Here is a 55,115-nt window from a genome sequence, read left to right as displayed (position 1 = left end):
GGCCCGCCCGTTCTAAGTCTAGAGGCATTCCAGTCGGTATCGCCCCCGTCGGATCGCATGCTGCATGGCTGCCAGGAACGGCCGGTTCGGGACCGGGGTCGCACCCCCGGGCGGCACGTCCGCGTTCCTGCGGGCCTGTCGCGGACCGCGGCGGCCGGCCGGCGGACGGAGGCCGGGCCTTGAGCGGGCGCCGGACCGACCACCCGAAACCGCAACGCCTCCGAGCTGGCCCCGGCCCCGATCTCGCAGGCCCGTACCTCGCAGGCAGGAGGGGCGCATGACCATGCCCACCACCATCCCCATCACGCTCACCGTCAACGGCGCGCGGCGCTCGGTCGTCCTGGAGGATGCCCGCGTCACCCTGCTCGACCTCTTGCGCGAGCGCCTCGACCTCACCGGGTCCAAGAAGGGCTGCGACCGCGGCCAGTGCGGGGCCTGCACGGTGCTGGTCGACGGGCGGCGCATCAACGCCTGCCTCGCCCTCGCGGTGAGCCTCGACGGCGCCGCGGTGACCACCATCGAGGGCCTGTCGAACGGCGCCCTGCACCCGGTCCAGGCGGCCTTCCTGGAGCATGACGGGCTCCAGTGCGGATACTGCACCCCGGGCCAGATCATGAGCGCGGTGGGGCTGATCCGCGAGCTGCGGGAGGCCGGCGAGGCCGAGCCCGACATCGAGCGGGTGCGGGAGGGCATGAGCGGCAACCTCTGCCGCTGCGGCGCCTACGCGGGCATCACGGAGGCGGTCCTGTCGGCCGCGCAGGCGCAGGAGGAAGCGGCGTGAACCTGTTCGGCTACACCCGCGCGGGCTCGGTCGCCGAGGCGGTCGCGGCCGCCTCGGAGCCCGGCGCCGCCTACCTCGCCGCCGGCACCAACCTCCTCGACCTGATGAAGGGCGGCATCGCGACGCCCGCGCACCTCGTCGACATCACGCGCCTGCCGGGCCTCGACCGGATCGAGCCGGCGCCGGACGGTGGCACCCGCATCGGGGCGCTCGTGCGCAACAGCGACCTCGCGCGCGACGCGCACGTCGCCGCGACCTACCCGATGGTGGCGGAGGCGCTGCTCGCGGGAGCCTCGGCCCAGCTGCGCAACGCCGCGACGACGGCCGGCAACCTGCTGCAGCGGACCCGCTGCCCGTACTTCTACGACACGGCCTCTCCCTGCAACAAGCGCGAGCCCGGGGCCGGCTGCCAGGCCATCGGCGGCGCGACCCGGATCCACGCGGTGCTCGGGCAGAGCGAGCACTGCATCGCGGTCAACCCCTCCGACTTCTGCGTGCCGCTCGCGGCCCTCGGGGCGGTCGTCGAGATCGCGGGCCGCGCCGGCACCCGCACGGTGCCGCTCACCGAGTTCCACCGCCTGCCGGGCGACCACCCGGAACGCGAGACGGTGCTGGAGGCCGGCGAGCTCGTCACCGCCGTGATCCTGCCGGCCGGGGCCGAGGCCTTCGCGGGGCATGCCCGCTACCTCAAGGTCCGCGACCGCACCTCCTACGCCTTCGCGACGGTCTCGGCCGCCGCGGGCCTGACCCTCGCGGACGGCCGGATCGGCGAGGCCCGCCTCGCCCTCGGCGGCGTGGCGCTGAAGCCCTGGCGGGTGGCCGAGGCCGAGGACCTGCTGCGCGGCGCCCCGGCCGACGGGACCGGCTTCGCGGACGCCGCCGCGCGGGCCGCGGAGGCGCTGCTGGCCGGCGCTCGGCCCTCCGGGCCCGACAACGCCTTCAAGATCGAGCTCGCCCGCCGCGTGGCGCGGCGCGTCCTCGCCCGGGCCGGAACGCCCGCGCGCGCCCCTGCCCTGCCCGCCTCCCCGTTCTCCCGCGCCGCCGGAGCGATCCATGCCTGAGACCGTCGCCCGCACCCGCCACGGCTCCGACGCTCCCTCCGGGAGCATCGGCCAGCCGCTGACCCGCCGCGAGGGTCCCCTGAAGGTGACCGGCCGGGCGCGCTTCGCCGCCGACAACCTGCCCCCCGGGACCCTGCACGCGGCCCTCTGCGTCGCCCGCATCGCGCGGGGCCGCGTCACCGGGCTCGACCGCGCGGCGGCCGAGGGCCACCCGGGCGTCGTCGCCGTGATGACGCCCGACAACGCCCCGGCCCTCGCCCAGCACCCCGACGACAAGGGCGGCCCCTTCGTGTTCCGCCTCGACCTCCTGCAGGACTGGTCCGTGCGCTACGCCAACCAGCCCGTCGCGGTGGTGATCGCCGAGACCCTGGAGGCGGCGACCGAGGGCGCCCGCCTGCTGGCGCCCCGCTACGAGTCGGAGGCGCCGCGCATCGGCCTCGACGCGGACGCGCCCTTCACGCCGCCCGCCATCGGCGTCGGCCAGCCGGCCGAGGAGGGCCACGGCGACGTCGAAGCGGGCCTGGCGGCGGCCGCGGCGCGCATCGAGGCCGTCTACGAGACGCCCGCGCAGTACCACAACGCGATGGAGCCGCACGCGGCGGTGGCCCGCTGGGACGGCGACCGGCTGACGCTCCAGACGCCGAGCCAGGGCATGACGGCGGCGATCGGGCGGCTCGCCGGCCTGTTCGGCATCCCGCCGGGCAACATCCGCATCGAGAGCCCGTATCTCGGCGGCGGCTTCGGCTCGAAGGGGCTGATCTCGGGGCCCCAGGTGCTGGCCTGCATGGCGGCCCGCCTGGTGGGCCGCCCCGTGAAGCTCGTCGCCCGGCGCGAGCAGATGTTCGGGCCGATGGGCCACCGGGCCGAGACGCGCCAGACCCTGCGCCTCGGCGCGGACGCGCAGGGGCGCCTCACCGCCCTCGACCACCACACCCTCACGGCCTCGAGCCGGTTCGACGACTTTTTCGAGCCGAGCGGCGGCGTCAGCCACACCCTCTACGCCACCCCGGCCCTGTCGGTGCGGCACGCGGGCGTGCGGGTCGACACCGGCACCCCCCTGTTCATGCGCGCGCCCGGCGAGGCCTCGGGCAGCATGGCCCTCGAGAGCGCGGTCGACGAGATGGCCCTCGCCTGCGGCCTGGACCCGCTGGAGTTCCGCCTCGCGAACTACGCCGAGGTCGAGCCGCTCTCGGGGCGGCCCTTCTCCTCGAAGGCCCTGCGCGCCTGCTACCAGCAGGGCGCCGAGCGCTTCGGCTGGGCGGGCCGCCCGCTGCAGCCGCGGCAGATGCGCGACGCCGACGGGCTCCTCGTCGGCTGGGGCGTCGGCACCGCGACCTTCCCGGCCCTGATGTTCGAGGCGCAGGCCCGGGCCGTCCTGCGGGCGGACGGCACCGGCACGGTGGAGATCGGCGCCATGGACATGGGCCAGGGCGCCTGGACGGCGCTGGCCCAGATCGCCGCGGACGGGCTCGGCCTCGACCTCGACGCCCTCACCTTCCGGATGGGGTCCTCGGACCTGCCGAGCGCCGGCATCGCGGGCGGCTCGGCCCACACGGCGACTGCCGGCGGGGCGATCCACGCGGCGACCGAGGCCGTGATCGCGGAACTCGCGCAGATCGCCACGAACGACGCCGCCTCCCCGCTCTACGGCGCCGGCAACGCCGGCGTGATCGCGCGGGGCGGCCGGCTGTTGCGCCGCGACGACGCGGAGCGCTCCGAGAGCATCGGCGACATCCTCGCCCGCGCCGGCCGCACGGAGGTGGAGGGGCAGGGCAAGGCCGCGCCCGACCCGGCCGTGCAGGGCGCCTACGCCCTGCACGCCCACGGGGCGGTCTTCGCCGAGGTGAAGGTCGACCCCGACCTCGGGCAGATCCGCGTGAGCCGGCTCGTCGGCGCCTTCGCGGCGGGCCGGATCATCAACCCGCGCCTCGTCCGCAGCCAGTACTACGGCGGCATGATCTGGGGCCTGTCCTTCGCGCTCCACGAGCACGCGGCGCTGGACCCCCGCACGGGGCGGTTCCTGAACGACAACCTCGGCGAGTACCACGTGCCCGTGAACGCCGACACGCCGGCCATGGAGGCGATCCTCGTGCACGAGGACGACCCCCACGTGAACGCCCTCGGCGTCAAGGGCGTCGGCGAGATCGGCATCACCGGCACGGCCGGCGCCATCGCCAACGCCGTCTGGCACGCGACCGGCATCCGCGTCCGCGAGACCCCCATCACCCTCGACCGGCTGCTGGGATAGAGAGCGGCGGACGGCCCCGGCCGCCCCTGCCTGAAGCCCGAGGTCCCTCACCCCTCACCCCCCAGCGGGAGAGGGACCGGGTGAGGGATGCGAGGCCTCCGGACACAGCTCCGGGTAAGACGGCGCGCCCGGAAATCCGAGATCCCTCGTCGGCCTTCTACGTGAACGCCCCGGCTCGTTTAATCCGACGCGGCAAGGTCATTTCCACGGGAGCGTGCGTCGACGCACGTTCGCGCATCTCGGGAGGGGATTAAAACCACAAATATATCCCCGTGCATCAGCGCACATAAACTTCCAGAACGCTCGTTTATCTTCCTTCTCGTGGTCGCAGAACACGAAGCTGCGACGGAAGAACTTTCCGAAGGAAGGAATAGAGCATGAAGCGCACCGTAGCCGCGACCGTCTTCGCCGCCGCCCTCGCCCTCCCGCTCGCCGCCCAGGCCGGCGGCAACGGGGGCGACCGCCAGCCCGCCGGCGGGGGCTTCATGAGCTCCTACGTCAGCGACCCCTACCACGACCCGCGCTCGCTCCACTCGCAGCGCCGCGGCACGGGCCAGATCCTCGGCCAGCCCATGCTCTCGGAGGGCGCGGGCGTGCACCGGCCGCGCCGCGGCACCCTGGAGTCGCACTGGGCCTCCGGCACGCTCTCGGGCCGCACGCACCGCTGAGGCCCGGCCCGTCCGGCCATCGCGCGGACGGGCGCCCCCTCCCCCCGCGGGGCCGCCGTGCGGCCCTGCCTCGCCGTGAGCGGCGCGGCCGCGCGCGACCCGAACCGGATCGAGAGAGGACCGACGTGGACACCATCATCCAGGGCATCACGAAGTTTCAGGGCGACGTCTTTCCGGGGCAGCAGCGGATGTACGAGCGCCTCGTGCGCGACGGCCAGCATCCGAAGGCCCTGATCATCGCCTGCGCGGATTCCCGCGTGGCGCCCGAGCACATCACCCAGACCGGCCCCGGCGAGCTGTTCGTCTGCCGCAACGCCGGCAACATCGTGCCCCCGTTCGCGCAGGCGAACGGCGGCGTCTCCTCGGCGATCGAGTACGCCGTGGTGGCCCTCGGCGTGCGCGACGTGGTGGTCTGCGGCCACTCGGATTGCGGCGCCATGAAGGGCCTGATGACGCCCGGGGCGCTCGACGCGATGCCGAACGTCGCGGCCTGGCTGCGCCACAGCCACGCGGCGAGCCGGATCGTCTGCGAGGCCTATCCGGCCGACATGGACCCGGGGGACCACGCCCGGGCGCTCGCCCTGGAGAACGTGGTGGTCCAGCTCAACCACCTGCGCACCCACCCGAGCGTCGCCGCGGCCCTGGCCAAGGGGCAATTGCGGCTGCACGGCTGGTTCTTCGAGATCGAGACCGGGCGGCTCCTCGCCTACGACGGGGAGCTCGGCCGCTTCGTGCCCTTCGGCGACGCGGCAATGCCGGTCGCCCAGGCGCCGGCGGTGCGGGTCGCCGCGCCGGAATTCGCCCCCCGCGCCGCCGCGTGAGGGCGCGGCTCCCCCGCTCGCCGGCCCCGACGCCCTGAGGCGGGGGGCCGATCAGCGCCCGGCGGCGAGCCCGTAGAGGATCGGCCCGGCGGCCGCCTCCGCCTCGACGGCGGTGGCGCGCGCCCGCTCGGCGGGCGGGAGCAGGGCGAGGAAATCGGCCGAGGCCGCCACCGCGAGGTCGGCGGCCTTGGCGCGCGCCTCGAGGCGGGCCAGGGTGTTCATGGCCGGGCCGAGCACGGTGAACTCCGCCCGCAGGCCGTCGTCGAAGACGCCGACCAGCACCTCGCCCGCGTGGAGCGCCACCGCGACGCGCAAGGGGGGCTGCCCGGCGGCCTGCCGCTCCCGGCCGAGGGCCGCGAGGCCGGCCTGGATCGCGCCCGCGCAGGCGAGCGCCCGGGCGGCCTGCTCGGCCGGCCGGCCGACCAGGAACTGCGCCAGCACGCCGTCGCCGACGTACTTGTCCACGATGCCGTCGTGCTCCGTCACCGCCCCGTGGACCAGCGCCCGCACGGCGAGCAGCGCCCGCACCACCGCCTCCTGGGGCGCCTCGCGGGTGAGGCGCGAGAAGCCGCGGATGTCAACGGCCATCAGGCAGGCGTGGCGCTCGCGCACCGCGGCCGCCTCGCCGAGCCGGGCGAGGTCCCGGGCGACGCGGTCCGGCACGAAGCGGGCGAGCTGGGCGCGCTCGTGCTCCAGGCGCAGCGCCTCCGCCACCGCGCCGCGCAGGCGCATCACCCCGTCGATCACCACGAGGCTCGCGGCCGCGAAGGTGAGGAGGCCGGGGATCTGGTCGGCCAGAGTGACGTGGGGGCCGAGCACTCCCTCGGGCCAGACCATGCCGAGGGCGATGGCGGCCCCCCAGGCGAGGACGACGAGGCCCGAGAACAGCACCGTGTGCCAGACGCGGGTGGTGAGCCCCGTCTGCAGGAGCAGCAGGAAGGCCGGCAGCCGGCTCACCGCGTCGGAGGCGTCGTCGACGGCGCTCGCCCCCGCCAGCATGTGCTCGACGATGACGTAGACGGCGATCGTCGCGTTCAGGACCGTCCCGGCCCAGCCGAAGGCCTCGGCCCGGGCGCCCTCCCCGCGCTCCAGCAGGCCGAACCCGACGGCACCCACCGCGTAGAGGCCGAGGATGATCCAGTGGCTGAGCGCGTGGAGCGAGCCGTCGTAGGCCTGCGCCGCCATCAGCAGCACCAGCACGATGACGACCCGCAGGGCGAGCAGCCGCCCGCCCGCGGCCGCCCGCAGGAGCTGGCGCGCGCCGGCCTGGTGCCGGCGGTCGGGGCGCGTCCTCATGAGGTCGTCGTCCGGCGGGCTCGGGGGCGCTACCCCGCCCGCGAGAGCCGGCGCGCGCCGCCGAAGCGGTTGAGGAAGCGCGGCTCCTTCTCGGGGGCGAGGCGCACCGCGAGGTGGAGCGTGCCCCCCTCCTCCATGCGCCGGTCGAGCACCTCGGCGTTCTCGTAGAGCCAGTGCAGGCCGGCCCCGTCCTCGGGGCCGAGGACCACCGCGAAGGTGGAGCGGCTGCGGGCGATGCGGGCCTCGATGCGGCTCGTGAGCGCCGGAAGCCCCTCCCCCGTCACCGCCGAGACCAGCACGGGGGCGGCGCTGTCGCGGTCGCTGCGGGTGCGCCCGTGGCCGCTCAGGTTGAGCAGGCGCGTGCGCTCGGCCTCGTCCAGCCGGTCGGCCTTGTTCCAGACCTCGATGATCCGGTCGGCGCTGGCCGCGATGCCGAGCTCGCGCAGCACCTCGCCCACGTCCTCGGCCTGGGCCTCGGTGTCGCCGTGGCTGACGTCGCGGACGTGGAGCAGGATGTCGGCCTCGATCACGTCCTCCAGGGTCGCCCGGAAGGCGGCGATCAGGGCGGTCGGCAGCTCGGAGATGAAGCCCACGGTGTCGGAGAGGATCACGGTCTCGCCGTGGGGCAGCTTCGTCGCCCGCGCGGTCGGGTCGAGGGTCGCGAACAGCATGTCCTGCGCGGTTACCTGGGCCTTGGTCAGCGCGTTGAACAGGGTCGACTTGCCCGCGTTCGTGTAGCCCACGAGGGCGATGATCGGGTAGGGCACGCGCGCCCGGCTCTGCCGGTGCAGGCCGCGGGTGCGGGTGACCGCGTCGAGGTCGCGCTCGATCCGGGTCATCCGCTCCTGGATCATCCGGCGGTCCGCCTCGATCTGGGTCTCGCCGGGGCCGCCCAGGAAGCCGAAGCCGCCGCGCTGGCGCTCCAGGTGGGTCCAGGAGCGCACGAGGCGCGACTTCTGGTAGGCGAGGTGGGCGTGCTCGACCTGCAGCGTGCCCTCGCGGGTCGAGGCGCGGCGCCCGAAGATCTCCAGGATCAGGCCGGTGCGGTCGATGACCTTGGCGCCCCAGGCCTTCTCGAGGTTGCGCTGCTGCACCGGCGAGAGGGCGCAGTCCATCACCACGAGGCCGATCTCGCGGGCCCGGATCAGCCCGGCCAGCTCCTCGACGCGGCCCTTGCCGAGGTAGGTCGAGGGGCGGATGCGCGGCAGGGACAGCGCCATCGCCTCGGCCACGTCGAGCTCGATCGCGGCGGCGAGCCCCACGGCCTCGTCGAGGCGGGCGGCGGCGGAGCGCGCGGATGCGGGTGCGCCGCCCCCGGCCTGCGCGGCGGCCGCGCGCGTGAGGTAGGGCCCCACGACGAGGGTGTGGGTGGCGGCGGCGATCTCGCCCTCGGGGGCCGCCATCGCCTGGAGCCGGGCCTCGCCGGAGGTCTGAACTTCGCTCATCTGTCCTTCGTGCCGGACCCTCTGCGCAGGTCCATCGGCGCCGGTCCACCGGTGCCGGGTCTCCGCCACCGTTCCGGACAATGGGGACGCGCCGGGCCCAGACAAGGGGAGCCGGCCAAGGACACGCAGCCAAGGACATGCTGCCAGGGACGCGCGGCCGAGGACGCCCGGCCGGGAGAGCCTCGGCCTGGGCCGGCGCCGGTCAGGCCTTCTCGGGGGCGGTCTCGTCCGGCTCGAAGAGCTGCACGGGGTGGCCCGGCATGATCGTCGAGATGGCGTGCTTGTAGACGAGCTGCGAATGGCCGTCCCGGCGCAGCAGCACGCAGAAATTATCGAACCAGGTCACGACGCCCTGCAATTTCACGCCGTTGACGAGGAAGATCGTGAGCGGGATCTTGTTCTTGCGGACATGGTTGAGGAACGTGTCCTGCAGGTTCTGTGCGCGCTCGCCCGCCATTTCTTGTTATCCTTAGGTGTCGGCGCCCGCCGCTGTCGACGGGTTCTCTTCACTTGGGCCGGACGCGGTGCCCGGACAGGGACAGCGTGGCCTTCCGCGCATTAGGGGTGCAATTTCCGCTCCGATGCAAGAGGCGATGGTACGGGGGCGGCTTCGGCAACAGCTTCCGAAGATCGCCGCGGCCCGCGCGCCGCCCATGGCCCCTCCCCTCAGGGGCCCTTCCCCCAAAGGCCCCTCCCCTCAGGGCCCGATGCCGAGGGACTTGAGCTTCCGGTGCAGCGCCGAGCGCTCCATGCCGATGAACTCGGCGGTGCGGGAGATGTTGCCGGAGAACCGGGCGATCTGCGCCACGAGGTACTCGCGCTCGAAGATCTCGCGGGCCTCGCGCAGCGCCAGGCTCATCAGCTTCTCGCCCCCCGCCCCGTTCGGGGTGGTGGGCACCAGCGCGCCGATCTCGGAGGGCAGCATCTCGGAGGTGACCTCCTGCTCCGGGTCGGTGTGGGTGAGGATCATCAGGCGCTCGACGTTGTTGCGCAGCTGGCGCACGTTGCCGGGCCAGTCGTGCGACTGCAGCACCGCCATGGCGTCCTCGGCGATGCGGCGCTTGGGCAGGCCCGTCGAGGCCGAGATCTGGTCCATGAAGAAGCCGATCAGCTCGGGCACGTCCTCGCGCCGCTCGGCCAGCGCCGGCACCCGGATCGGCACCACCGAGAGGCGGTGGAACAGGTCCTCCCGGAAGCGGCCGGCCGCGATCTCCTCGGCGAGGTCGCGCGAGGAGGAGGAGATGATGCGCACGTCCACGTGCACCCGGGCGGTGCCGCCGACCCGCTGGAAGTTCTGATCGACGAGCACCCGCAGGATGCGGTTCTGGGTCTCGCGGGGCATGTCCGCGACCTCGTCGATGTAGAGGGAGCCGCCGTGGGCCTCCTCCAGCGCGCCGACGCGGCGCACCCGGCCCTCCCCGGCCTCGACCCCGAACAGCTCGGCCTCCATGGTCTCGGGCGTGATCGTCGCCGCGTTGATGACCACGAAGGGCCCGCTCGCCCGGCCCGAGGACGCGTGGAGGGTGCGGGCGGACAGCTCCTTGCCGGAGCCCGGCGCCCCCGAGATCATCACGCGGGCGTTCGTGGGCGCCACCCGATCCACCGTCTGGCGGAGCTGATTGACGGCGACCGAGGCGCCGACGAGCCGGCTCGCCTGGCCCGAGCGGGCCTTGAGGTCGCGCACCTCCCGCTTCAGCCGCGAGGCCTCGAGGGCCCGCTCCGCCACCAGGATCAGGCGGTCGGCCTTGAAGGGCTTCTCGATGAAGTCGTAGGCGCCCGCCTTGATGGCCGAGACCGCGGTCTCGATGTTGCCGTGGCCCGAGATCATCACGACGGGCAGGTCCGGGTGGCCGGCCTTGATCAGGTCGAGCACCTGCAGGCCGTCGAGGCGCGAGCCCTGCAGCCAGATGTCGAGGAAGACGAGGTGCGGCCGGCGCGACTCGATGGCCGCCAACGCCTCGTCGGAGCCGCCGGCCGTGCGGGTGCGGTGCCCCTCGTCGTCGAGGATGCCGGCAACGAGGTCGCGGATGTCGGCCTCGTCGTCGACGATCAGGATATCGGCGCTCATGGGTGCATCTCCGCGATCTGGGGGGCCGTCCGCGCGGCGCCCTTCTCCACTCGTTCGGCGCCGGCCCGGCGCTCCTCGCCCGCGCGCGGCGCGTCGCCGGCCGCGAGGGCGCGCGGCACGCGCATGCGCACGCAGCCGCCCCGGCCGGCGGGGTTGTCGTTCAGCTCGATCCCGCCCCCGTGCTCCTCGAGCACCTTACTGACGATGGCGAGGCCGAGGCCGGTACCACCCTCGCGGGTGGTCATATAGGGTTCGAGCAGGCGCTGGCGCCCCTCCACCGGGAAGCCCTTGCCGTTGTCGATCACGTCGATCACCGCGAAGGTGTCGTCGACGGAGAGGCGCAGGTCGACCCGGCCGCCGCTCTTGCCCGTCGCGTCCCGGTCGATCGGTTCCTTGCCGGCTCCGCCGGCCTTGGCAAGCTCGGCCTCGGGCACCTCGGCCACCGCCTCGACGGCGTTCTTGAGGATGTTGGTGATCACCTGCGAGAGCAGGCGGATGTCGAAGGCGGCGGTGATCCGCTCGGCGCCGGCCGCGCCCCGCACGGAGAAGCCGAATTCGAGGTCCGGGTGCGCCACCCGCATCATGAACAGGTTCTGCTTGGCGATCTCGGTGAGGTCGTTCTCGGCGATGGCCGGCTTGGGCATCCGCGCGAAGGACGAGAACTCGTCGACCATGCGCTTGATCTCGTCCACCTGGCGGATGATCGTCGCGGTGCACTGGTCGAAGACCTCGCGGTCGGCGACGATGACCTTGCCGTACTTGCGCCGGATGCGCTCGGCCGAGAGCTGGATCGGGGTGAGCGGGTTCTTGATCTCGTGGGCGATGCGGCGGGCCACGTCCGCCCAGGCGGAGGTGCGCTGGGCCGAGACGAGGTCGGTGATGTCGTCGAGGGTCACCACGTAGCCGCGGGCGGCGCCCTGCGCCTGCTCGCTCGTGACCCGCACGGTCACGGTGCGCTCGCGCCCGTTGCGGGTCAGCTGGATCTGCTGCTGCAGGGCCCGCTGGCGGCCCTCCCCCTCCGGCAGCAGGGGGGCGAGCTCGGGCACCGCCTGGGTCAGCTGGGTGCCGATGAGCGCCTCGGTGGAGAGGCCGAGCATCCGCTCCGTGGCGGGGTTCGCGATGGTCACGAGGCCGCCCGCGTCGACGCCGATGACGCCCGGCGAGACGCCCGACAGCACGGCCTCCGTGAAGCGGCGGCGGCGGTCGATCAGGTCGCTCGCCGCGGTGAGCCCCGCGTGCTGGCGGCGCAGCTCCTGCGTCATCTTGTTGAAGCTCTCGCCGAGATGAGCGAGGTCGCCGTCGGCCTTCCGGGCGGGCACCTGCGCGTAGAAATTGCCCGACGCCACCTGGTCGGCGGCGTTGATGAGCCGCCGGATCGGGGCGACGAAGCGGTTGGCGAAGTTGAGCCCGAACCAGACCGCCGAGAGCAGCGCGATCAGCGCGATCAGCACGAAGACCGACGCGAAGGTGACCTGGATCGAGCGCCGCAGCGAATCGTAGGTCAGGTACTCGGCGGCCGCCGCCCGCGAGACGCCGGGGAACTCGATGGCGAGCTGGCTGACCTCGCGCTGCACCAGGAGGACGGCGTCGTCGTAGGCCGGCATGCGCAGGAGCGCGGCGAAGACGCGGCCCTCGGTGGGCAGCAGGCAGATCGGGTCGTTCGACTTCGCCGCGTCCTCGAAGGCGGCGGCCGAGGGCAGGCGCGTCTGCTTCAGGACGTCGATGTTGGCCCGCGCCACCACCTCGGTCGGCCCGCGCATGATCTGCGCCACCGGCAGGCCGAGGTTGCTCGCCCGCGTCGTCAGGAAGCTCTCGAACCAGGTCCGGTTCACGTCGAAGTTCGGCCGTGCCCGCGTGAGGTCGTCGTTGAGGATCCGGATCTCCCGCGCCAGGCTCTGGCACTGGTTCTCCTGGTAGGCGTCCGCCACCTCGACGGACTTCAGCACCACGTCCCGCACCCGGTCGGTGAAGCCGAGGGAGAGGCCCCGGTCGATCGTCACCGAGGCGACGACGGCGAGCAGGATGGTCGGCAGGATGGCGATGAGGCTGAACAGCCCGACGATGCGGGTGTGCAGCCGCGCCACCGCGGCGTTCGCCCGCCGGGCCTGCAGGAAGACCCGCGCCTCCCAGGCGATGATCACCACGAGCCCGAGCACCAGGACGATGTTGATGGCGAGCAGCGTCACGCCGACCGTGGGCGTGGGGGTGACGCGGATCAGGCCGGCCAGGATCAGGAAGGTGGCGATCGCCGAGACGAGGGCCGTGGCGACGACGACGGCACCGAACCAGCCGGGCCCCCGCGGGGCCGGCCGCAGGGCCTCCGCCACGGGCTCGCCCGCCGCGCCGGCCGGCGTCTCGGCGGTGCCGTCCGCGGGCTCGGCCGGTCCCGCGGGGGGCGGCTGGTTTCGGGAGCGTCGGAGAAACGACATGCCTGATGCGGGGCCACAACAGTGTGGCGAAATTAATACGAATCGGCTCGCGCAACGGTCGTCAAGGTTGTCGCGGGCGACCCGATCCGACCTGCGGGCCGGAGCGCAGGGAGCACCTGATGCAACGGGGCCACGCCGTGACCCAAACCGCGCAGCCGGCCGCATCCGGGCTTGTTACATTATCACATTTGCGCAACGTAACAGTGTTACATCAGTGCGAGGCGCGATGCGGTCCGGGCGAGCGAAGGTCCGAGCGACGATTTCTGCCGCGTTGAGCGGCTGCGGGCTCGTGCTCGGCGGCACCCTGGCCGGCGGCCCGGCCCAGGCGCAGCGGGCGGAAGCGAGCCTGCCCGAGCTCAGCGTCACCAGCGTGAGCCCCATCCAGGCGACGGGCCAGGGGGGCGCCCCCCCGGGCTCTTCCGCGAGCCCCCCCGCGAGCTCGGCCGCGAGAACAGCCTCCAGTCTGCCCGACGGCGCCCTCCCGGTCGTCACCGACACCTTCTCGCCGGTGACCGTGGTGACCCGGTCGCAGATCCTGCGGGACCAGCCGCGGACGCTCGGCGACGCCCTGTTCGACCGGCCCGGCATCTCGGCCTCGACCTACGCGCCGGGCGCCGCGAGCCGGCCGATCATCCGCGGCCTCGACAACACCCGCGTGCGGATCCAGGAGAACGGCGTCGGCATCGGCGACGTCTCGGAGCTCGGCGAGGACCACGCGGTGCCGATCAACCCGCTGGTGGCGAACCGCATCGAGGTGATCCGCGGCCCGGCCTCGCTCCGCTACGGCAGCCAGGCGATCGGGGGCGTGGTGAGCGCCGAGAACAACCGCGTGCCGACCTTCATCCCCCCGCGGGGCATCGAGGGCCAGGTGACCACGGGCTACTCCTCCGTGGACAACGGCCGCCTCGGGGCCGCCACGGTGGATGCGGGGGCCGGCAACGTCGCCTTCCACGCGGACGGCTTCCGGACCGCCGCCGATTCCTACGCGACCCCGCTCGGCATCCAGCGGAACTCCGCCAACGAGAGCCAGGGCGGCGCGGTGGGGATGTCCTACGTGCACGAGCGCGGCTTCGTGGGCGTGTCGTTCAGCCACTACGACGCCGTCTACCAGATCCCCGGCGGCGAGGCGGCCGAGAGCCGCACGCGCCTTGATCCGCGCCAGGACCGGGCGCTCGCCCGCGGCGAGTACCGGCCGGTCGACGGGTTCATCGAGGTGATCCGCTTCTGGGCGGGGGGCGCGGTCTACCGCCACGACGAGATCGGCCTCGGGGAGGACGGGCTCGACGGGATCCGCGCCACCTTCAAGAACCGCGAGGCGGAGGGGCGCCTCGAATTGCAGCACGTGCCGGTCTTCACGGGCCTCGGGACCCTGACGGGGGCGCTGGGCTTCCAGGCGAACCGGCGCACCATCGGCACCTCCGGCGAGGCCGGGACGCTGCTCGCCCCGACCGACGCGCGCTCCAACGCCGCCTACCTGTTCGAGGAGCTCGACGTCGGCGGCGGCCTGCGCTTCCAGGCGGCGGGGCGCATCGAGGCGGACCGGGCCACCGGCACGGCGACGCAGTTCCCCGGGGACTACCTGCCCGTCGAGGGCGAGGACCCGCTCTCCTACGGGCGGCGCCGGCGCTTCGCGCCGAAGAGCGCGAGCTTCGGGGCCCTCCAGGCCCTGCCCTACGGCTTCGTGGCGAGCCTCAACGGCTCCTTCGTCGAGCGGGCGCCGACCGCCTTCGAGCTGTATTCGCGGGGCGCCCACGACGCCACCGAGACCTTCGAGATCGGCGACCCGAACCTCAAGAAGGAGCGCGCCCGCACCCTGGAGCTCAGCATCCGCCGGGGGGAGGGCCCGCTGCGCCTCGACGCCACCGGCTACGTCACGCGCTACACCGGCTTCATCTACAAGCGCGAGACCGGCCTGCGCTGCGGCGACGACTTCGCCTCCTGCGGGTCGGACGACGAGCTGCTGCAGGTGGTCTACTCCCAGCGCAACGCCACCTTCACGGGGGCCGAGATCGGGGCGCAGCTCGACCTCTTGCCGGTGGGCGACGGCTTCGCGGGGATCGAGGCGCAGTACGACTTCGTGCGGGCGCAGTTCGACGACGGCACCTACGTGCCGCGCATCCCGCCCCACCGGGTCGGCGGCGGCCTCTTCGTGCGCGCGGACGGCTGGTTCGCCCGGGTCTCGCTGCTGCACGCCTTCGCGCATATCGAGACGGCGCCCCTCGAGACGCCGACGCCCGGCTACGACGACCTGCGCGCGGAGGTGAGCTACACCAAGCCCCTCGACCCGGGGGTCTACGGCTTCAGCGCGGTGACGCTGGGCCTGCAGGCCCGCAACCTCCTCGACGACCGCATCCGCAACTCGGCCTCGTTCAAGAAGGACGAGATCCTGCTGCCGGGCCGAAACGTCCGGCTGACGCTGACGGCGCGGTTCTGAGGTGCGCCGACGGCCTCAGCCGTGGCAGGCGCAGCCGGCGTGGTCGCAGCCCGCGTGCTCGGCGTGGCCGTCCGCGCAGGCATCGCAGCAGAACGCCCGCCCCTCGCGGGTGATCGCCTGATCGATCGCGATCACGCAGACGCAGTCCGGGCAGGCGCACTTCACCATCTCGACGTCGACGCTCGTCATCGCAACTTCCCCACGCTCTGCCGGTCCAGCCTGCGCGCGGTACGCGGGCCGGGGACGAGGGTGGCGGGGCGGCGCGCAAACGTCAACGGACCGCGGCCCCGTGGGGCCGCAGTCGCGTGGACGGTCGGGTCGCGGTGGGGAGCCGGGCGGTGCCGGCCCCGGAGGCGCTTCAGCGCTTGCTCTTCACCTTGGCCTTGCGGGCGGCGTAGCGCGCGTCGCGCAGCTCCTTCTTTGCGGTGAGCTCGGCGGCCTTGCGCTCCTGCAGGGCGGCCGCTTCGGCCTCCTCGCGGGCGATCTGGGCGGCGAGCTCCGCCTCCTCGCGGGCGCGCTTCTCCTCGGCCGCCTGCTTCTCGGCGGCGATGCGGGCAGCCTCGCGCTCGCGGGTGCGCTCCTCACGGGCGCGGGAGATCTCCAGGCGCGCCTGCGCCTTGGCGATCATCTCCGGGTCGTCGAGGGGCGTGCGGGCCTTGAACTTGGCCAACAGAGCCGCCTTGGCATTCTGGGAGTTCTGGCGGCGGTCGTCGAAATTCCTGTAGTCGAATGCGCTCATCTGACCTTTCTCGTGCGGTATCTCGTGCGCCGTAGCGGCCATGGATGGCCGGCGCCTGTCACTGAAATCGCGTGCGTCGGGGCCGGGCGCGGGAGCCGGCCATGCCCTTGCCCCAGCGAAGCCCTTGCCCCAGCGAACGGACGGGTGCAACCGGAGCCGCCGCTCGGGAGCGGGGTTCCGGGTCAATTCTTCGTTCTCCGCATCAAAAGTTTGACGACGGATGCAGGAAGGCCGCACAGGGACCGGACATCCCGGCCGAACGGGCGGCGCGGAGCGCGCGGCCGGTCGGTGCGAGGACATGGGGCTGGATCGACACGGCCTCCGGGCAGCCGCGGGCCGCCCCGCCCGGCCTTGTACCGGGCACAGGCTTCACTTAGGGCGCCCGGGCCTTTTCGGCAAGGTGGTGCACCGCACGCGCGGCGGCGCCTCCGCAGTGTTTTGCACCTGTTCCGCGCGGGCTCGGCCCGCCGCTGCACCGGGCTGCGGCGGGCAGACGCCGCCCGCCGAGGTTGCCCTCCCGCACCCGCACGGCTAACCTTGCGGGCACAACGAGGCACGAAGGGCCGTCTCCCCTGCGGGGAGGCCGGGGGGAATGCAGCGGCAGCGCCGCGGCCGGTCGTCCCGTGAGCCCAAGCCTCGCATGCCGGCCTCGCACGCCGGCGTCGCAGCGGGGGCTTGGAATGGCGCAGACGATCTGGACGGCCGCGCCGCGCGCGGATCGGGCCCTGCGCCGCCCGACGCCCGCCGTGCTGCGCAACCTCCGCCGGGAACGGGCCTGAGGCCGGACGAAGGCAGCGTGCTGCGCGTCACCCCGGACCGGGGCCGACCCTCCGCGACCCGCGCGCCGCGCGGCCGCCGGCTTCCCCATGCCGCCGCGGCCCTCCTCGCCGCGGCCGTGCTCGCGCCCGGCGCCCCCGGCCCGGCGGCGGCCTTCGACCTGTTCGGCCTGTTCGGCTCCGAGGAGGAGCCCCTCGCCCCGAGCGCCACCGCACTGCCCTACGCCGTGAAGATCCAGGGCACGGACGACGACGACCTCCTGAAGGCGCTCCAGGACGTCTCGGCCCTGCACCGCCTGCGCCGGGAGCCCCCGCCGGACGGCGAGGGCCTGGTGCGCCGGGCCGAGGCCGACCTGCGGCGGCTGCCGGAGGCGCTCTCGGGCTACGGCTACTACGCCGGCCGCATCGCGGTCCGCGTGGACGGCGTCGCGCTTGCCGGCGAGACCGCGATCGCGCAGGCCGCCCGCGCGGCGGAGGCGGCCCGCGGCCGCGCCCTGGTGCCCGTGCGGATCGCCGTCGACACCGGCCCGCTCTACACGCTCCGGCGGATCACCGTACGCGACCCGCGGGGGGGCGCCTTCCCCGAGGAGGTGCTGCCCGCGCGCTTCACCCGGGTCGAGGACGACACCCCCGCCCGCTCGGCCGCCGTGCTGGCCCGGGAGGCCCGCATCGTCGACCGCTTCCGGGCGCTCGGCCACCCCTTCGCCAAGGTGGTGAACCGCGACCCCGTGGTGGACGACGCCGCCCACGTCATGGACGTGACCTTCACGGTGGACCCGGGCCCGATCGCGGGGATCGGCGCCGTGACGGTGCGGGGCACCGAGGGGCTCGACCCCGCGGTGGTGCGCTCCTTCATCTACACCGAGCCGGGGGACCCCTACGCGCCCAAGGTGCTCACGGACATGCGCCGGGCCGTGGCGAAGGTCGAGGCGCTCGGGGCCATCCGGATCCGCGAGGGGCAGGCCCTCGACCCGCAGGGCAACCTGCCGATCTTCGTGGACGTGACCGAGCGCGACCGCAACCTCATCGGCGTCTCGGCCCGCTACTCCACGGTCGACGGGCCGGGCATCCGCGCCTACTACGCGAACCGCAACCTGTTCGGCGGCGGTGAGACCCTGCGCCTCGACGCGGACATCTACTACCTCGGCAACGACCTCTACGCGACGCAGCGCAAGCTCGCCGGCATCAACTCGAACGGCCTCGGCGGCCGCCTCGCCGCCACCTTCGTCAAGCCGGCCCTGTGGGGCACCCGCACCGACCTCGTCGCCAACCTCTTCGGGGGACGGGAGGCGCAGCAGAGCTACGTGGCGGACGCGGCCGGCGGCACGGTGGGCCTGCGCTACCGCTTCTCGGACTCGTTCTTCGTGCAGGGCAACCTCGACGGGCAGGCCGGCCGCGCCGAGGACGCCCTCGGCACCGTCAAGTACCGCCTGGTCGGCGTCGGCGGCGCCCTGGCCTACGATTCCACCGACAACCTGCTCGACCCCACCGAGGGCGTGCGCCTCACCGCCTCGGCCACCGCCTATCCGAGCTTCCTCGGCTCCGACCCCGGCATCCTCGTGGCGAAGGCGCAGGGCTCGACCTACTACGCCCTCGACGACGAGGCCCGCATCGTCCTCGCCGGGCGCGTCGGCTTCGGCTCGATCTCGGGGGCGCGGCTCGAGGACATCCCCGCCAACATCCGGTTCTTCGCGGGCGGCGGCGGCTCGGTGCGCGGCTTCCCCTACCGGACGCTCGGGCCCCGCGGCCCCTTCAACCTGCCGATCGGCGGCCGCTCCCTCCTCGAAGCCTCGGTGGAGGCCCGCATCAAGGTCACGGAAACGATCGGGGTGGTCCCCTTCCTCGACGCCGGCACCGCGTTCGCCGGATCCCTGCCCGACTTCGAGGAGCGCATCCGCTACGCGGCCGGGCTGGGCCTGCGCTACTACACGGGCATCGGCCCCATCCGCGTCGACCTCGCCTTCCCGCTCGACCGCATCAAGGGCAACCACGAGCGGCCGGTCGCCCTCTACATCAGCCTGGGGCAGGCGTTCTGATGGGCCGGTTCCGGCACGACGCGCGCGCCCGCGCCGCCTCGGGCAGCCTGCCCGCCTGCGCCACGCCCGTTCGGGCCTGCGTGCTGCTGGCCTGTGCCCTCTTCGTCTGTGCGATCCTGGCCGCGCCCCTGACCCGCGCGGCGGACGAGGGCGAGAAGACCGTGCTCGGCGGCCTGCTCTCGCGGGCGCTCTCGACGCCCTCCTCCCGCGTCGCCATCGGGGCCGTCGACGGCGCCCTGTCCTCGGACGCCACCATCCGCGACGTCGCCATCAGCGACCGCGACGGCGTGTGGCTGCGCCTCGACCGGGCCCGCCTCGTCTGGCGGCGGCTCGCCCTGCTCTCGGGCCGGCTGGAGGTGGACAGCCTGGAGGTCGGCCGCATCGAGGTGCTGCGCCGCCCGGTGCCCGCCGCCGACCCGCCGGTCCGGGAACCGGACGGGACCCTGCTGCCGGACCTGCCCGTCAAGGTCGCCGTGAAGGGCTTCCGCCTGAACGAGCTGGTCCTCGGCGAGGCCGTCGCCGGCCAGCCCGCGCGGCTCGCGGCCTCCGGCAAGGCCTCCCTCGGCAACCCGGCCGAGGGCCTCGACCTCGACCTCGCGGTGAGCCGCCTCGACGCCGCCGGGCGCTTCACCGCCCGCCTCCTGTTCGTGCCCAAGGGCGAGCGGCTGGAGGTGAAGCTCGCGCTGACGGAGCCCGCCGCGGGCCTGCTCTCGAAGGGCCTGAACCTGCCCGGCGAGCCGCCGATCAACCTCGACCTCGACGGGCGCGGCACCCTCGACGCCTGGAACGCCCGGCTCGATTTCGACGCCGGCGAGAGCATCGGCGCCAAGGGCGGCGCGAAGATCTCGCGCATCGGGGCCGAGCGGCGCCTCTCCCTCGACCTCGCCTCGCGGATCGAGGGCCTGCTGCCCGGGCCGGCGGCGGCCGTGTTCGCCGGCACCACCCAGCTCGACGCGGGCCTGCGCTTCGCCGACAGCGGCAGCTTCGGGATCGACCGCCTCGAACTCGCCTCGCGCACCGCCCGCCTCGACGCCCGCGGCAGCCTCGGCGCCGACCGCGTCGCCGACTTCACGGTCCAGGCCCGGGCGCTGCCCACCGAGGGCGCGGTCACGCGGGCCGGCGCGGCCGAGCTCGAAGCCCTGAGCTTCGACGGCAGCCTGAAGGGCCCCCTCGCCCGCCCCCGCGTGCAGGGCGCCCTCCGGGCCTCGGGCCTGCGGACGGCGGGCAGCGGCCTCGACCGCGTCGAGGCGACGATCTCCGCCGAGCCCGCCGCCGGCGGGGCGCAGCGGTTCGGCCTCGCGGCCGACGCCCGCGTCGCCGGCCTGCGGCTCGCCGATCCGGCGCTGGCCCGCGCCGTCGGCCCCGAGGGCACCCTCGCCTTCCGGGGGACGCTCGAGCCCGACAACACCGTGACGGTGGAGCGCCTGCGCCTCGAGGCCCCGAGCGCGCTCGCGACCTACGCGGGGCGCCTTGGCACGAACCTCCTCTCGGGCCGGGTCGAGGCGGCGCTCTCGGACCTCTCGGCCTTCTCGGGGATCGCCGGGCGCCCACTGGCGGGCTCGCTCGCCGCCGCCGCCGACCTCTCGGGCGACCCCGCCCGCCGGGCCGTGACGGCCGACCTCGACCTGCGGAGCCGCGACCTCCGCCTCGGCAGCCCGGTCCTCGACCGGCTGGTCGGCCCCGCGCCCCGCCTCACCGGCCGCCTCGCCCAGGTCTACGACGGCTACGCCTTCGCGGGGGCCCGCCTCGAGGCCGCCGCGCTCCGCGCCCGCCTCGACGGGCGCGCCGACGCCCGGATGGCCGACGCGCGCCTCGACCTCGACCTCACCGACCTCGCGGCGCTGGACGCGCGCCTCGGCGGCCGCGCGCAACTCGCCGGCCGCCTCGGCGGGACCCTGGTGCGGCCGGACCTCGACGCCACCCTGACCGCCCCCGAGGCGTCGGCCCTGGGGCGGCCCCTGCGCGGCCTGACGCTCGACGCCGCCCTGCGCGACCTCACCGGTGCCCTCGACGGCCGGATCCGCCTCGGCGGCAGCGTGGACGGCAAGCCCCTCTCGGGCGGCGCCCACGTGGCCCGCGGCCCCGCCGACTGGACCCTCGACGGGCTCGCCCTGCGCCTCGGCTCGGTCGCCCTCGACGGACGGGCGGCCCTCGCCGCCGCCACCGGCCTCGCCGAGGGCAGCCTGACCCTCTCGGCCGGCGACCTCGACGACCTCTCGGCGCTCGCCCTGCGGCGCCTCGGCGGCAGCCTGGAGGCCGCGATCACCCTCGACCGCGCGGGGGGCCGCCAGGATGCGGCGGTGCGCGCCGCCGGCCGCTCGCTCCGGGCCGGCGAGATCGGCCTCGCCCGCCTCGACGCGAACCTCGCGGGCCGGGACCTGCGGTCCGCGCCCCGCCTCGACGGGCGCCTCGAGGCCGACCGCCTCACGGCCGCGGGCGAGAGCCTCGACACGATCCGGCTCGCGGCGACCGGCAGCCCGAGCGCCAGCGACGTGACGCTCGCCGCGAAGGCCCGCGGCTTCGACCTCGACGGGGCGCTGCGCGTGGTCCCCGCCGAGCGGATCCGGATCGAGCTGAGCCGCTTCACCGCCGCCCGCGGGGGCGACCGGCTGGCGCTCGCCGGCCCCGCCACGGTCACCCTCGACGGCGGCGACGCGCTCATCGACGGGCTCACCATCGCGGCGGGCGGCGGCCGGCTCAGCCTCTCGGGCCGGGCCGGCGCCAGCCTCGACCTGCAGCTCGCCCTGAAGGCGCTGCCCCTGTCGCTGGCCTGGATCGCCAGCCCGTCCCTCGCCCTGTCGGGCACCCTCGACGGCGAGGCGGTGCTGAAGGGCCCCGCCGCCCGGCCCGAGGGCCGCTACGCCCTGTCGCTCGCCCGCCTCGTCACGCCGGAGACCCGGAAGGCCGGCCTGCCGCCCGTCGAGGCTCAGGCCAGCGGCAGCCTGTCGGACGGGCGCGCGACGATCGACGGCCGCGTCACCGCCGGCCGCAACGTGGAGGCGAGCCTCTCGGGCTCCCTGCCCCTCGATCCCGGCGGCGCCCTGGCGCTCAAGGCCCGCGGGACCCTCGAGGCGGCGCTCGCCAACTCGCTCCTCAGCGCCGGCGGCCAGCGCCTGACCGGCCGCGTCGCCCTCGACGCCGGGGTGACCGGCACCCTGGCGCAGCCGCAGGTGGCCGGCAGCGCGACGCTCACGGGCGGCAGCTTCACCGACCCGCTCCAGGGTATCCGCCTCACGAACATCGAGGGCCGCGCCGCGGGGCGGGGCGACGCCGTCGTGCTGGAGCGCCTCACCGCCGCCACCCGCAACGGCGGCCGCCTCTCCGCCGAGGGCCGCGTCGCGGTGGCGCCTGATGCGGGCTTCCCGGGCAGCTTCACGGTGCGGGGCGAGCGGGCGGAACTGGTGTCGAGCCCGCTGATGACCGCGGTGGCGAGCCTGAACCTCGCCGTGGCCGGCCCGCTCGCCCGCACCCCGCGGGTGAGCGGCCGGGTCGACGTCGCCTCGATCGACGTGAACGTGCCGGACCGCCTGCCCGCCACCGTGCAGCCGCTCCCCGGCATCCGCCGGGTCAACACCCCCCCGGAGCTGCGGGCCCGCCTCGCGCAAGGGGCCCCGAAGCAGGCCGCCGCGAACCCCTCGGCCGCGGGCCGGCGGAGGAGCCGCCCGCCCGCGCCCTTCGACGCGAGCCTCGACGTGCAGGTGTCGGCCCCCAACCGGATCTTCGTGCGCGGCCGCGGCATCGATGCGGAGCTCGGCGGAGACCTGCGCATCACCGGCTCCTCGCGGGACCCGAGCGCGGTCGGCGCCTTCGAGATGCGGCGCGGGCGCCTCAGCGTCGTGGGCCAGCGCCTCGACTTCACCCGCGGCCGCCTCACCTTCGGGGGCGAGCTGACGGCGCCCGACCTCGACTTCGCCGCCGAGACCAAGGCCGGCGAGATCACCGCCCGCGTCGCCGTGACGGGCCCCGCCAACCAGCCCGCCTTCGCGCTGAGCTCCGACCCGGCCCTGCCCCAGGACGAGGTGCTCTCCCGCCTCCTGTTCAAGAAGGCCTCCGGCAACCTCTCGGCCTTCCAGGCCCTCCAGCTCGCCCAGGCCGTGGCGCAGTTCTCCGGCGGCGCCGGCGGCACGGACGTGTTCGAGCAGGCCCGCAAGGGGCTCGGCCTCGACAGCCTCGACGTCTCGACGGGCGCGAGCGGCGGCCCGGCGGTCGGCGCTTCGCGCTACCTCAGCGACCGGCTCAGCGTCGGCGTGAAGGCCGGGGCGAAGCCCGCCGACACGGCGGCCACCATCGACTACGACGTCACCCGCCGGGTGAAGATCCAGGGCGAGGCCGGCAGCGACGGGCGCACCGCGGTCGGCGTCGGCGCCGAGTGGGAGTACTGAGCCGGCGGCCGGTTCACGGCTCCCCCGGCCGCGCCCGGCTGCGCCGCGCGATCCGCCGGCCGACGTGGAACAGCGCGCGCTCGACGAGCGCCCGGGTCACCGGGTCGCCCGCCGCCAGCGCGAGGGCGCGGACGCCGATCAGCCCTTCGGCGATCCGGTCGAGGAGCACGTCCGGGCCGGAGCGCCGCGCCCGGGCCATTTCCGCCGAACGCTTCGAGGGATGCTTCGGTGAACGACCTCTCCGCATGGCGCCGCGCCTCCGTGACCGCCGACCAATGCGCGGCACGGATCTTAAGAAAGGATGCCTACGATCCTGCGGTTTGCGGATCATCCCGCGCATCGTGGGCCAGGAAACATCGTGGGCCAGGAAACATCTTGGGCCAGGAAACATCTTGGGCCAGGAAGCATCTTGGGCCAGGAAGCATCTTGGGCCAGGAAGCATCGTGGTCGCGGAAACGAAGAAGCCCGCCCCCGGGTGTCGGGAGCGGGCTTTCGAAGGGGCGTCCAATGCGTTCCCCCGGCTGTCCGCCCGGGACCGCGGGGCCGGCGCCTTACTTGATCAGCGCGAGCAGCGCCTTGCCGGCCGGGCTCTTCAGCTCCTTCGCGTCGAGGGTGCCGTCGCCGTCCGGATCGGCGGCCTTGAAGCGCGCGGCGACAGCGGCGAGGTATTCCTTCTTGTCGATGGTGCCGTCGCTGTCCGGATCGGCCTGCTTCAGGCCGGCCTTGCTGAGGCGGCCCTTGAGCTCCCGCGTGTCGAGGGTGCCGTCGGCATCCTTCTCGAGACGATCGAAGGTCGCGGAAGCCACCGCCTCGACTTCCTTCATGTCGACGGTGTTGTCGTTGTCGGTGTCGATCATCTTCACCGCGGCCGCGCCGCTCATCGGCTTGGCGATGGCGGCCGGAGCGCCGATCACCGCAGCGGCGAGGGTGAGGGCCAGGAAGCTGCTGGAAACACGAAGGCTCATTGCCAAATTCTCCCAAAAACGTTGCGGGAATTTCCTAGCTCCGCTTTTCGCGGCGCACAAGAGGCAGGTCGTCCGGCTTCGGCGTTCCGCAGGCAAATTTCAGTGAGCGGCGGTGTGGCCGGGGGCCGCGCGGGGTCGGGGACGTGCCCTGGCGCACGCGCAGGCCCCGTCACACCGGTCCTTCGACGAACGAGAAGGGGCCGGTTGCCCGGCCCCTCCGCGTGGAAACAATTGTGCGCTGCGAATCAGTAATCGTAGCCGCGCCGGTTGTACCGACCGCGGTCGTCGTCGTAGCGCTCGCGCCGGTAATAGCCGCGGTCCTCGTAGCGGTCGCGGCGGCTCACTTCCCGGTTGTAGTCACGCTCGCGCTGGCCGCGGGAACGCAGGTCGATGCTGGGGCCCCCGTAGCCGAGATCGATCCGCTGGGCGGAGGCCGGAACGGTGGTCGTGAAGGTGGCGGCCAGGATGGCGGCGCCTGCAAGGAAGGTCTTCACAGGAATCTCCTTCGATGGTTCGGGGGCCAACACCGAAGATCCGCGATCGTTCCAAACTTTGATCCTGATTCCGAGGCCCGATGCCAGCCTATTGGGGTGCCGCCGCGCGCACCTGTGCAATCGAAAGTCGTCTGAGGACGAGCTTGAAATCTCAGCGCGAGAGCGGCTATGCGCCGCTCGGCTGCGCGAGCGCCCTTTCGCCGCGGATTCGCCCGGCGGTCCACCCGTCCGCAAGAACCGCCCTCCCGCCCTGCCTTCCCGTCCCGCCTTCCAGCCCCCCGACCCGAGCCGCCGATGCCCGCCCGACCCCTCGTCACCTATCCGAGCCCCCTGCTGCGCCGGCCGGCGCTGCCCGCCGCGGCCTTCGACGCGGCCCTCGCCGCCCTCGCCGACGACGTCCGCGACACCCTGGACGCGGCGCGGGCGGCCGGCCTCACCGCGCCGCACCTCGGCGTCGCCCTGCGGGTCGTGGTGCTGCGCCCGGAGCCCGGCACGGCGGCCGAGATCCTCGTGAACCCCGAGCTCGTCTGGGCCTCGCCCGAGCGGGTCTCCGCGCCGGAGGGCAGCGTCTCGATGCCGGGCGTCACCGAGGCGGTGGAGCGCGCCCGCGCGGTCCGGGTGCGCTTCCGGGACCTCGCGGGGGCGGCGCACGAGACGGAGGCGGAGGGCTTCCGGGCCGCCTGCCTGCAGCACGAGATCGACCAGCTCGACGGCATCTTCTGGCTGGACCGCCTCTCGCGCCTGCGCCGCGACCGGGCGATCAAGCGCTTCGGCAAGCTCGGGGCCGCCCGCGCATGACGGCTCCCCGGCGGCCCGATGGGACGCCTCGCGCGGCCCGGTTGGCGGCCCGGTTGGCGGCGCCCGGGGCGGCCGTGCTAGGCAGCGCCATGCCGCTCGCAACGAGACGCCCCACGATCACCCGCGCCGCGCTCGCGGCCGGCCTCGTCCTCCTCGCCCTCGACGCGCGGGCCCAGGCCGTGGGCCAGGCAACGGGCCAGAAGCCTGCGGCCCGGCCGGCCCCCGCCGGCGAGGCACCGGCGATCGGCTGTCCGTCGCTCGCGAACCTCCGCTTCGTGCTGCGCGCCGCGCAGGGCGACCGCGCCGCCGTCACGGCCCGGCTCGCCGACCCGAAGGCCGACCACCTCGGCTGCGCGGCGATCCCGCGGGAGCGCGCCGTGGCGCTCGGCGAGCACATCACCCTCGGGGGCGACGCCTACGATTGCGTCGAGATCCAGGGCACCAGCGCCTGCCACTGGGTGGTCGCCGGCACCCTCGTGCCGCCGGCCCCGCCGGAGCGCCGGGCCGCACCCAGGGGGAGCGCCGACAAGGCCGCGCCCGAGCGCCCGGCCGGCGAGCGGAAGGGACGCTGACGGAGCGGCCGGGGGCGCCGGACGCGTGTCGGAGCGTCGACGGACGCCGTCTCCGGTGACGCTGTCGGCCCCATGCTGTGGCCCTTGTCGTGGCCCTTGCCGTGGCCCTTGCCGTGGCCCTGCCGGACGCGAGTTATGCCCGGGCCATGAGCCCGCGCGCCCTCCCCTTCGTCCGCCCCTTCGCCCTCGCCGCAGCCCTGCCCGTCCTCGCCCTGTGCCTCGTGGCCGGGCCCGCGGGAGCCGGGCCGGCGGCCGGCGATTCGGTCCTGGCCTGCACGGAACTCGTCGACCTTCGCCTCTTGCTCGCGTCCGCGCACGAGGATCGGGCGGCGGCCGAGGGGGCGGTCGGCACCCGCCCGGGGTGCCGCCTGCTGCCCCGGGAGGCGGTCGGGGCGGTCGAGCGGCGGGCGCTCATCGGTGGCGCGCCCTACGAGTGCCTGAGCGTGCAGGCGGCCGGCCGCTGCCTGTGGGTGGCGCCCTGACGAGGCCCGGCGAAAGCCGGACCCGGTGAAAAGCTTCACCGTGCCGCCCCGCGCCCTAGTTCCACCCCTGGTTTCCCGCGGGGCGGCGCCGTTCCGGGCCCGCCGCGAGACGCGACAGCAGGAGGATACGCGCATGCCGAAGACCGCTCGACGGACCTGCACCCCGCCGTCGCCCCGGTCTCGCGTCGCGGGCCTGTCCCTCGGCTGCCTCGTGCTCCTCCTCGGCAGCCCCGCCCTGGCCGAGCCGCCGATCCGCAGCGCGCAGGATGCCGCCTGCCGCAACGAGGCGCGGGCGCGGGTCTTCTCCGTGCCGGATCCGCAGGGGCTCGGGCCTCACGCCATCGGCCGCCAGATCTACATGGCCTGCATGAAGCGCGGCGAGCCCCGACGGCGCCGGCGTGGGTAATCCGCCAAGGGACCCTCACGGGGCCGAGGCCCGGATGAAAGGCTCCCCTGTCCGCGGGCCGTAGCCGTCCGACGTCGGGTGGGTGCCGCCTGCGCCCTGCCGGTCGCTGGTGCGTGAGCAGGCAGGCCGGTGCGCGCAAGCCCGGCGCCCACGGCTCCAGGACCGCTGTGCCCGGCGGTCCGCTATCCCACGATCCGCCGCCCCGGTTCGTCGCGGGCCGACAAGCCCGGCGCCGGCTTTCGGCCTATCCGGACCCCCGCGCCCGACGCCCGCGGGCGAACCGGCTGCTCCCCATCCCACGGGTCGAGCGCAGTCTCCGGGCTCAGGTCTTCCTCCCCCGAAAGACGTATGGCCAACCTGCTCCCGACCTGGCTTAGCAGTCGATGCGCCTGGAATGCAGTAACTTACAATGTTGCTGGGTGTGTGAATACAGCAAGCCGTCCTGTCCGACGGCCGATCGCGCCTTCGGGAGAGGCGCCATGAACCCGGCCCGTGCCGTTCATCCGGCTCGGTCGGGTTCGTGCCTGGAGCCAACGATCAGGGGAGCCTGCCCATGCTTCGACACAGGTCCGATATCGACGGCCTCCGGGCCGTCGCGATCCTGCCGGTGATCCTGTTCCATTGCGGCTACGCGCGGATCGCACCCGGCGGCTTCGTCGGCGTCGACGTGTTCTTCGTGATCTCCGGCTACCTGATCACGAAGATCGTCTTCACGGAGGTTGCGGAGGACCGCTACAGCCTGGTCGATTTCTACAAGCGGCGGATCCTGCGCATTTTCCCGGCGCTGTTTGCGGTGTTCGTCTTCTGCTGCGTTGCCGGCTCCGTGTACTATTCCCGGCCGAGTTGAGCGCCCTGCGTGCCAGCGTCATATCTTCGGTCGTCTTCGCCTCCAACATATACTTCTATACCCAGGCGGGATACTTTTCGAGCCACCTCGACTGGAACCCTCTGCTGCACACCTGGTCCCTTTCGGTGGAGGAGCAGTTCTACATCTTCCTGCCGCTCGTGATGCTTCTTCTGCGCCGCGTCTCCAGGCGCACGAGCATCGCCGTCATCGGGCTGCTGGCCCTGGCAAGCTTCGTCGTGTCGTGGCAGCAACTGACGGTGGACCGAAGCGCGGCCTTCTATCTCCTGCCCTCCCGCGGCTGGGAGCTGCTGCTCGGATCCCTGCTCGCCATCGGCGCCGTACCGCGCATCGGCTCGCGGTTCCTGTGCGAATGCCTCGCGGTGATCGGCCTGGGCCTGATCCTGGCCAGCGTCGTCCTGCTCTCCCCCCTGTCCCTCTTTCCCGGTCCGGGCGCGGCGGCGGCGTGCCTCGGCGCAGCCGCCATCATTCATGCGGGCGAGGAGCACAGGACGGCGACGGCGCGTCTCCTGAGCGTGAGGCCGATCGTCTATGTCGGGCTGATCTCGTACTCGCTCTACATCTGGCATTGGCCGATCACGGTCTTCATCCAGTCGGTGCACCCGGGCAACGGCCATCAGCGCCTGGCCGTGATCGCGGTCTGCTTCGTCGTGGCGGCCCTGTCGGAGCGCTTCATCGAGCGGCCCTTCCGGCGCCCGCAGGCCTTCGCGGCACGGCCGACCGTGGCCTGCGGGCTCGCCGCGATGACGGCCGTGGCCGCCCTGGCCCTGGTGATCGGACCCCTGGGTCGGCTCGTGAACAGGGTGCCGGCCGAAGCCGGCGCCATGCAGGCCTACGAGAACTACGACCACGACGGGCTGATGCGCAGCGGAAGCTGCTTCCTGACCCCGAAGCTCCTCACGACGCAGTTCGACAGGGAGGGATGCCTGAAGCTGTCGGCCACGCGCAGGAACTACCTCCTCATCGGCGACAGCCACGCGGCCCATCTCTTCGCCGGCCTCACCGACGCCCACCCCGAGATCAACTTCCTCCAGGCGACGGCGGCCGGCTGCCACCCGACCCTGCCGCGCAAGCCCTGGGACATTCAGCGCTGCAAGGACCTGATCGAGGATGTCCTGTTCCGGTTCGTGCCCGAAGCCCACCTCGACGGCGTCGTGCTCTCCGCCGAATGGAAGCGGGACGAGATCGGGGAGCTCCGGGACACGGTACGGTACCTGAGCCGGCACGTCGGCGACGTCGTCATCGCGGGGCCGAGCGTGGAGTACGACATGACGCTTCCGCGCGTGCTCGCCATCGGCATCCGGGACAACCGCGACCTGGCAAGCTTCGCCCGCCAGCACCGGATTCCGGAGGCCGCGACGACCGACGCGGCTCTAGCCGGCGCGACCTTCCCGCAAGGGAGTCGCTACGTCTCGGTCTACGCCATGCTCTGCCCCGACGACTGCATTCTCCGGACCGAGGACGGCGCACCGATCCAGTTCGATCGCGACCACCTCACGCGCGCCGGCTCCGTGTTCATCGGCCGCCAGTTCCGCTTCGATGTCGGCCGCGCTGCGGCCGCGGAGCCCTGACACGGCAGCGCGAAGCGATCGGGCTGCCGGGTCAGGCGATCCGCACGCCGCCGGCGTGCCTTTGGGGGCGGTAGACGGTCCCGGGCCGAACGAGCCCGTTCGACCCGCCCTCCCGGAGACCCTGGGGTCGTGGTCAGGCGGTCAGCGGCGCGCCGATGCGGGTGCGGAGCTGCAGGCGCAGGTTCTCGTTGGCGCCGGGCTCCGCGTCGAGGGCGGACATCAGGCGCAGGAGCTGGCTGATCGGGGTCGCCCGGTTCTGGACGGCCTCGGCGATCTGCTGGTGCAGCGGCTTGGCGTGGAGCTGCGACAGGATGGGGTTCGGCTGGGACGTCGACTGGTTCGTCTGACGCATGATCCGGCTGGTCCTCGGGGTGAGCCACGGTGCGGTTGAGCGCGGGCCCGGTTAGTCCCTCCGCCCGCGCCGCACCAGTCATTTCCGCGCGAATCCGTAGCCGGCACGTTACCGATGTCGCATCGCCGCAACACCGGCCTTGAATGTCGGGGATATCTCCCGCGGGCCCGGAATTCCGGCTTTCAGCGCCGGGCGAGCGGCGAGGCGTCGAACCCGTCGAGGAGGTCCTGCGGGTCGCGATAGATCGCGATGCAGCCCGCCGCGCTGAGGTCCGCCTCCGGGAAGCCGCCGCAGAGGACGCCGATGGTGGCGAGCCCCGCCTTCCCGGCGGCCTCGGCGTCGTAGGGCGTGTCGCCCACCACCACGGCGGCGGCCGGCGCGATCGGCGCGAGCTTGGCGAGCGCGGCCTCGAAGATGTCCGGGTGCGGCTTCGAGCGGTCCGCCTCGTCGGAGTTCGTCGCCACGGCCACGAGGTCGCCGATGCCGAGGATCTCCTGGTAGTGCGCCACCTCGGATTCCTTGCCCGAGGAGGCCAGCGCGATGGTGAGCCCCTCCGCGCGGATCCGCTCGAACAGGGCCCGCACGCCCGGGAAGGGCTTCACCCGCGGCAGGTATTCGCGGGCGAAGAGGTCGGAGCGGAAGCCCTCGATGGTCTCTCCCTCGCGGGCGACGCGCACCTCCGGGAGAAAGACCGGCATGAGCTGGTCGCCACCCTTGCCGATCTGGCGGCGCACCACCGCCGGATCCGTCTCGACCCCGAAGTGCCGGAAGGCCTCGACCCAGGCGGCGGCGTGCAGGTCCACGCTGTCGAGCAGCGTGCCGTCGATGTCGAAGATGACGGCCTCGGGCGCGCGCATCGGCTCAGCGCGGGAAGAGGTGCAGGCCGTCGTCGGGCAGGAGGTTGCGGGCGGGGCCGCCCGTCTGCTGGCCGCGCCCCTGCTGGTAGTAGTCGAGTTCCGGCCGGCGGTCGTTGTCGCCGCCCGAATCGTACTCCCACGGCCGGCTCCAGGGCGCGCGCCCCCCGACCGTGACGGGCACGTTGGGGCCGACGAGGCCGATGGCGGGCGTGTGCCCGTAATAGGTCACGGGCTGCGCGGTTGCGGCGCTCGCGAGGCCGAGGCCCGCAAGGGCCAGGAGGGCGGGGTGGATCATGCGCATGGGGCCTCTCCTGGCGACGGATGGTGCTCGGGTCGCGTGCTCGTCAACGGCGAAGGTTCGCCTCCGTTCCGAAGGTTCGCCCCCGTTCCGAAGGCTCCCGACGCGCGAAGGCCCGCCCCTCTTCGGGGCGGGCCCTTTTCGCGGGGTCGCCGGCGGCGAGCGTCAGTGGAGCGCGGCGCCGGTGGAACCGCGCGCGGCCTTCGCCGCAACCTTGGCGAGCGCCGCGGCGGGCGCCTTCGGGGTCCGCGCCGGGGCCTTCGCGGCGGGCTTGGCCGCAGCCTTGACCGCCGGCTCGGCCGCAGCCTTGGCGGCCGGCTTGGCGGCGACCTTGGCCTTCTGCGCCGGCTTCGCGGCGAGCACCGGCTTCGCGGCGGGCGCCGGCTTGGCGGCGGCACGCTTCGGGGCCGGCTTCGCGGTTCCCTCGGACACCGCCCCGGACACCTTGGACGCGCCCGCGGACGCCGTCGTGGACGCTGTCGCGGACGGACGGAGCTCGGCCTCGGCACGCAGCCAGTGCGCCTCCGCCCGGCCGAACACCCGGCCCTCGCCCTCCCAGATGTAGTAGGCGCGCTCGCGCACGCGCTGCTCGATGATGTGGTCCATGCAGGTCTCCCGATCCATCCCTCGGGAACGATGGGAGCGCATGGTTAAGGGATGGTTAAAACGGTTCCGCGGTGCAACCGGAATGCAACTGTCACGCGTCAAGCTCGGCCGGGCGCCGCAGGGCCTCGGCCTCAGCCGCGCGACAGGCGGCGCGCGTTCGCCCGCACCTTGCGGCGATAGCCGGCGACCACCCGGGCGGTGGAGCCGCCGGAGGCGACGAGGAAGGCCGCCTCCCCGGCCGCCGCGATCTTCTCGGTGACCATGCGCTGCGCCTCGACCTGCGCCGCGGCGCCCCCCGCCGAGAGCTTCAGGAGACGCATCCCGATCACCTGCTGCGACTCGAACGCCAGCATGGTCGCATCGAGGCCGAGCTTCCACCACGGACCGAACATGCATCCCCCGAACTTCGCGCCCCGAACGTCGCGCTCCGGAGCTTCGTAGCACCGGTGAGGTGAAAGCCAAGCTCGGGCCCGGATGTTCCGGGCCCGGGCGCATCGCGGCGGCCTCACCAGTCGAAGCTGCGGCCCTTGGCGGCCGAGCCGCCGAGGCTGATCTTCTTCGGGGCGCTGGCGGCGGCCTTCTTGGCGCCAGGCGCCGGGGCTGGGGCCGGGGCTGGGCGGGACGGCTTCAGGTGCGCCTGCCCGTGGATCACCGAGCCGATCTCGCCGGCCGCGCGCACCAGGTCCTCGCGCTCGCAGGCGCGGGCCACGGCGAGGCCGAGCTGGTGCATGTGGCTCTTGCCGTAGAGGTAGGCGGCGAGCTTCGCCCGGGTGAGCGGCGGGATCCGGCCGAGGATCTCCGGCAGGTCGTACTCGTCGGCCCGGTAGACCTCGCCGAGGAGGTCGAGGGAGACGGGGCAGTTCGGGTCCGGCGTGGCGCCGCTGGTCGGATGCGCTTGCGTCATGGCTCACCTCGTTCGGTCTCTGTGGCGGCGAGGCGGCCGGCGGGGGCCGCCTCGGGTCGGGTGACGGGGTCGGGCGGCGCGGAGGCCGTCACCGGCTGCGCCGGGTCGGGCGGCTCCCGGGGGCGGCGCTCCGGCGCCGCGAGGCAGCCGGTGCAGACGGAGGCGATGGCGAGGCGCGCGCGGGCGTTGCTGCGCTCCCACACCGCTTCCCGTGCCGCGCGAGCCGCCCGGATCTCCGCCGCGAGGGCGTCGGCCTCGCGGCCCGCTGCCGCGACGCCGTCGGCCTGCGGGCGGATGCGCAGGAACAGGGGCTCGTGAGCGGAAGCCTCTTGGGCCAAAGCTTCCTGGGCCGCTGCGGGCGTGCCGGCGAAGAGGCCGAGGAGCACCGCGGCGGCGCCGAGGCCGGCCGGTCTGCGGCGAGGGACGATCACGCTCACCTCTCTCCCTCGGGTCCGGGTCCCGGGGGTCGCTCCGCCCGTATCCCGGCAGGTTCGAGTCCGCATGGTTAAGGCTCGCTTAACGGGCATCGGTCCGCGGGGGCGGTTCCTCTACGCGACGGGGGCCGGTTCCGGAAGCCCCTCGTGGACCCCACGAGCCCCCTGTCGGGCCCTCGTGCCCGAGGCACCCGGGCCCGGGCTCGGCCCCGTCCCGGCCTGACAAACGCGGATTCGCGGCCGGTCGATCCCACGGCCCCCGAGGAGGCCGCCGCGCCCGCCCCGCGGAGCGAGGCGCGTTAAGATCTCGTTTACCCTCGCGGCCCAGTCTTCCGAGGTGAATCGGAGGGCGAGCCCATGGTGTTCCTCGACGTGACGGAGTGGTTGAGCGACGGGATCGTCGGCTGCTCGGTGCTCGCGGCGCTGGCGATGCTCGGCTGGGCCTCCGCGGGACGCACCCTGCGTCCCGCCCTGCGGCCCGTGCCGGTCCCGGTGCAGCGTTCCTGACGCGCGGGCCTCAGGCCGCCTCGGCGTCCCGCCCCTCGGGCTCCGCCTGCTCGGCCTGCCGCGCGCCCTGGGCCCGGCCGAGCCAGAGGCTGTTTGCGAGCCACAGGGCCGAGAGCGGGATCGCGGCCAGCGAGATCGCGGCCGCGCCGAACCCGAACGCCCCGAGGCCGGCGTAGGACCAGGCGCCGAGCTGGTCGCCGAGGCGGTACACCACGGTGTCGATGAAGCTCTTGGCCTTGTAGCGATCCTCCCGCGAGACCACCGTGAACAGCACCTCGCGGATCGGTCGGCTGATCGCGAAGTTGCCGGCCCGCCGCAGCACCTGGAAGGCGACGATCGCCGTGATGGTCGGCGCGGTGGCCAGCGCCGCGAAGCCGACGATGCTGAGGAGCGGCAGCAGCGCCAGCGTCGGCCCGACGCCGATGCGCCGCACGATCCGCCCCGTGAGCAGGAACTGGATGCCGAGGGTGAGCCCGTTCACCATCAGGTCGACGGTGGCGAAGAAGGCCCGCTGGGCGTTCCTGTCCGGGAAGCTCGCCTTCGCGATCTCGGCCTGCTGGAAGTACAGGAAGGTCGACGTGATCGAGAACAGCAGCAGGAACAGGCTGATGTTGAGGAGGTAGGGCGAGGCGAGCGTGCGCGTGATGCCGGCGACGATGCCGCCCCCGATGGCCTCGCGCGCCTGCGGCGTCGGGGTCTGGTTCAGGCGGTCCGAGAGGCGGGCGAGGCCCCGCATGCTGAACACGGCGGCCTCGAGCAGCACCACCGCGCCGAGCATCAGCGCCCAGGTCGGCACGTCGCGGGCGAGGATCGCCGTGGTGGCGGAGCCCGCGATGGCCCCGAGGGTCGCGCCCGCCGCGATGAAGCCGAACAGGCGCTTGCCCTGCTCGCTCGTGAACACGTCGACGATGGTGGCCCAGAAGATCGACACCACGAACAGGTTGAAGATCGACAGCCAGACGAAGAACGCCCGCCCGATCCACACGTCCCAATCCGGCGGCGCCGCGTAGAGGGCGGCCGCGAAGACGAGGATGTTGAGGGCGAAGAACCGGTAGGTCAGCGGCACGAAGCGGGCGCGCGGCAGGGTCTTCACCAGCCACGCGAAGGGCAGGTTGAGGGCGAGCATCCCCACCAGGGTCGCGGTGAACAGCCAGGGCAGGTTCTCGATGCCGCCGGCCACGCCCATCTGGTCGCGGATCGGCCGCAGCATGTAGTAGGCCGCCAGGATCGCGAAGATGTAGGCCCAGGACCACGCGAGCGCCGGGCCCTCGCCGGGGCGCATCCCGACGAGCCGGGCGAAGGCGCTGGGGGTGGGAGCCGGTTCCGCGCCGGCGCCCGTCACTGCGTGAGCCCGAGCTTCGCCCGAAGCTCCGGCGCCGGCAGGACGTGGCCGAAGCCCGGCGATCCCATCGCGAAGGTGTCGGCGGCCTTCAGCGGGCCGACCACCACGGGGTCGAAGCCCGCATCCGCGACGAGGCGCTTGGCCACGTCGAGGGCATCGGGGTCGTCGCCCGCGATCGGGATCGCCATGCGGGGCGCCGGCCGGTTCGCCTGCGCGGCGAAGATCTTGTAGTTCGCGGCGTTGAAGGCGCGCACCAGCCGCGCCCCCGCGAAGTACCGCGCGGAGGTGGCGCCGATCCCGTCCCGCTGCACCTCGGCGTAGAGGTCGCCGTCGCGGGCCTGGGTGGCGTTGCCGGCCTCGATCACGATGCGGCCCTTCAGCGACGCGCCGTGATCGGCCGCGAGCTGCGGATAGGCCTTGTAGGGCACGGCGACGAAGACGGCCTGCCCGAAGCGGATCGCCTCCTCTGGCGTGCCGGCGCTCGCGTTGGAGCCGAGGCTCTCGACGAGCCCCTTCAACTCCTCCGGGTGGCGGGAGGCGAACATCACCGGGTGCCCGGCCTTCACCCAGAGCCCCCCGATGGTACCGCCGATGTTGCCGGCGCCGATGATGCCGATGCGGATGGGCTCGGCGGCGCGGGCCGGCAGAGCGGCGAGGCCGAGGGCGAGGGCGGTGCCGAGCAGGAGCCGGCGGCGTGTCGGGTCAGAGCGCATCGATGAAGGCCTCCATCTTGGCCCGCTGGCCTGCGTCCGGCAGCCGTCCGCGGGCCGCGCCGAGGTTGTCCTCGATGTAGGACACCTTGGCCATGCCGGGGATCGGGCAGGTCACGGCCGGGTTGGCCAGCACGTATTTTAGGAAGAACTGCGGCCAGGTGCGGCAGTCGAACTCGGCCGCCCAGGGCGGGAGCTCCCGCCCCTGCACGGCCTTGAGCAGGCGGTCGCGCCCGAAGGGCACGTTGACCATCACGGCCATGCCGCGCTCGGCCGCCAGCGGCAGGATGCGCTCGGCCGCGGCCCGGTTGTCGATGGCGTAGTTGACCTGGATGGCGTCGAGGGCCTCCCGGCGCATCACCGGCTCCAGGTCGGGCAGTTGGCCATCGCGCCAGACCGTGACGCCGACGTAGCGGATGCGGCCCTGCGCCTTGAGGTCGCGCAGGCTCGCGAGGTTCGCCTGCGTGTCGATCAGGTTGTGCACGGCCACGAGGTCGATGGTCTTCACGCCCATCCGCTCGAAGGAGCGGGCCACCTGCGCGGCGCCGGCCTCGCGCCCCGGCTCGCTGACCTTGCTGCACAGGAACACCTTGTCACGCAGGCCCGTGGCGGAGAAGATCCGGCCGAGCACGTCCTCGGCGGTGCCGTAGCTCGGGGCGGTGTCGATCACCGAGCCGCCGAGGGCCACGAAGCGCTCCACCGCCTCCTGCAGGGGCGCGACCTTCTCGGGGCTCGGCTCTACCTCGTAGCGGCGGGAGGTGCCGATGCCGAGCGCCGGCAGGCTCTCGCCGCTCGACGGGATCGGCCGGCGGATGAGCCCACCCTCATCCCCCGCCTGGTTCGCCGCTTGCGCGCGGGCGATCGGCGTCAGGGCTGCGGCGGCCATCAGGGATCGGCGGGTCAGGGGCACGTCGGGCTCGCGGGAACGAGGGATCGGCCAACCCACAGTTAGGGCGCCCGGGCGGGTGTCGAGCCCTCAATCCTCCTCGGGCGGGTCCTCGAACGCCGCACCCTCGGTGTCCGGAGCGATCCGGAACCGGTACTCGTCGATCGCCAGGAAGGCCGCGTGGGCGACCTGCGGGTCGATGCCGTCGCGCACCACGAGGGTCTGGAAGTCGATGAACATCCGCAGGAGCTGCGCTTCCTCCGGCAGCGCCCGGAACGCCGAGGAGCCGGCCCCCGCCTGCATCATGTAGGCGCGGGCGCGGCCCCCGGTGTCGGGATGGGGCAGCACCTCGACCCGGCCGGCGGTCTCGGGCTTCAGCTCGGCCCAGCGCGCGGGCGTCCAGGCGATGATGGCGTCGCGCTGCTTCATGGTGGGCTCCGGCGGCCATCTGGGTTCTGCGGGAGCGCCCCGCGTAGGCCGGCGGCGAGTGGGGATCAAGGCAAGAGGTGGGGTTGCCCGCTGGCTCCGTCCGGGGCAGGCCCCTATAAGCGCCCTCTGCTGCTTCGGGGGCCCACGCATGGATCCGGTCCGGATGCTCGTCTGCACACCGTGCGCGGGCGAGATGGTGACGACGACCTACTTCGGCGCGATGCTGAAGCTGAAGGGGCACGCCTTCGGGGGCCGCGACGTCAGGATCTCGGTCTCCTGCGTCTCGATCGCCGACATCTACAAGGTGCGCAACTACTTCGCGGCCCAGTTCATGGGAAACCCCGCCCTCACGCACCTGCTCTTCGTCGATGCCGACATGGGCTTCGAGCCGCGGCTCGTCGAGCGGATGCTGGCCTTCGACAAGGACGTGACCGCGGCGCTCTGCCCCTTCCGCCGGCGCGACGCGGCCCGCTTCCACGCCATGGCGCGCCGCGTCGACGACCCCGAGCTCGCCGAGCGCCTCGCCCTCGACTACGTGGCGGGCAACGACATGGTGCGCGAGGGCAGCCCCGAGCACCCGCAGTACCGCGTCACCGACGGGTTCGTGCGGGTCAACAGCATCGGCACCGGCATCATGCTGATCCGCCGTGCCGCCTTCGAGCGCCTGCGCGCCGCCTATCCCGACCTGACGAGCCCGCCGAACCAGTCGCCCTACGCCGCGATGGGGATCGCGGAGCCGGTGCACCAGTGCTTCTCGCCCCACCGCGCCCAGGACGGCAACTTCCTGAGCGAGGACAAGTCCTTCTGCCACCGCTGGACGGCGGCCGGCGGCGAGATCTGGGCCTGCGTCGACGAGCCGATCGCCCATGTCGGCCCGTCGACGTTCGAGGGCGCCTACATCGACCGGATGCGGGCGGGCCTCTTCCAGTAGCCGATCAGGCCGCGTAGGCGCGCAGCAGGTCGGGCGTGCGAACGCCCTCGGGCACCACGAAGTCCCGCGCTGCGCCGCGGGAGGCGGCGAGGCCCCGGGGGTAGCCGCTGCGGCGAGTGTAGTCGAACGGCGGGCGCACCGGCTGACGGGTCTCGCCGCTCAGCGCCCGGGCGCAGAGGGCATCGACCACGGTGACGCCCGCGACCGCCGCGAGGGCCAGGGTGAGGCCGTCGAGGCGCGGGTTGCGCCGGGTGAGCCCGGTGCCGAGCGTCGCGAGGTCGAGGGCGTCCCCCGCCACGCGCCCCCAGATCCAGGGCGTCGGGTCGTCCGCGGTGAGGATGCCGACCCCGGTCCCGATCTCGCGGACGCCGTAGGCGCGGATCAGCTCCGTGTGCCGCTCGAGGCCGAGGCCCCGGGCGAGGCTGCGCCCCGCCAGGAGCTCGGCGAGGCCGAGGCCGATCGAGAACCACCCGAGGCCCCGGGCGAGGCGGTCGGTCGCCTCGTCCGGGTGGCCGGGCCGGCGGGAGCGCGGTCCTTCGTAGCGCATGGGAAACCTCCTCCGTTCCGGGATCAGGGCCGGATCACGACCTTGATGCAGCCGTCCTCCTTGTCCCGGAAGGTGCGGTACATCTCCGGGCCCTCCTCCAGGCCGATGCGGTGGGTGATCACGAAGGACGGGTCGATCTGGCCATCATCGATCCGTCGCACGAGGTCCTCCGTCCAGCGGTTCACGTGGGTCTGGCCCGTGCGCATGGTCAGGCCCTTGTTCATGAAGGCCCCGAACGGGATCTTGTCGAGGAGCCCGCCGTAGACGCCCGGCACCGAGATCACCCCGGCGGGGCGGCAGACGTACATCATCTCGCGCAGGACGTGGGGGCGGTCCGTCTCCAGCATCACCGCCTGCTTGGCGCGGTCGTACATGGCGTCGACCGTGCCCGTGGCGTGCGCCTCGAGCCCGACGGAATCGATGCACTTCTCCGGGCCCTTGCCGCCGGTGAGCTCGTTGAGGCGCTCGATCACGCTCTCGGTGGAGAAGTCGATGGTGATCGCCCCGCCGGCCCGCGCCATCTCCAGGCGCTCGGGCACCCGGTCGATGCAGACCACCTGCCTGGCCCCGAGGAGGATCGCGGAGCGGACCGCCATCTGCCCGACGGGCCCTGCGCCCCAGATCGCCACCGTGTCGGTAGGCTCGATCTCGCACTGCACGGCCGCCTGCCAGCCGGTCGGCAGGATGTCGCTGAGGAACAGCACCTGCTCGTCGGTCAGCGAATCCGGCACCTTGATGTGGGTCTTGTCGGCGTAGGGCACGCGCAGGTACTCGGCCTGCCCGCCTGGGTAGCCGCCGGTGAGGTGGGTGTAGCCGAACAGGCCCGCGGTGGTGTGCCCGAACGCCTTGGCGGCGATGTGCTTGTTGCGGTTCGTGCGCTCGCAGACCGAGAAGAAGCCGCGCTTGCACTGGTCGCACTCGCCGCAGATGATCGTGAAGGGCACGACGATGCGGTCGCCCTTCTTCAGCGCCCCGTTGATTCCCTTCCCGGTCTCCACCACCTCGCCCATGGTCTCGTGGCCCATGATGTCGCCGGCCTTCATGCCGGGCATGAAGTGGTCGTAGAGGTGCAGATCCGAGCCGCAGATGGCGCAGGCGGTGACCTTGATGATCGCATCGCGCTCGTGCTCGATCTCGGGGTCGGGGACCGTGTCGCAGCGGATGTCCTGCGTCGCGTGCCAGACGAGTGCCCTCATGTGCCGTTTCCTCCACGCCCCGTTCGCGTGGGGTGAACCGCGCAAAGGGGGGCGGGTTTCCGGAGCGCGTCGCCGATAGCCCGGGCCGTCCTCATGCGACGTTCCGCCCCGGTCAGCCGAGCTCGACCTGTCAGGCGAGCGTCACGCACGGACCTTGCAGCGGCGGGACGGCCCCCTATGGATTCCCCGTGACCGCCCGGCGCAAGGTGGCGGCTCCTGGGAGGACGACGATGCGACGCTTGACCCTCGCCCTGCTGCTCGCGGGCGCAAGTTCCCTCGTGCTGAGCGGCTCGGCCCTGGCGCAGGGGGCCGCCCCCGCGGAGACCAAGGCCAAGGCCGACGATCTCGAGAAGCTCCAGGCCTTCCAGAGCACCGGCACGGCCGCCGCCCCGGAGATCCCGCAGACGGGCCGCCGCGCCGACGCGATCCGGAAGAACCTCGCCCGGGTGAAGCTCCCCGAGGGCTTCAAGATCGACCTCTACGCCGTCGTCCCGGACGCGCGCGCCCTCGCGGTGGGGCCGAACGCCGGCGTCGTCTTCGTGGGCACGCGCAAGACCAAGATCTACACCGTGACGGACCGCGACAAGGACCGCGTCGCCGACGAGGTGCGCGCCTTCGCGCCGGGCATCGACTTCAAGATCCCCAACGGCGTCTGCTTCTCGCGCGACGGCGTGCTGACGGTGGCGGAGCAGAACAGGGTCCTGACCTTCCCGGCGGCGGAGTTCTTCTACGAGAACCCGGACGTCGCCGCGGGCGTCGTCGTCAAGCAGGGCGAGCTGATCCCGGCCTCCGAGGAGAGCTACAACCACACCGCCCGGGTCTGCCGCGTCGGTCCGGACGGGAAGACCTACATCGCGCTCGGCCAGCCCTACAACGTGCCGCCGAAGGAGAAGCTCGACCTCTACGCGAAGACCGGCATCGGCGGCATCATCCGCATGGACGCGGACGGCAAGAACCGGGAGGTGTACGCCACCGGCGTCCGCAACTCGGTGGGCATGGACTTCAGCGCCGCGGACAAGACGCTGTGGTTCACGGACAACCAGGTGGACGGCATGGGCGACGACCAGCCGCCGGGCGAGCTGAACCGCGCCGCCAAGGCCGGCGAGAACTTCGGCTTCCCCTGGTTCGGCGGCGGTCAGGTGCGCACCGCCGAGTACAAGGACGCGACGCCGCCCAAGGACGCGGTGTCGCCCCAGGCCGAGCTGCCGCCGCACGCGGCCGATCTCGGCATGACCTTCTACAATGGCAAGATGTTTCCGCAGAGCTATCGCGGCGGCATCTTCACGGCCGAGCACGGCTCCTGGAACCGCACGCAGCCGATCGGCGCGCGGGTGATGTTCGTGCCCGTCGACAAGGACGGCAAGGCCGGCCAGCCGACGCCCTTCGCGGAGGGCTGGCTCACCGGCGACGGCGAGTATCTCGGGCGTCCCGTGGACGTCGCCGTGCTCCTCGACGGCTCGCTGCTCGTCTCGGACGACACCGCCGGCGCGATCTACCGGATCTCGTACGAGGGCAAGTAGCCCGCTTCGGCAAGCAGTCAGCCGCCCGGCCTCCCGGCCGGGCCGCCCCGTTCGGCTAGCCACCCCGGCGAGAATCCCCGATGCCGCACCGCCTCCGTTGCCTGCTCGCCGCCTGCCTGATCCTGCCGTTGGCCGCGTCCGCGGCCCGCGCGGGCGACGCGGCGGCGGGCCGCAAGCGCGCCAGCGCCTGCCAGACCTGCCACGGAATGGACGGTCTCTCGAAGCTGCCCGAGGCGCCGAACCTCGCCGGTCAGGTCGAGCCCTACCTCGTGAAGGCGCTGACCGAGTACCGGGACGGCACCCGCCGCAACGAGATCATGAACGTGGTGGCCAAGGAGCTGAGCGAGGCCGACATCGCGAACCTCGCGGCCTACTACGCCGGGATCCAGATCGACGTGCTGCCCCCGGGCTGAGCCAGGGGGCAGACCCCGAAGCCCGTCACCGCCCGGGTGGGCGACGCCCTATCGCCTCGGCAGCGGCTCGGCGGCCTTCCGCGCGGCGCGGGCGCTCCGGAGATCGCGCACGATCTCCGTGAGGAAGGCCTCGAAGCTGGCGATCGAGAACAGGGCGATGGCGAAGACCAGGAGGGCGGATACGAGGGTCTTCGCGGTCAGCGGGTCCACGGCTTGAAATCCTGACGATGGGGTTGGGCGACACCCGGAATGTGTGCGCCGCCCCGCGCCGGCACCACCGCCGACGGCGGGAGGCCAGCCATGCGCGCCGGGCGCACTGCGGGGTGCGTCCGCGCACGGATTCCGACGCACGCCCCCGGATCCGTCAGGGGAACGGGGCGCGTCCCATCAGAAGATGCGTCAGGAACAGCCCGGTGAGGATCCGGCGCTTCTCGGCCAGGGACAGGCTAGGCTGCGCCAGCAGCGCGCAGGTCGCGGGGTCGGCCGCGACCGTGGCGGCGAGGTCTAGGCTGAAGCCGGCACCGATCCGGTGCAGTCCCGTGGCCGGTTCGGCGAGATAGCGCTCGACCGCCTCCGCGAGCGCCGCCATGTCGATGGGAGGTGCCACGATCCGGCCGGGGTCGACGGACGGCTTGGCCATGACACCTCGCTTCGGGGCCGGAAACTTGGCAAACCCAAGTTGCAGGGCCCGAATGAATACGCGCCAGGCGGGCGTATCGCCAGGGCCTCACAGGCAGATCAGGCGCGGCGAGAACGCCGTCACGAAGCCCGCCCGGGCGTAGAGCCGCTCCACGGGGCCGCCGGCCGGGCACTGGAGGAACACGAGCGCCGCCCCGCTGCGCCCGGCCTCGGCCACCGCCGCCGCGGTGATCCGGGCGCCGAGGCCGAGGCGCTGCCGGTCGATCCGGGTGCTGACGTTGTAGAGGCCGGCGAGACGGCCCAGCCGGTAGAGGCTCGCGCAGGCCGCCGGCTCGCCCGCCTGGTGCAGGACGAGATGGACGGGCGCGACCCGCGCGGGCGCCGCCGCTCTGCGCAGGGCCGGGACGTAGTGCCGGGTGATGTGCTCGTGCACGAGCGGCTCGTCGGAGGACGCCCGAAACACCGCCTCGAAGGCCGGCGGCGGCACCGCACCCGCGTGCCGGCTGATCGCCGGGTCGTCGGCGGCCGTGACCGCGGTCCGCCGCACCATCCAGCGGGCCGGGTAGGTGGCGGTCGCCGCCCCGGGAGCGGGCAGTACCTCCTCGCCCTCCGCGAGGATCGCCGGTGCGCGGCCGTGCGCCGCCGCGGCGGCGCGGGCGAAGGCCGCGGCGGCGGGCGTCCGCAGGCCGGCGGCGAAGTTCAGGGTCGGGTCGGGGATCGTCTCGGACCAGGCGTAGCGGCTCCCGTCCGGCCCCGGCTCCACCCCGTCGACGAGGCTCCCCCGCAGCATCGCGAGGTGCGCATCGAGGAGGGTCGCGAAGCTCACCATGGGGGCGCCTCAGGCGGCCTCCGCCCACGGCCGCAGCCAGTGGGCGAAGCGGGCGTGAAAGGCGGGCGACAGCACGATGTCGAGGTGGTCGGTCTCCGGCACGGTCTCGACCGAGAGGAGGCGGTCCGTGTGGCGGCCCCAGTCGATCACCGGCAGTCCCGCCTCGCGGGAGCGGCTCGCCACGAAGGACCGCACCGGCACGTCGCTCTGCGTCAGCGCGAGGTCGCGGAACTGCAGCGCGTGGTCCACCAGCGTCCAGAGGATGCGCTCGCGGCTGCCCACCTCCGGCCCGTCGGCCGGGAGCGGCTGCGGCTCGGCGGCGAGGAAGCGCAGGAGCTGCACGGCGGCCTCCGGGTCCGCGCGGGCGCGCAGGGCCTCCCACTCCGCCCGCATCGCGGAGCGGGCGAGCCAGGCCTCGACCAGCTCCTCGAAGGCGGCGCGCTCCGCCGTCGCGACGGGCCGTCCGGCGCCGGGCGCGAAGTTCGCCTCGAGGCCGCAGGCGTCGAGCATGCCCACGAAGCCGAGCTGTACGTCCGGTCCGAGCCGGCAGGCGGTCTCGTAGGCGAGCACGCCGCCCCAGGACCAGCCCAGGAAGGTGCAGGGGCGACCCCGCGCCAGGCTCCGCACCCGCGCCGCGTAAGCCTCGGCGAGATCAGCCACGGAGGGCAGCGGCCGCGGTGCCTCGACGAGGGAGGCGCACAGGAACCCGACGGCCGCCTGCCCCGCCCCGAGGCTCTGCACCAGGGGCTCGTACTCGCGGGTGCTGACGAGGAGGCCGGGGAACAGCACGAGGAGGGGGCTCCCGGCATCGCCCGCGTTCAGCGTCACCAGCGGCGCGAGGGTGCCGGGCCCCCCGCCCTCCCCTTCGTCGGCTCCTTGGCCGTCCTCCTCCCGCCCGGCCTCGATCCGGGCCGCGAGCGCCGCGATGGTCGGGTCGCGCAGGAGGTCGGCGACGCCGATGCCGCCGCCCGGCGCGATCAGCCGGAGCCGCGCGACGAGGCGCAGCGCCGACAGCGAGTCGCCCCCGAGGGCGAAGAACGGGCGCTCGGCGTCCATCACCGGGGTGCCGAGGATCTCCGACCAGATGCCCGCGAGCCGTCGCTCCGTCGCCGTCCCGGGCGCGCGGATCGCCGCCTCCCCGGCTCCCGGATCCGGGAGAGCCTTGCGGTCGACCTTGCCGTTCGGGGTGACGGGCAAGCGGTCGAGGATCGTGAGGCGGGCCGGGACCATGTAGTCGGGCAGGTGCCGGGCCAGGGCCGCCCGCAGGCGTCCGGCCTCGGGCCGCCGCCCGCGCGCCGCGGTGACGTAGCCCGCGAGGCTCGCGCCGCCCGGGGCCTCTCGGCGCAGTACCACCGCCTCGCCGACCTCCGGCAGGGCGCGCAGCGCCGCCTCCACCTCACCGAGCTCGATGCGGTGGCCGCGGACCTTGACCTGATCGTCGACCCGCCCCGCGTAGGCGAGGCTGCCGTCGGGCCGCGCCCGCACCCGGTCGCCGGTGCGGTACATGCGGCTGCCCGGCGGGCCGAACGGATCGGGCAGGAACCGCAGGGCCGTCTCGGCCGGGCGGCCGAGGTAGCCCCGCGCGAGGCCACCCGCGATGTAGAGCTCGCCCGTCTCGCCCGGCGCCACCGGTTCGAGGTCGGGGCCGAGGACGTGGCTGCGGCGCGCGCCGACCGCCGTCCCGATCGGCGCGGTGGCCTCGGTGAAGGCGGTACCGGGCGCCGCCTTCCAGACGAGGGGCGAGATCACGCACTCGGTCGGCCCGTAGCCGTTGATCAGGAGGCGCGGCTTCAGGGCCCGCCCGATGCGCGCGAAGGTCTCGCGGGGCATGGCCTCGCCGCCGAAGGAGTAGACGTCGACCTGGGGCGCCTCGCCGATCGTCTCGGCCCATTCGGCGAGCTGGCCGATGTAGCCCGTGGGCAGGCCCGCGTGGCTGCAGCGGTGGCGGCGCAGGATTGCGAGGGTCTCGGCAGCGGTCCAGAGCTCGGGCCCGCGCAGCACGATGCTGGCGCCGACGCAGAGGGGCGTCAGCCAGCGCTCGTGCGCGCCGTCGAAGGCGAAGGACAGGAAGTGCAGCTCGCGGGACGCCGCGTCCATCTCGTAGGCGGCGGCGGTGGCGCGGCAGTGCATGGCGAGCGGCCCGTGCTCCACGAGCACGCCCTTCGGGCGGCCGGTCGAGCCCGAGGTGAAGATCAGGTAGGCGGGGGTCTCCGAGCGCAGGACGGGCTCCGCCGCGGCGGGTGCGCCGAGCGCCGCGACGTCGATGACCGCCCCGGGCGGCAGGTCGAGGCGGCGGGCGAGGTCGGGCGTCGTGACGACCGCATCCGCGCCCGCCTCCTCCAGCATGGTGCGGATGCGGGCCGCCGGATAGGCCGGGTCGAGGGGCAGGAAGGCTGACCCTGCCCGCAGCGTCCCGAGGAACGCGGCGATCGCGAGCGGCGAGCGCTCCAGCGCCACGGCCACGATCGGGCCGACCCCGCGGGCGAGGAGCCCGGCGGCGATCCCGCCGGCGCTCGCGTCGAGGGCGCCGCGGGTCACGGTCTCCGCCCCGAACAGGATGGCGGGCGCCTCGGGCTCGGCGCGGGCGAGGCGCGCCAGCGTCGCCGGCAGGGACTCGAAGCCCGGGCCCTCCTCCGGGGCGTCGCCGCGAGGGGCCGGGTCGGACCTGTTCGCCGGATCGTCGAGCCAGGCCCGCGCGGCGGCGAGGTCCGAGGGGCCGTGGATCCGGGCCCAGCCGGCCGGCAGCGCTCGGTCCGCCGGCCACAGGGCCCGGTGCCCCCGGCCGCTCGCGGCGACGACGAGGGGCTGCATCGTCCAGTCGGTGTCCATCGTGGTGTCCAGCCCGCTCCCGTCCGCGTCCGGCCGCCTGTCCGGGCCCGCCCCTTCCTGACGAACGGGCCGCGGGGCGGTTCAGGGCGCCCGACCGGAACCGGGCCGATCCCCGAACCGGCCCCTGAACCGGTCCCTGAACCGGCCCGGGCCTCATCCGTCATCAGGCAGACGGATCATCGGCCGCGGGTTTGCGGCCGCGAGCGGGGAGCGCCGGATGCGGGCGGAAGCGAGCGTGAGGCGGGTCGGCGAAACGATCGCGGGCGAGGCGGTGCGGCTGCAGCTGTGCGGCACCGCGGCGGAGCCGGTCCTGAGGGTCGAGGCGGCGCCGGACGATGCCGCGGCGGTCGCGGGCCTGCTGGCGCGGGCGGAGGCGCTCACCGCGGAGGATCCGGGCGTTCTGCGGATCCGGGTCGATCCCGGCGTGCGGCCCGGCGCGGGGGCGCGCCTCGTCGCGCAGGGCGCGGCGCGGCGCTTCGGCGGGGCCTTCGAGATCCTGCCGGGCCTGCTCTGGCAATGCGCCGGCCCCTGGATGCCGCAGGCCCGGCCCCCCTTCCCCGAGCTGCACACGCAGACCCACGGCCGGCGCCACCCGCTGCGGCCCGAAGCGCCGGAGGGGACCCTCTACGCCCGCCGGATCCCCTGGCTCGACCGGACCCTCAGCTTCCGCACCATGACGGAGGCCGGGGATGCGGCCCGCTTCTCCGCCTGGATGAACGACCCCCGCGTCGCCGCCGTGTGGGAGGAGCGCGGCACGCTCGCCGAGCACCGGGCCTACCTGGAGCGCCTGCAGGCCGACCCCCACACCCTGCCCCTGTTCGGCTGCCTCGACGGGGAGCCCTTCGGCTACTTCGAGTTGTACTGGGCGAGGGAGAGCCGCCTCGGCGCCCTCTACGAGGCGGGGGACCACGACCGCGGCTGGCACGTCGCCATCGGCGAGGCCTCGGTGCGGGGCAGGCCCTACCTCTCGGCCTGGCTGCCGTCGCTGATGCACTTCCTGTTCCTCGACGAGCCCCGGACGCGCCGCATCGTCGGCGAGCCGCGGGCGGACCACGCCCAGCAGATCCGCAACCTGCACGGCTCCGGCTTCGCGACGATCGCGACGGTCGACTTCCCCCACAAGCGGGCCGCCCTGGTGGCGCTCGCGCGCGACCACTTCTTCCGCGACCGGCTCTGGGTGCCGGGCGCCGCCGCGGCGGATGCCGCGCCGCGCCCGCCCGCCGTTCCGCTCGCCTGAGGCGCGACGATGATCCACGCCACCGACGACATCCTGGGCATCGGCTTCGGCCCCGCCAACCTCTCCCTCGCCATCGCCCTGCGCGACCTGGCGCCGGGGCTGAGCATGCGCTTCCTCGAGGGCCAGCCGCGCTTCGGCTGGCACCGGGGCATGATGCTGCCCGGCGCCGACATGCAGATCAGCTTCGTGAAGGACCTCGTGACCCTGCGGGACCCGACGAGCCCGTTCAGCTTCATCAACTACCTGCACGGCAAGGGCCGGCTGAACGCCTTCCTGAACCTGAAGACGTTCAACCCGTCGCGCGTCGAGTACAACGACTACCTGGCCTGGGCGGCCGAGCACTTCGCGGCCGTCACGGTCTACGGGGAGCGGGTCGCCTCGGTGAGCCCGGAGGTCCGGGACGGGCGCCTCGTCGCCTTCTCGGTGGAGTCGCGCGGGCCGGACGGCGCGGCGACCCTGCGCCGCTGCCGCCACCTCGTCGTGGCGGCAGGGGGCGACCCCGTCGTCCCGGAGCCGTTCCGGGCGCTCGCGGGGGACGCCCGGGTGATCCACTCGTCGGGCTACCTGCCCGGCATCGCGGCGGCCCTCGGCGACCCGGCCGAGCGGCCGGCGCCCCGCATCCTGGTGATCGGCGGCGGCCAGAGCGCGGTCGAGATCGCGGTGGATGCCGGGCGGCGCTACCCCGAGGCCCGGGTCGACCTCGCGATCCGCGCCCCCGCCCTGCGGCCGGCCGACGACAGCCCCTTCGTCAACGAGATCTTCGACCCCGGGGCGGTGGACCGCGTGCACGGCGCCCCCGAGGAGATCCGGGCCGAGCTCATCGAGGGGCATCGCGCCACCAACTATGCGGTGGTCGACGCCGACCTGATCCAGCACTTCTACGCCACCCTCTACGCCGAGGCGGTGACGGGCGAGGTCCGCAACCGCCTCCTGCGCAGCACCGTCGCGGAGGCCGTCGCCGCGGCGCCGGAGGGCCTGCGGGTGAGCCTGCGGGAGCGGCTCTCGGACACGGCGCGGGCGGAGACCTACGACCTCGTGGTCCTCGCCACCGGCTACGTGCGGTCCGCGATCCCGACGCTGCTCGAACCCCTGCGCCCGTTCCTCGCCGGCGAGACGGTGGACCGGCGCTACCGGCTGCCCCTCGCCGGGGCCGACCCGCACCTGACCCTCCACCTCCAGGGGGTGTCGGAGGCCACCCACGGGCTGACCGAGACCCTGCTCTCGATCCTGCCCGTGCGGGCCGCGGAGATCGCCGGCACCATCCTGGAGGCCGAGGGGGCCGCGCGGGCCGCCCGCCGCCCTGCCGCCGTGCTGGCCTCGTGAGCCGGCCCGCACCGGACCTCCTCGGGGCGCCCGTCATCCCGCTGATCCTGCGGCTCTCGGGCCCCGCGATCCTCGGGATCTCGGCGCACTCGCTGCAGATGCTGGCGAACGCCTGGTTCGTGGCCGATCTCGGGCCGACCGCCATCGCCACCATCGCCATCGCCTACCCGGTGACGCTCCTCGTGGCCGCCCTCGGCTACGGCGCGGGCATCGGGGCGGCCTCGCTGGTCTCGCGGGCGCTCGGGCGCGGCGACCGGCGCTCCGCCGAGGACGCCGCCGCCCTCGGCTTCTGGCTGGTCGGCCCCGCCGGGCTCGTCCTGACGCTGGCGATCCTCGCCGACGCGCCGGCCTGGCTGCGCCTCCTCGGGGCGGGGCCGGGGCTCGCCGAGGCGGCCTCCGCCTACACGGCCCTCTCCACCGCCGGCACCGCCCTGATGCTCGTCATGATCGTCGGCGGCTTCGTGGTGCGGGCACAGGGGCTCGCCGCCCTCAGCGGCGCCGTGATGGTCGCGGCCTTCGGCCTCAACATCCTGCTCGACGCGGTGCTGATCCTCGGCTTCGGCCTCGGCACCGCCGGGGCGGGCTGGGCGGCCCTCCTGTCGCAGCTCGCCGGGGCGCTCGCCTACGCGTGGCATTTCGCCACCGTGCGGGGGGACGCGCGGATCCGCTTCCGCGCCCCCTGGCGCATGGCCGCCCCCCGGCTCCTCCTCGGCGACCTCTTGCGGATCGGCGCGCCGGTGACGGCCTCGAGCCTGCTCGCGGCCTTCGCCATGGCGCTGTTCGTGCGGGCGGGGGCGGCCTACGGCGAGGCCGCGGTGGCGGGCCTCGGCATCGCGCTCCGGCTCGTGATGGTGGCGGCCCTGCCGCTCCTCGGCGTGATGGCGGGGGCGCAGGCGGTGATCGGGTTCGGCCACGGCGCCGGGCGGCCGGACCGGGTGGCCCGGGCGCTGCGCTTCCTCGTCGGCGCCTCCCTGGCCTACGGCCTCGCGGTCGGCGGCCTGATGATCCTCTGCGCGGAGCCCCTCGTCGGCCTCGTGGCGGACGATGCCGCGACCCGCGCCGCGACGGTGCCGACCCTCGTCGTGTTCGCGGCGGCCTTCATGCCGGTCGGGCTGCAGCTCACCGCCGCCACCCTGTTCCAGGCCGTCGGCGCGCCGCGGCGGGCCGCCCTGGTCTCGCTCTCGGCGCAGGGCCTCGCCCTGATCCCCCCGCTCCTCGTGCTACCGCAGCTCTACGGCTTCGACGGGGTGCTGGCGAGCCGGGCCGTGGCCGAGACGCTCGCCAACGGCCTCGGCGCCGTGCTGCTGCTCGCAAGCCTCCGCGAGGGGGCAATCGCCCTCGACGGCGGCCCGGCAGCGTTCGTGCCCGCGGCGGACCAGCCCGCACACGAGGGCGCGTGAGACGCCGAGCCGCGCCGCGATGTCCTTCTGGGGCACCCCGTCGACGCGGTGCAGGCGGAACACCGTGCGCACCGGCTCAGGCAGGCCCTCGACGGCGGCCTGGGCCCGCCGCAGCGCCTGGCGGGCGGCCACGACGCCCTCGGCGTCGGCCCCCGGCGCCGGCGCGGCGATGCCGCTCTCCAGCGCCGCGAAGGTGCGCGCCTCGAAGCGCAGGCGCCGGGCCCGGTCGATGGCGAGGTTGCGCACCATCCGGGCGACGTAGGCGCCCTGCGGCCCGATGCCGGGGGGCGGGGGCGCCGAGAGCAGGCGCAGCCAGACGTCCTGCACCACGTCCTCGGCGAGCGCCCGGCAGCGCAGGATGCGGGTGGCGGCCGCCACCAGCGCCTCCTTGCGGGCCTGGAGGGACGCGAAGCACCACGCCGCGCCGGCCGGCGCCGCGTTGAGGGTTCTCATCGTGCTGGAGCGGCCATTCGACATGGCCGGCAGGGAAGTCCGCGGTCCTCCAGCAAGTCAAGGTTTCGACAACAGATTGGAATCAGAACAGATCCAGCATCACCGATAGTTCAGTGGCCGAATTGACCTGGGGCCGATACTGATGACGGAGCGCCCGTGCGGCCCGCGACGATCGGGCCGCCTGCCCGATCAGCTACCGGACGACCTGCAAGACGACCTGCAAGACGACCCGCGCAAGGCTCGCCGCCCGCGCCTCATCCCACCGCGAAGGGCTCGTCCAGGTGGTCGAAGGCGAGGGCCGCCGTCTCGATGACGATCTGGGTGCGGCTGATCACGTCGAGCTTGCGCAGGATCTCGGAGACGTGGGCCTTCACGGTCGAGTCGCTGACGTCGAGCTCGTGGGCGATCTGCTTGTTGAGCTTGCCCTGGCGGATCATGCCGAGCACCCGCAGCTGCTGCGGCGTCAGGCGGGCGATGCGCTCGGCCAGCGGCGCCTTGCGGGGCCGGCCGGCCTCCGCGGCGGCCTGGCGCGGCTCGGGGAAGTCCCGGGGCATGAACAGGGCGCCGCTCAACACCTCCGAGATGGCGCGGGTCAGCGTCGCCTTGTCGACGGCCTTGGGCACGAAGCCCGCCGCCCCGTGGTGGATCGCCTGCTGCATCACCCGCGGGTCGTCGATCCCCGACACGATCAGGATCGGGATGCGCGGGAAGCGCCCGCGGATCGAGACGAGCCCGTCGAAGCCCGTCACCCCCTGCATCGAGAGGTCGAGGAGGACGAGGTCGAGGCCCGGCGTGGCGGCGAGCCGCGCGCGGGCGGCCTCGATGCCGTCGGCCTCGTGCAGCTCCGCCTCCGGGAAGGCGAGCTGGATGGCGCTGGCGAGCGCTTCGCGGAAGAGCGGATGATCGTCGACGATCAGGAGCCGCATGTCGGCCGTTCCCTCGGCAGCGTGGTCGGGCGCGAGCGGCGCCGGGACGGCTCGGACGATATCCGGGGCGGCGCGCCGTGGCCACCGTCCCGGACGTTCCCTCGTGGGGCCGGGCGCCCCGCGGGCGCCCGGCGATCCGGCCCTAGCGCTCGGCGACCTTCTTCGGGAGCTTGAAGGCCCAGAAGCTGCCGCCCTGGTTGATGCCGGCCGTCGACTTGGCGACCTCGCCGCCCCAGAGCGGCACCGCGCCGCCCCAGCCGGCCGCGACGCCGACCCACTGCTCGCCGTCCTGCTCCCAGGTGATCGGGGAGGCGACGACGCCGGTGCCGACCTGGAACTTCCAGACCTCCTCGCCGGTCTTGGCGTCGAAGGCCTTCAGGAAGCCCTCGGGCGTGCCGGTGAAGACGAGGTTGCCGCCGGTGGTGAGGACGCCCGCCCAGAGCGGGGCCTTGTTCTTGTACTCCCACACGATCTTGCCGGTGGCCGGGTCGACGGCCTTGAGCGAGCCGATGTGGTCCTCGAAGATCGGCTTGATGGTGAAGCCGGCGCCGAGGTAGGCGGCGCCCTTCTTGTAGGCGACGGGCTCGTTCCAGATGTCCATGCCCCACTCGTTCGAGGGGACGTAGAACAGCTTCGTGTCGGGGCTGTAGCCGATCGGCATCCAGTTCTTGCCGCCGAGGAAGCTCGGCACCGCGAACACGGTCTTGCCCTTCTTGCCGTCCTCGGACTTCGTCGGGTCACCGGGGCGGAACGCGTCGTCGTAGATCGGGCGGCCGTCCTTATCGATGCCCTTGGCCCAGTTGATCTGGGAGACGAAGGGCGAGGCCGAGATGAACTTCCCGTTCGTCCGGTCTAGCACGTAGAAGAAGCCGTTGCGGTCGGCGGTGGCGCCGGCCTTCACGGTCTTGCCGTCCTTCTGCATGTCGAAGGGCACGAACTCGTTCACGCCGTCGAAGTCCCAGCCGTCGTGCGGCGTGGTCTGGAAGCCCCAGACGATCTCGCCGTTCTCCGGGTTGAGCGCGATGCGGGAGGCCGTCCACTTGTTGTCGCCCTGGCGGAGCGCCGAGTTCCACGGGCCGGGGTTGCCGGTGCCGAAGTAGATCAGGTTGGTCTCGGGGTCGTAGGTGCCGCCGAGCCAGGTGGCCCCGCCGCCGAACTTCCACATGTCGCCCGGCCAGGTCTCGTTGACCTTGCCGGTCATGGTCGAGGGCTTGCCGTTGAGCGTGCCCATGTGGCCCTCGATGACCGGCCGCTGCCAGACGAGCTCACCCGTCTCGGCGTCCCGCGCCTCGACCCGGCCGACGATGCCGAACTCGCCGCCCGACACGCCGGTGATGACCTTGCCCTTCACGATGAGGGGCGCGGCCGTGTAGCTGTAGCCGGCCTTGAAGTCGTCGATGTCCTTGCGCCAGACCACCTTGCCGGTCTTCTGGTCGAGGGCCACGAGCTTGGCGTCGAGGGTGCCGAAGATCACCTTGTCCTTGTAGAGCGCGGCGCCGCGGTTCACGACGTCGCAGCAGGGCAGGATGCCCTCGGGCAGGCGGGCGGCGTATTCCCACTTCTTCTCGCCGGTGCGCGAATCGATCGCGTAGATGCGCGAGTAGGAGCCGGTGACGTAGATGACGCCGTCCTTGACCAGCGCCTGGCTCTCCTGGCCGCGCTGCTTCTCGCCCCCGAAGGAGAACGAGTAGGCCGGCACGAGGCCCTTGATGGTGTCCCGGTTGATCGCCTTCAGCGGGCTGTAGCGCTGGGCCTGCGGCCCGAGGCCGTAGGTCACGACGTCCTGGGGCGTCTTGGCGTCGTTCAGGATGTCCTGGTCGCTCACGCCCTCGGCGCGCACGGCCGTGGCGGACATCATCGTCGCGGCGCCGAGGATCAGCGCCGCCGCCCCCACCGCCGTCAGGAACCGGTCTCGCACCCGCATGGCATTTCCTCCTAGGATCTTTGAGGCCGGCTGCCGACGGGCTGAATGTCCCTGTTGACTGGCGGCATGCCCCGGACTTCAAGCTAGCCTGTCTCTTAGGATCTGTTTATTGGCCTTAAGTCGAATAGCGCGTGCGCTGCACAATAGAACACTGTGAGGACGCCGGCCCTCTATTTGAGTTCTTGTTGCCGGCCTCGCGGGAATCCGATCCTCAATAGCCGCTCGGCGCCGTGAGGGTGACGCCGTGGCGGTCGCAGATCGCCTTGAGCGCGCCGTCCGCCTGGAGCGCCGCCAGCGCCTCGCCCACCGCGTAGCCGAGGTCGCGCGAATCGCTGCGCACGGCGCCGCCGAGGTCCCAGCGAGCCTTCACGAGCCCCGTCAGCGCGAGCTCGACCACCTGGTAGGTGCCGGGCTCGGGCCTGGCGGCGAACAGGGCGGCCTCGATGCCGGCGCGGGTGCCCGCGAGGATCGGCGCCTCGCCGGCCAGGAACGCCTTCGCGGCCGCGTCGAAGTCGCCGAAGTGCCGGAGGGCGCCCCGGTAGCGGCCGCCCTCGGCGGTGAGGAGCTGCGCGTCCGAGGCGCTCATGCCCTCCACCGCGACCGCGTGGCCCTCGATGTCGGCGAGGGTCTCGAAGCCCTCCAGGGCGCCCCGCCGCCAGGCGAAGGCGAGGTGCTGCTCGAAGTAGGGCCGCGTCAGGAAGACCTGCTCGTTGCGCAGCGCGAGCTGCTTGTCGGCCGGCGCGTGGAGCATCAGGTCGGCGAGCGGCGATCCGGCGAGGTCGCCCCGCCAGAGGTTGAGCCGGAAGTCGCCGTCGACGTTCTCGCCCGCATCGACGAGGCGCAGGTCGAGCTTGACCTTCAGGCGCTCGGCGACGGCCCCGGCGATGTCGACGTCGATGCCCTGGGGCCGGCCGTCCCGCAGCGCCGAGAAGGGCGCGTTCTCGCCGTAGAGGGCGACCCGGAGGGTCCCGTCGCGCACGACCTCGTCGAGGGGGCGGGCCGCCACGGGGGCGGCCGCGAGGGCGAGGAGCGCGGCGCCGAGGAGGCGCCCCGCGAGGCCGGGGATGCGCGCCACGTCAGTCCTCGTGCTTCGATTCGATATAGCTGCGGATCGCCCAGAGCGCCTCCTGCGAGAGCACGCCCTCGAAGGACGGCATCTTGGTGACGCCGTTGATGAGCGCGCCGTGGCGCACCCGCTCCTGGAACCAGGTGTCGCCCTCCTGGCCCTTCTCCAGGTAGCGCAGGTCCGGCGCGAGGCCGCCCGAGATCACCTGAAGGCCGTGGCAGCGCGCGCAGTTCTGGTTGTAGCCGGAATCGCCGATCGCCACCGCCTTGGCGTTGCCCCGGTAGGGGTTCTCGGGGCGCCAGTCGGCGCCGAGGGGGTCGAGGCCGTCCGTGTTCACGGGCTGGGGCTGCACGTCGCCGTGGCCGAGAACCGCGCCGCCCGACAGGGCGACGAGGGCGGCCGCGAGCAGCGCGGGTGTCCTGAGATCCATGTGCCGTCCTCCCTGGATCCCCGGGGCCGCGGGGGCCGGCGCGGGGACCGGCGGCCGTCGCTCGCGGCCGCTCCTTCCATTGCGGGCAAGCCTAGCAAGGGCGCCTAGGCGAACCCATTGTGCTTTGGTACGAGGCCGCGGGGCACGGCCGGGGCGCCCCTCCCCCGGGCCCGCCCTGGCACCTTGGTCCAATACCGGCACCCCGCCCTTGCGCCTATCGTCGGGCCAAAGGGCGGCGCCCGGCGAGGCGCGGGCCGAACGACGGGACGGGAACGAGAACGGCCGGGCATGCGGGCGCAGCAGCAGCATGGGACGGGGGGCGGGCCGAGGCCGCGTTCCTCCCCGACGGCCGGTCGCGGGCGCCTGCTGCTGCTCGCCCTGCCATTCGTCCTGCCATTCGCCCTGCTCGCGTCCCCCGCGCCCCTCCGGGCCGCGCCGGCCGGCCCGCCCCTGGCGATCCACTACCTCGAGCGCCGGGTGGAGCGGGCCAAGCCGCTCAACAACGAGCCGCCCGTGCCGGCCGATGCGGGGCTGCGCGGGGCCGAGCTCGGCCTGCGCGACGCCAACGCCTCCGGGCGCTTCCTCGGCCTCGCCTTCGCCCTCACGAGCACGGTGATCGCCCCCGACGCCGACATCCGCGCGGCCTTCGCCGAGATCGCCCGGAGCGGGGCGCCCCGCTTCCTCGTGGTCAACGCCCCGGCCGTCGACCTGCTCGCGCTCGCCGACCTGCCCGAGGCCCGCGACAGCGTCATCCTCAACATCGGCGCGCCCGACACGCGCCTGCGCGACG

At 73.8% G+C, this 55,115-nt stretch carries 52 protein-coding genes and 2 pseudogenes; 22 read left to right on the top strand and 32 right to left on the bottom strand.

Annotated features, from left to right (window positions below; genetic code table 11):
- Positions 1–283: 283 nt before the first annotated feature.
- The 5 genes from ACLBXP_RS23720 to ACLBXP_RS23700 all read left to right on the top strand — a co-directional run bounded on the left by ACLBXP_RS23720 (position 284) and on the right by ACLBXP_RS23700 (position 5,579).
- A complete protein-coding gene (locus tag ACLBXP_RS23720; RefSeq protein ID WP_447670304.1) occupies positions 284–781 on the top strand; it encodes a (2Fe-2S)-binding protein in 498 nt (165 codons plus the stop codon).
- A complete protein-coding gene (locus ACLBXP_RS23715; RefSeq protein WP_447670296.1) occupies positions 778–1,842 on the top strand; it encodes an FAD binding domain-containing protein in 1,065 nt (354 codons plus the stop codon). Before ACLBXP_RS23720 ends, ACLBXP_RS23715 begins: the two co-directional genes overlap by 4 nt.
- Entirely contained in the window at positions 1,835–4,090 is a 2,256-nt protein-coding gene (locus ACLBXP_RS23710) for a xanthine dehydrogenase family protein molybdopterin-binding subunit (protein WP_447670295.1), read from the top strand. The genes ACLBXP_RS23715 and ACLBXP_RS23710 overlap by 8 nt, the downstream gene beginning before the upstream one ends.
- Before the next feature lie 377 nt (positions 4,091–4,467).
- Positions 4,468–4,758 carry a hypothetical protein gene (locus ACLBXP_RS23705; RefSeq protein ID WP_447670294.1) on the top strand — a complete coding sequence of 97 codons (291 nt, stop codon included), beginning with the start codon at positions 4,468–4,470 and terminating at the stop codon, positions 4,756–4,758.
- Between the two features lie 125 nt (positions 4,759–4,883).
- Positions 4,884–5,579 (top strand): carbonic anhydrase, encoded by a 696-nt coding sequence (locus tag ACLBXP_RS23700; RefSeq protein WP_447670293.1) that lies wholly within the window; start codon positions 4,884–4,886, stop codon positions 5,577–5,579.
- A gap of 51 nt (positions 5,580–5,630) precedes the next feature.
- On the opposite strand, the gene ACLBXP_RS23695 is transcribed toward ACLBXP_RS23700, so the two are convergent.
- From ACLBXP_RS23695 to ACLBXP_RS23675, 5 genes are all read right to left on the bottom strand, one after another.
- The gene (locus tag ACLBXP_RS23695; RefSeq protein WP_447670292.1) at positions 5,631–6,875 is read right to left on the bottom strand and encodes an adenylate/guanylate cyclase domain-containing protein; all 1,245 of its coding nucleotides are present in this window, start codon (positions 6,873–6,875) and stop codon (positions 5,631–5,633) included.
- A 29-nt stretch (positions 6,876–6,904) separates the two neighbouring features.
- Positions 6,905–8,320, bottom strand: a complete 1,416-nt coding sequence (gene hflX, locus ACLBXP_RS23690) for a GTPase HflX (protein ID WP_447670291.1) — start codon at positions 8,318–8,320, stop codon at positions 6,905–6,907.
- A 202-nt stretch (positions 8,321–8,522) separates the two neighbouring features.
- The gene (gene hfq, locus ACLBXP_RS23685) at positions 8,523–8,777 is read right to left on the bottom strand and encodes an RNA chaperone Hfq (protein ID WP_003600267.1); all 255 of its coding nucleotides are present in this window, start codon (positions 8,775–8,777) and stop codon (positions 8,523–8,525) included.
- A gap of 240 nt (positions 8,778–9,017) precedes the next feature.
- Complete coding sequence (gene ntrX, locus ACLBXP_RS23680) at positions 9,018–10,388, bottom strand: nitrogen assimilation response regulator NtrX (protein WP_447670290.1); 1,371 nt, start codon at positions 10,386–10,388, stop codon at positions 9,018–9,020.
- Positions 10,385–12,817 (bottom strand): ATP-binding protein, encoded by a 2,433-nt coding sequence (locus ACLBXP_RS23675; protein WP_447670289.1) that lies wholly within the window; start codon positions 12,815–12,817, stop codon positions 10,385–10,387. The genes ntrX and ACLBXP_RS23675 overlap by 4 nt, the downstream gene beginning before the upstream one ends.
- A gap of 226 nt (positions 12,818–13,043) precedes the next feature.
- Here ACLBXP_RS23675 and ACLBXP_RS23670 point away from each other — a divergent pair, with 226 nt between their 5' ends.
- Complete coding sequence (locus ACLBXP_RS23670; RefSeq protein WP_447670288.1) at positions 13,044–15,251, top strand: TonB-dependent receptor; 2,208 nt, start codon at positions 13,044–13,046, stop codon at positions 15,249–15,251.
- 15 nt (positions 15,252–15,266) lie between these two features.
- Here the strand turns inward: ACLBXP_RS23670 and ACLBXP_RS23665 are convergent, their stop codons facing one another.
- Together ACLBXP_RS23665 and ACLBXP_RS23660 are read right to left on the bottom strand one after the other, a co-directional pair.
- Positions 15,267–15,440, bottom strand: a complete 174-nt coding sequence (locus tag ACLBXP_RS23665; RefSeq protein WP_447670287.1) for a metallothionein — start codon at positions 15,438–15,440, stop codon at positions 15,267–15,269.
- 169 nt (positions 15,441–15,609) lie between these two features.
- Positions 15,610–15,990, bottom strand: coding sequence for a DUF6481 family protein (locus ACLBXP_RS23660; protein ID WP_447670286.1), 381 nt, complete (start codon positions 15,988–15,990; stop codon positions 15,610–15,612).
- A gap of 895 nt (positions 15,991–16,885) precedes the next feature.
- Here ACLBXP_RS23660 and ACLBXP_RS23655 point away from each other — a divergent pair.
- Together ACLBXP_RS23655 and ACLBXP_RS23650 are read left to right on the top strand one after the other, a co-directional pair.
- Positions 16,886–18,802: an autotransporter assembly complex protein TamA gene (locus tag ACLBXP_RS23655; RefSeq protein WP_447670303.1), complete on the top strand. Its 1,917-nt coding sequence runs from the start codon at positions 16,886–16,888 to the stop codon at positions 18,800–18,802.
- Positions 18,802–23,184: a translocation/assembly module TamB domain-containing protein gene (locus ACLBXP_RS23650; protein WP_447670285.1), complete on the top strand. Its 4,383-nt coding sequence runs from the start codon at positions 18,802–18,804 to the stop codon at positions 23,182–23,184. Before ACLBXP_RS23655 ends, ACLBXP_RS23650 begins: the two co-directional genes overlap by 1 nt.
- Positions 23,185–23,197: 13 nt before the next feature.
- On the opposite strand, the gene ACLBXP_RS23645 is transcribed toward ACLBXP_RS23650, so the two are convergent.
- The 3 genes from ACLBXP_RS23645 to ACLBXP_RS23635 all read right to left on the bottom strand — a co-directional run bounded on the left by ACLBXP_RS23645 (position 23,198) and on the right by ACLBXP_RS23635 (position 24,643).
- Positions 23,198–23,383 (bottom strand): hypothetical protein, encoded by a 186-nt coding sequence (locus tag ACLBXP_RS23645; protein WP_447670284.1) that lies wholly within the window; start codon positions 23,381–23,383, stop codon positions 23,198–23,200.
- Between the two features lie 352 nt (positions 23,384–23,735).
- Positions 23,736–24,149, bottom strand: coding sequence for an EF-hand domain-containing protein (locus ACLBXP_RS23640; protein ID WP_447670283.1), 414 nt, complete (start codon positions 24,147–24,149; stop codon positions 23,736–23,738).
- Positions 24,150–24,394: 245 nt separating this feature from the next.
- Positions 24,395–24,643 carry a hypothetical protein gene (locus tag ACLBXP_RS23635; protein WP_447670282.1) on the bottom strand — a complete coding sequence of 83 codons (249 nt, stop codon included), beginning with the start codon at positions 24,641–24,643 and terminating at the stop codon, positions 24,395–24,397.
- 294 nt (positions 24,644–24,937) lie between these two features.
- Here ACLBXP_RS23635 and ACLBXP_RS23630 point away from each other — a divergent pair, with 294 nt between their 5' ends.
- The 6 genes from ACLBXP_RS23630 (at position 24,938) to ACLBXP_RS23605 (ending at position 29,337) form a co-directional block, all read left to right on the top strand.
- Entirely contained in the window at positions 24,938–25,441 is a 504-nt protein-coding gene (locus ACLBXP_RS23630) for a peptide deformylase (protein ID WP_447670281.1), read from the top strand.
- 89 nt (positions 25,442–25,530) lie between these two features.
- Positions 25,531–26,013 carry a hypothetical protein gene (locus tag ACLBXP_RS23625; protein ID WP_447670280.1) on the top strand — a complete coding sequence of 161 codons (483 nt, stop codon included), beginning with the start codon at positions 25,531–25,533 and terminating at the stop codon, positions 26,011–26,013.
- A 146-nt stretch (positions 26,014–26,159) separates the two neighbouring features.
- Complete coding sequence (locus ACLBXP_RS23620; RefSeq protein ID WP_447670279.1) at positions 26,160–26,495, top strand: hypothetical protein; 336 nt, start codon at positions 26,160–26,162, stop codon at positions 26,493–26,495.
- 133 nt (positions 26,496–26,628) lie between these two features.
- On the top strand, positions 26,629–26,901 hold the full coding sequence (locus tag ACLBXP_RS23615; protein WP_447670278.1) for a hypothetical protein: 273 nt from the start codon (positions 26,629–26,631) through the stop codon (positions 26,899–26,901).
- 553 nt (positions 26,902–27,454) lie between these two features.
- Complete coding sequence (locus ACLBXP_RS23610; RefSeq protein WP_447670277.1) at positions 27,455–27,748, top strand: acyltransferase family protein; 294 nt, start codon at positions 27,455–27,457, stop codon at positions 27,746–27,748.
- A complete protein-coding gene (locus ACLBXP_RS23605) occupies positions 27,745–29,337 on the top strand; it encodes an acyltransferase family protein (RefSeq protein WP_447670276.1) in 1,593 nt (530 codons plus the stop codon). The genes ACLBXP_RS23610 and ACLBXP_RS23605 overlap by 4 nt, the downstream gene beginning before the upstream one ends.
- 133 nt (positions 29,338–29,470) lie before the next feature.
- On the opposite strand, the gene ACLBXP_RS23600 is transcribed toward ACLBXP_RS23605, so the two are convergent.
- The 7 genes from ACLBXP_RS23600 to ACLBXP_RS23570 all read right to left on the bottom strand — a co-directional run bounded on the left by ACLBXP_RS23600 (position 29,471) and on the right by ACLBXP_RS23570 (position 32,785).
- On the bottom strand, positions 29,471–29,689 hold the full coding sequence (locus tag ACLBXP_RS23600; RefSeq protein ID WP_447670275.1) for a hypothetical protein: 219 nt from the start codon (positions 29,687–29,689) through the stop codon (positions 29,471–29,473).
- Between the two features lie 182 nt (positions 29,690–29,871).
- Positions 29,872–30,546 carry an HAD family hydrolase gene (locus ACLBXP_RS23595; protein WP_447670274.1) on the bottom strand — a complete coding sequence of 225 codons (675 nt, stop codon included), beginning with the start codon at positions 30,544–30,546 and terminating at the stop codon, positions 29,872–29,874.
- A gap of 4 nt (positions 30,547–30,550) precedes the next feature.
- On the bottom strand, positions 30,551–30,847 hold the full coding sequence (locus ACLBXP_RS23590) for a hypothetical protein (RefSeq protein ID WP_447670273.1): 297 nt from the start codon (positions 30,845–30,847) through the stop codon (positions 30,551–30,553).
- Between the two features lie 162 nt (positions 30,848–31,009).
- Positions 31,010–31,450: a DUF2934 domain-containing protein gene (locus tag ACLBXP_RS23585; protein WP_447670272.1), complete on the bottom strand. Its 441-nt coding sequence runs from the start codon at positions 31,448–31,450 to the stop codon at positions 31,010–31,012.
- Positions 31,451–31,581: 131 nt separating this feature from the next.
- Entirely contained in the window at positions 31,582–31,842 is a 261-nt protein-coding gene (locus ACLBXP_RS23580) for a hypothetical protein (RefSeq protein ID WP_447670271.1), read from the bottom strand.
- A gap of 113 nt (positions 31,843–31,955) precedes the next feature.
- Positions 31,956–32,354 carry a hypothetical protein gene (locus ACLBXP_RS23575; RefSeq protein WP_447670270.1) on the bottom strand — a complete coding sequence of 133 codons (399 nt, stop codon included), beginning with the start codon at positions 32,352–32,354 and terminating at the stop codon, positions 31,956–31,958.
- Positions 32,351–32,785, bottom strand: a complete 435-nt coding sequence (locus tag ACLBXP_RS23570; RefSeq protein WP_447670269.1) for a hypothetical protein — start codon at positions 32,783–32,785, stop codon at positions 32,351–32,353. The genes ACLBXP_RS23575 and ACLBXP_RS23570 overlap by 4 nt, the downstream gene beginning before the upstream one ends.
- Before the next feature lie 360 nt (positions 32,786–33,145).
- Between ACLBXP_RS23570 and ACLBXP_RS23565 the strand changes: the two genes are divergently transcribed.
- Positions 33,146–33,295, top strand: coding sequence for a hypothetical protein (locus ACLBXP_RS23565; RefSeq protein WP_447670268.1), 150 nt, complete (start codon positions 33,146–33,148; stop codon positions 33,293–33,295).
- Positions 33,296–33,305: 10 nt separating this feature from the next.
- Here ACLBXP_RS23565 and ACLBXP_RS23560 read toward each other — a convergent pair whose 3' ends face one another.
- The 4 genes from ACLBXP_RS23560 to ACLBXP_RS23545 form a co-directional block, all read right to left on the bottom strand.
- A complete protein-coding gene (locus ACLBXP_RS23560; protein ID WP_447670267.1) occupies positions 33,306–34,577 on the bottom strand; it encodes an NTP/NDP exchange transporter in 1,272 nt (423 codons plus the stop codon).
- A gap of 56 nt (positions 34,578–34,633) precedes the next feature.
- The gene (locus tag ACLBXP_RS23555; RefSeq protein WP_447670266.1) at positions 34,634–35,350 is read right to left on the bottom strand and encodes an NADPH-dependent F420 reductase; all 717 of its coding nucleotides are present in this window, start codon (positions 35,348–35,350) and stop codon (positions 34,634–34,636) included.
- Complete coding sequence (locus tag ACLBXP_RS23550) at positions 35,340–36,233, bottom strand: aldo/keto reductase (RefSeq protein WP_447670265.1); 894 nt, start codon at positions 36,231–36,233, stop codon at positions 35,340–35,342. The genes ACLBXP_RS23555 and ACLBXP_RS23550 overlap by 11 nt, the downstream gene beginning before the upstream one ends.
- Before the next feature lie 90 nt (positions 36,234–36,323).
- Positions 36,324–36,662 (bottom strand): hypothetical protein, encoded by a 339-nt coding sequence (locus ACLBXP_RS23545; RefSeq protein ID WP_447670264.1) that lies wholly within the window; start codon positions 36,660–36,662, stop codon positions 36,324–36,326.
- Positions 36,663–36,825: 163 nt separating this feature from the next.
- Between ACLBXP_RS23545 and ACLBXP_RS23540 the strand changes: the two genes are divergently transcribed.
- Positions 36,826–37,593 (top strand): hypothetical protein, encoded by a 768-nt coding sequence (locus ACLBXP_RS23540; RefSeq protein ID WP_447670263.1) that lies wholly within the window; start codon positions 36,826–36,828, stop codon positions 37,591–37,593.
- 4 nt (positions 37,594–37,597) lie between these two features.
- Here the strand turns inward: ACLBXP_RS23540 and ACLBXP_RS23535 are convergent, their stop codons facing one another.
- Complete coding sequence (locus ACLBXP_RS23535; protein ID WP_447670262.1) at positions 37,598–38,140, bottom strand: cyclase dehydrase; 543 nt, start codon at positions 38,138–38,140, stop codon at positions 37,598–37,600.
- 23 nt (positions 38,141–38,163) lie between these two features.
- A complete protein-coding gene (locus ACLBXP_RS23530) occupies positions 38,164–39,336 on the bottom strand; it encodes a zinc-dependent alcohol dehydrogenase (protein WP_447670261.1) in 1,173 nt (390 codons plus the stop codon).
- A 230-nt stretch (positions 39,337–39,566) separates the two neighbouring features.
- Here ACLBXP_RS23530 and ACLBXP_RS23525 point away from each other — a divergent pair, with 230 nt between their 5' ends.
- Together ACLBXP_RS23525 and ACLBXP_RS23520 are read left to right on the top strand one after the other, a co-directional pair.
- Positions 39,567–40,856 carry a PQQ-dependent sugar dehydrogenase gene (locus tag ACLBXP_RS23525; protein ID WP_447670260.1) on the top strand — a complete coding sequence of 430 codons (1,290 nt, stop codon included), beginning with the start codon at positions 39,567–39,569 and terminating at the stop codon, positions 40,854–40,856.
- 80 nt (positions 40,857–40,936) lie between these two features.
- Positions 40,937–41,269, top strand: a complete 333-nt coding sequence (locus ACLBXP_RS23520; RefSeq protein WP_447670259.1) for a c-type cytochrome — start codon at positions 40,937–40,939, stop codon at positions 41,267–41,269.
- Between the two features lie 48 nt (positions 41,270–41,317).
- On the opposite strand, the gene ACLBXP_RS23515 is transcribed toward ACLBXP_RS23520, so the two are convergent.
- The 4 genes from ACLBXP_RS23515 to ACLBXP_RS23500 all read right to left on the bottom strand — a co-directional run bounded on the left by ACLBXP_RS23515 (position 41,318) and on the right by ACLBXP_RS23500 (position 45,566).
- Positions 41,318–41,479, bottom strand: a complete 162-nt coding sequence (locus tag ACLBXP_RS23515; RefSeq protein WP_447670258.1) for a hypothetical protein — start codon at positions 41,477–41,479, stop codon at positions 41,318–41,320.
- Between the two features lie 154 nt (positions 41,480–41,633).
- A complete protein-coding gene (locus ACLBXP_RS23510; protein WP_447670257.1) occupies positions 41,634–41,909 on the bottom strand; it encodes a hypothetical protein in 276 nt (91 codons plus the stop codon).
- Between the two features lie 87 nt (positions 41,910–41,996).
- On the bottom strand, positions 41,997–42,737 hold the full coding sequence (locus ACLBXP_RS23505; protein ID WP_447670256.1) for a GNAT family N-acetyltransferase: 741 nt from the start codon (positions 42,735–42,737) through the stop codon (positions 41,997–41,999).
- 9 nt (positions 42,738–42,746) lie between these two features.
- Positions 42,747–45,566, bottom strand: a complete 2,820-nt coding sequence (locus tag ACLBXP_RS23500) for an amino acid adenylation domain-containing protein (RefSeq protein ID WP_447670255.1) — start codon at positions 45,564–45,566, stop codon at positions 42,747–42,749.
- A gap of 235 nt (positions 45,567–45,801) precedes the next feature.
- On the opposite strand from ACLBXP_RS23500, the gene ACLBXP_RS23495 reads away from it, so the two are divergent.
- Genes ACLBXP_RS23495 through ACLBXP_RS23485 form a run of 3 tightly spaced genes read left to right on the top strand, consistent with a single transcriptional unit; the run spans position 45,802 to position 49,526 of the window.
- The gene (locus ACLBXP_RS23495; RefSeq protein ID WP_447670254.1) at positions 45,802–46,803 is read left to right on the top strand and encodes a GNAT family N-acetyltransferase; all 1,002 of its coding nucleotides are present in this window, start codon (positions 45,802–45,804) and stop codon (positions 46,801–46,803) included.
- A 9-nt stretch (positions 46,804–46,812) separates the two neighbouring features.
- Positions 46,813–48,126, top strand: a complete 1,314-nt coding sequence (locus ACLBXP_RS23490; RefSeq protein ID WP_447670253.1) for a lysine N(6)-hydroxylase/L-ornithine N(5)-oxygenase family protein — start codon at positions 46,813–46,815, stop codon at positions 48,124–48,126.
- Positions 48,123–49,526 (top strand): MATE family efflux transporter, encoded by a 1,404-nt coding sequence (locus tag ACLBXP_RS23485; RefSeq protein ID WP_447670252.1) that lies wholly within the window; start codon positions 48,123–48,125, stop codon positions 49,524–49,526. Before ACLBXP_RS23490 ends, ACLBXP_RS23485 begins: the two co-directional genes overlap by 4 nt.
- 6 nt (positions 49,527–49,532) lie before the next feature.
- On the opposite strand, the pseudogene ACLBXP_RS23480 reads toward ACLBXP_RS23485, so the two are convergent.
- The 5 genes and pseudogenes from ACLBXP_RS23480 to pedF all read right to left on the bottom strand — a co-directional run.
- A pseudogene (locus ACLBXP_RS23480) lies at positions 49,533–49,979 on the bottom strand (sigma-70 family RNA polymerase sigma factor); the annotation flags it as partial.
- A gap of 254 nt (positions 49,980–50,233) precedes the next feature.
- A complete protein-coding gene (locus ACLBXP_RS23475) occupies positions 50,234–50,905 on the bottom strand; it encodes a response regulator (RefSeq protein ID WP_447670251.1) in 672 nt (223 codons plus the stop codon).
- A gap of 142 nt (positions 50,906–51,047) precedes the next feature.
- On the bottom strand, positions 51,048–52,829 hold the full coding sequence (locus ACLBXP_RS23470) for a PQQ-dependent methanol/ethanol family dehydrogenase (protein WP_447670250.1): 1,782 nt from the start codon (positions 52,827–52,829) through the stop codon (positions 51,048–51,050).
- A 211-nt stretch (positions 52,830–53,040) separates the two neighbouring features.
- Positions 53,041–53,904, bottom strand: coding sequence for a substrate-binding periplasmic protein (locus ACLBXP_RS23465; protein ID WP_447670249.1), 864 nt, complete (start codon positions 53,902–53,904; stop codon positions 53,041–53,043).
- Between the two features lies 1 nt (position 53,905).
- On the bottom strand, positions 53,906–54,325 hold the full coding sequence (gene pedF / locus ACLBXP_RS23460; protein WP_447670248.1) for a cytochrome c-550 PedF: 420 nt from the start codon (positions 54,323–54,325) through the stop codon (positions 53,906–53,908).
- A gap of 288 nt (positions 54,326–54,613) precedes the next feature.
- On the opposite strand from pedF, the pseudogene ACLBXP_RS23455 reads away from it, so the two are divergent.
- Positions 54,614–55,115: pseudogene (locus tag ACLBXP_RS23455) on the top strand (ABC transporter substrate-binding protein); the annotation flags it as partial.

The sequence above is a fragment of the Methylobacterium sp. A54F genome (assembly GCF_053346035.1).
The sequence above is the reverse complement of the archived record's forward strand: the minus strand, read 5'-3'. Positions and strand labels throughout refer to the sequence as shown.

Bases quoted from the DNA above. Each gene is read 5' to 3' on its own strand.
- ACLBXP_RS23550 (WP_447670265.1), bottom strand. From the start codon at position 36,233: ATGGCCGCCGCAGCCCTGACGCCGATCGCCCGCGCGCAAGCGGCGAAC.
- ACLBXP_RS23590 (WP_447670273.1), bottom strand. From the start codon at position 30,847: ATGCGCATGATCCACCCCGCCCTCCTGGCCCTTGCGGGCCTCGGCCTC.
- ACLBXP_RS23620 (WP_447670279.1), top strand. From the start codon at position 26,160: ATGAGCCCGCGCGCCCTCCCCTTCGTCCGCCCCTTCGCCCTCGCCGCA.
- ACLBXP_RS23475 (WP_447670251.1), bottom strand. From the start codon at position 50,905: ATGCGGCTCCTGATCGTCGACGATCATCCGCTCTTCCGCGAAGCGCTC.
- ACLBXP_RS23710 (WP_447670295.1), top strand. From the start codon at position 1,835: ATGCCTGAGACCGTCGCCCGCACCCGCCACGGCTCCGACGCTCCCTCC.
- ACLBXP_RS23665 (WP_447670287.1), bottom strand. From the start codon at position 15,440: ATGACGAGCGTCGACGTCGAGATGGTGAAGTGCGCCTGCCCGGACTGC.
- ACLBXP_RS23500 (WP_447670255.1), bottom strand. From the start codon at position 45,566: ATGGACACCGACTGGACGATGCAGCCCCTCGTCGTCGCCGCGAGCGGC.
- ACLBXP_RS23580 (WP_447670271.1), bottom strand. From the start codon at position 31,842: ATGTTCGGTCCGTGGTGGAAGCTCGGCCTCGATGCGACCATGCTGGCG.
- ACLBXP_RS23670 (WP_447670288.1), top strand. From the start codon at position 13,044: ATGCGGTCCGGGCGAGCGAAGGTCCGAGCGACGATTTCTGCCGCGTTG.
- ACLBXP_RS23470 (WP_447670250.1), bottom strand. From the start codon at position 52,829: ATGCGGGTGCGAGACCGGTTCCTGACGGCGGTGGGGGCGGCGGCGCTG.
- ACLBXP_RS23630 (WP_447670281.1), top strand. From the start codon at position 24,938: ATGCCCGCCCGACCCCTCGTCACCTATCCGAGCCCCCTGCTGCGCCGG.
- ntrX (WP_447670290.1), bottom strand. From the start codon at position 10,388: ATGAGCGCCGATATCCTGATCGTCGACGACGAGGCCGACATCCGCGAC.
- ACLBXP_RS23490 (WP_447670253.1), top strand. From the start codon at position 46,813: ATGATCCACGCCACCGACGACATCCTGGGCATCGGCTTCGGCCCCGCC.
- ACLBXP_RS23695 (WP_447670292.1), bottom strand. From the start codon at position 6,875: ATGAGGACGCGCCCCGACCGCCGGCACCAGGCCGGCGCGCGCCAGCTC.
- ACLBXP_RS23720 (WP_447670304.1), top strand. From the start codon at position 284: ATGCCCACCACCATCCCCATCACGCTCACCGTCAACGGCGCGCGGCGC.
- ACLBXP_RS23595 (WP_447670274.1), bottom strand. From the start codon at position 30,546: ATGCGCGCGCCCGAGGCCGTCATCTTCGACATCGACGGCACGCTGCTC.
- hfq (WP_003600267.1), bottom strand. From the start codon at position 8,777: ATGGCGGGCGAGCGCGCACAGAACCTGCAGGACACGTTCCTCAACCAT.
- ACLBXP_RS23565 (WP_447670268.1), top strand. From the start codon at position 33,146: ATGGTGTTCCTCGACGTGACGGAGTGGTTGAGCGACGGGATCGTCGGC.
- ACLBXP_RS23505 (WP_447670256.1), bottom strand. From the start codon at position 42,737: ATGGTGAGCTTCGCGACCCTCCTCGATGCGCACCTCGCGATGCTGCGG.
- ACLBXP_RS23675 (WP_447670289.1), bottom strand. From the start codon at position 12,817: ATGTCGTTTCTCCGACGCTCCCGAAACCAGCCGCCCCCCGCGGGACCG.
- ACLBXP_RS23540 (WP_447670263.1), top strand. From the start codon at position 36,826: ATGCTCGTCTGCACACCGTGCGCGGGCGAGATGGTGACGACGACCTAC.
- hflX (WP_447670291.1), bottom strand. From the start codon at position 8,320: ATGAGCGAAGTTCAGACCTCCGGCGAGGCCCGGCTCCAGGCGATGGCG.
- ACLBXP_RS23535 (WP_447670262.1), bottom strand. From the start codon at position 38,140: ATGCGCTACGAAGGACCGCGCTCCCGCCGGCCCGGCCACCCGGACGAG.
- ACLBXP_RS23645 (WP_447670284.1), bottom strand. From the start codon at position 23,383: ATGGCCCGGGCGCGGCGCTCCGGCCCGGACGTGCTCCTCGACCGGATC.
- ACLBXP_RS23525 (WP_447670260.1), top strand. From the start codon at position 39,567: ATGCGACGCTTGACCCTCGCCCTGCTGCTCGCGGGCGCAAGTTCCCTC.
- ACLBXP_RS23625 (WP_447670280.1), top strand. From the start codon at position 25,531: ATGCCGCTCGCAACGAGACGCCCCACGATCACCCGCGCCGCGCTCGCG.
- ACLBXP_RS23705 (WP_447670294.1), top strand. From the start codon at position 4,468: ATGAAGCGCACCGTAGCCGCGACCGTCTTCGCCGCCGCCCTCGCCCTC.
- ACLBXP_RS23575 (WP_447670270.1), bottom strand. From the start codon at position 32,354: ATGACGCAAGCGCATCCGACCAGCGGCGCCACGCCGGACCCGAACTGC.
- ACLBXP_RS23530 (WP_447670261.1), bottom strand. From the start codon at position 39,336: ATGAGGGCACTCGTCTGGCACGCGACGCAGGACATCCGCTGCGACACG.
- ACLBXP_RS23510 (WP_447670257.1), bottom strand. From the start codon at position 41,909: ATGGCCAAGCCGTCCGTCGACCCCGGCCGGATCGTGGCACCTCCCATC.
- ACLBXP_RS23520 (WP_447670259.1), top strand. From the start codon at position 40,937: ATGCCGCACCGCCTCCGTTGCCTGCTCGCCGCCTGCCTGATCCTGCCG.
- ACLBXP_RS23545 (WP_447670264.1), bottom strand. From the start codon at position 36,662: ATGAAGCAGCGCGACGCCATCATCGCCTGGACGCCCGCGCGCTGGGCC.
- ACLBXP_RS23555 (WP_447670266.1), bottom strand. From the start codon at position 35,350: ATGCGCTCTGACCCGACACGCCGCCGGCTCCTGCTCGGCACCGCCCTC.
- ACLBXP_RS23610 (WP_447670277.1), top strand. From the start codon at position 27,455: ATGCTTCGACACAGGTCCGATATCGACGGCCTCCGGGCCGTCGCGATC.
- ACLBXP_RS23650 (WP_447670285.1), top strand. From the start codon at position 18,802: ATGGGCCGGTTCCGGCACGACGCGCGCGCCCGCGCCGCCTCGGGCAGC.
- ACLBXP_RS23560 (WP_447670267.1), bottom strand. From the start codon at position 34,577: ATGCGCCCCGGCGAGGGCCCGGCGCTCGCGTGGTCCTGGGCCTACATC.
- ACLBXP_RS23585 (WP_447670272.1), bottom strand. From the start codon at position 31,450: ATGGACCACATCATCGAGCAGCGCGTGCGCGAGCGCGCCTACTACATC.
- ACLBXP_RS23640 (WP_447670283.1), bottom strand. From the start codon at position 24,149: ATGAGCCTTCGTGTTTCCAGCAGCTTCCTGGCCCTCACCCTCGCCGCT.
- pedF (WP_447670248.1), bottom strand. From the start codon at position 54,325: ATGGATCTCAGGACACCCGCGCTGCTCGCGGCCGCCCTCGTCGCCCTG.
- ACLBXP_RS23660 (WP_447670286.1), bottom strand. From the start codon at position 15,990: ATGAGCGCATTCGACTACAGGAATTTCGACGACCGCCGCCAGAACTCC.
- ACLBXP_RS23600 (WP_447670275.1), bottom strand. From the start codon at position 29,689: ATGCGTCAGACGAACCAGTCGACGTCCCAGCCGAACCCCATCCTGTCG.
- ACLBXP_RS23615 (WP_447670278.1), top strand. From the start codon at position 26,629: ATGCCGAAGACCGCTCGACGGACCTGCACCCCGCCGTCGCCCCGGTCT.